Here is a 57,671-nt window from a genome sequence, read left to right on the forward strand (position 1 = left end):
CGAAGGGCTGCAGATCGTCAGAAGCAACTACCTGTCCAGCCAGTGAGCCGCGTACTTCAAGTTTATACCAGCCGCCGGTGACGGAAAGTGTACCCGAAAAAAAACCATTGGAAATAGAGGAAAGAGCCGTCCAGTCAATCCCGTTACCACCATTAAGCGGAGTAAGTTTGGCTTCAATCTTATCAACAGGCTGATAGTAGTTGCCCGCAATTTGTACGGTAGCTCTGTTATTGTTATCCCGTTGAAAAACAATACGTTCTACCGGAAAAGTAATCGTCATCTGAGCTTGGGCCGAGATACTCAGCACCAGTCCCAGAAGGCATATAAGCTTACTAAAATAAGACCTCATGCGGCAAAGGTTTTTATAACAGATAGGAAGTACAGGCGGTTACCTCCACTTGCAAAAATATAAATAAAAAGCTAAATACGAAATCCCAATGTTTGAGCCTCAAGGAGTTACGGTCAAACGAAATAGACTTCATCTAATAGTTTCTTAAATGCATTTTTAAATTCGGCTAATTCGTACGGTAAAATTGGGCAACGCATCCAGTCGATAAACCGTAGGATGCAGCACTTTCATTCCTCCATTGATGACCACAACCCATACCTGATACTGCGTATCTGGTTGTAAATATTCTACGGGGAAACTGCTATGAAAACCATTGGCATAATAGTGTGTACCAAAGGAAAAAACGAAAGATTTAAGCGAGTACCGTTTCTGCTTGGTTGGAATATAGTGCGACTGAGAGGCATTCTTCAATAGAATATACGCTCCGTCGTTTTTGTGAGTCGAACGAATGAACTGCTCATTTGTAAAGACCAATGCATGACCCATTTGTTTTGTTTCCAGGCTAAATAAGTCGGCACTGACCTGATATGGCATTTCAAAAAAATAATCGCTGGGCAGTTCATAGACTCCGGCCCGAACGGATTGCGTAGTAATGGTATCTACGGCTGTCTGTAAACTTAGGTAAATGGGTGAACTAGGCAGAGCCCGGTTATGCTCCCAGCCGTACATGTCCGTATTTCGTTCTTTGTAATAGTAATCCAGGGGAGCTACATATTCGAAATAGCTAAAAAGGCAAAGGCATACACTCAAAATTGTCCACAGACGAACCCAGCGTAGGTGAGGACGAAGCTGGCTGAATACTAAGATAGAAATAAGAATCAACCAAATAAAACCCATGTGTTTGTATCGGCTGATCAACACGGCCTGCGTACCCTCCATGGCTCTACCTACGGCGAAAGCAAGGATAGTAATACTAAAGTGAATAAGTCCTCCCCAGAGCGTGATTTTCCAGCGGGGATAAACAACTTTTGCGTGTTGAAACGAAGGCCGAACAAAGAGGAACGCCGAATAAATAACAATACACCAGAAACTCAAACCCGTAGCCATAATCAGACCGGAACGTAGTTTGAAGGGAAGGACCGTATTTAAATCAGCAGCCAGGCCACTGAAAGACAGAAAGTTGTAAACAATGAGCCAGGGGTGTTGTAAATTATCCGAGAGTTTAGGACGATACGCCGGAACCACCAACTGATAATAATACAACCCAATCATCCCGCCAATGACGAGTACCCAAATACCCGCGTGTTTCCAGCGGTGCTGGAGTAGCAACAAAACCAAACCCGTAGGTAAGACAAATGTGCCACTCACGTCACTTAGAATGGCAAGAATAGCCGCCACTAAAGCAATCGTTAAGTGACTTGCTTTAGGTTTATATAAGTAGTAAGCCGATAGCAGGGCAAAGAAGTGAACAACAATATGTTGCAGGGGAATCATTCCCCAGTAAATCGCTTCGTAGTATTGAATATGAAATAACAGAAAGGAAGCCGCGACTACCAGCAATAACGGTAGTTGGGCTTCTTTGATAATAGTATAGAAAAGATATAAAAAGCCCAGTAGCGAAAGAAGACCAACGAACATTTGAATCCGTAAGTCCAGGTGCCCGTTGACTAAGTAAATGAGCGTAGCCGCAATCCGATCTACCACAATCCGCCGTTCGTCATCCTGTACCCAAATAATGTGAACGAATTCTTTCCAGGAAAAAGGAGAAAGCTGCGTAAGCTTGGTAACTGGTTCTAGTAGAGCGTCGTAGTCATCCTGAAAAGGAATATTAGTTACGTACGCAAAGAAGGTATAAAAGAAAAGACTAATCGGAATCAGGCTAACGAAGACAATCCATGTGGAGGAGATACTATTCTTGGAAATAGTAGAAGGCATTTTTTGAAAATAATTGGTTGAACGCAATCATTTAAAACAATACAGCCCCCGCTAAGAGGCTGTATTTTAAAATCAGGCTTGATTCGGCGGATTTAACGCTTGCCAAATCAAATCAAGCAATGAATCTAGTCCTTCTCGTGTATACGATGAAAAGAACAAGTGAGGAACGTCAGCGGGTAATTGCTCAATAAAGGTTTGCTTATCTTCTTCCGTTAATAAATCAGCTTTAGAAATAGCTAATAAACGGGATTTATCCATTAATTCAGGATTGTACTCCTGCAACTCATTCAGTAGAACTGCGTATTCTTCACCCGGATTTTCGGAAGAAGCCGGAATGAGGAAAAGCAGAATAGAGTTCCGTTCAATATGTCGTAAGAAGCGTAATCCCAGGCCTTTACCCTGCGAAGCTCCCTCGATAATTCCCGGAATATCAGCCATAACAAAGGAGCGGAAGTCGCGGTAGGGGACTACGCCCAAGTTCGGAACAATCGTCGTAAAGGGATAATCCGCAATTTCGGGTTTGGCAGCCGATACTACCGAAAGCAACGTGGATTTTCCGGCATTAGGAAAACCTACCAAACCGACATCGGCCAGTACTTTCAGCTCCAGAATAAACCATACCTCCTGACCATCTTCGCCGGGCTGAGAGGTATGCGGAGCCTGGTTCGTGGAGGTTTTAAAGTGGGAGTTACCCAGACCACCACGGCCCCCTTCCAGCAAAATCATCTCCTGGTCGTTCTCCGTAATTTCAAACAGTATTTCGCCCGTTTCGGCGTCTTTGGCAATGGTACCCAGCGGTACGTCCAGATACACATCTTCACCCCGGGCTCCGGTACGGCGGCCACCCTCGCCGGGTTGGCCTTTGCTGGCGATAACGTGTTTCCGGTATTTAAGGTGGAGCAATGTCCAGACATTGGTACTACCCCGAAGAATAATATGGCCTCCCCGGCCTCCGTCGCCACCATCCGGTCCGCCCAGCGGAACGTGTTTCTCCCGGCGGAAGTGCGATGATCCGGCACCTCCGGGTCCTGAACGGCAGCAAATTTTTACGTAATCAATGAAGTTTGTTGTCACAGCCCTAGTAGGTAATCTAATCCGTGTCAGCACACGGCTTGAGTGAGTATGGTCGTCCTTCTCCTAAATTTATGCAAAGTAAAGCAATGTTTTGCCTAGCCGGTAGCGATTCGCTCAAGTACGGCTGGATTCGGACGAAGCAAGGCCCGGATAATCGGGCTATTTGAGGCCTAAGCCTGAATGAAAATAGGCCATTTCGGACGTTCCGAAATAGCCTATTTCAGTAATGCGAACGTATGTACTAAACGGCTGCTTTTTCGATAGCCGTACAGATCTTCTCAAAAATTTCCTCGATGGCTCCAATTCCGTAGACCGAGGTGAACTTACCCTGTCCTTGGTAGTAGTTAGCTACGGGCAACGTTTTCTCGTTGTATTCCTGTACCCGTTTACGAATCAGTTCTTCGTTCTGATCGTCGGGACGACCGGAAGTTTTTCCGCGTTCCAGCAAACGACGCGTTAATTCTTCGGCTTCTACTTCCAGAGCTACCATCGCTGAGATCGCCGTACCGTTTTCTTCGAGTAAAGTATCCAGAGCTTCGGCCTGGTTGACTGTCCGGGGAAAACCGTCGAAAATAAAGCCAGCGGCCTGTTTATTTTCTTTCAGTTTATTGTCAATCATGCCAATTACTACTTCATCAGGCACCAGCAATCCCTGGTCCATCAGAGCTTTGGCTCTCAGTCCCAGTTCCGTACCTGCTTTAATTTCAGAGCGAAGCAGATCGCCGGTAGATAAATGGACGAGCTTGTATTTGTCAATCAACTTTTCGCTCTGGGTTCCTTTCCCGGCTCCCGGAGGGCCAAAGAGTACCAAATTAAGCATGAGACTATTGATATTCAGTATGAAACGATGTTAATAGGGCTGCAAAGGTACAATACTGCGTGGAAATAGAAAGCATCCGACTGGCTTTTACCCGTAATGTACTGTCGGGTTAGGTATTTAAGTACTTCAAAGCCTTTTCCAGATCCTCGGGTGTATCTACGCAGGGACTATCGTAGGTCGTTTCTACCATCTGAATTTTATAGCCAGCTTCCAGCCATCGGAGTTGCTCCAGCGACTCGGCTTTTTCCAGGGATGAAAGCGTAAGTTGGGTAATGGCCTGCAGAATATCCGTACGGTACGCGTACATGCCTACGTGCCGGTAATACGTATGGTGCAAATGCCATTCCTGTGGTGGATAGTTACGCAGGAACGGAATCGCCTGACGACTAAACAGCATCACTTCGCCCTTGTTGTTGAGTACAATCTTCGCTTCGCCCGGATCGTGCAGCGTTTCCGCCGACGTAACTTTAATCATCTGCGTAGCCAATTCTACCTCTCCATCCAGCACGTCCACCAGTTCATTGATCTGAACGGGGTTTAAGAAGGGCTCATCTCCCTGAATGTTCAACACATACTGAACAGATTCGGGATCCTGATGCGTTTCCTTCCAGCTGGCGAAGGCTTCCCAGCAACGATCCGTACCGCTGGGGTGATCTTCACGCGTTAATACGGCTTTGCCGCCGAAATTCTGTACGTGTTCGGCAATACGTACATCATCCGTAGCAACAATAACATCCAGTAGTTTCGAAGCCTGAGCGGCTTCGTATACGCGTTGAATCATGCTTTTGCCCTGAATGTAGGCCAGGGGTTTACCCGGAAAACGGGTCGAAGCATAACGGGCGGGAATGATTCCTAATACCATAGTTTTGGTTACGGGCTATTCAAAAATGAAGCCATTGATGAATTTACTACTAAACCTTCGTTTGGTTTAAAGGCTAATAGTAAAATTGCCTCCTGAACAAATTCGTTCAGGAGGCAACAAGGATATGCATAGTTCAGTTACTTCCTGCTGGAGCAAGAAACTGAATTTAATTAATCGTTCTTCAAATCCTGGATATCCAGCATACCTACGGGCTTGCCGTTTTCCGTTACCAGAATGGTATCTACGCTGGTTTTCTTGAAAAGAGCCGCAGCGGCGTCCAGCAATTCGGTACTTTCAATGGAAATAGGCGTTCCGTATTCGAAATCTCCCATTTTCTTCGACAGTACATCGCGACCACCGTCAGCCAGTTTCCGGCGAAGATCACCGTCAGTAAATACACCTTTCAGGTTACCGGCTTCGTCAACAACCGTAACACAGCCAAAGCCGTATTCAGTCATTTTTACGATGGCTTCCGTCAAGGAGATATCCGTCGTAACCATTGGGTTGATGGTATTGATCGCCTGACCTACCGTGACCGTGATCAAACGCGTATGCTCGATGAACTGGTTCGTACCGATAGCCGTGAAGTTGTTTTCCGTCAGGGCTTTCATCAGTTTCCAGGGTACAGTAATGGTGTGGCAACCCAGGTCGATGGCGTTCCGTACGTGTTCGGTATTCCGTACTGACGAGAACATTACTTTTGAATCGAAACCGTAGGCTTCTACCAGTTCTACTACATCACCGATCAGCGTCAGGGCATCGTATCCCTGATCCTGCATCCGTCCGGCCAGTACGCAAATGTAGGTAGCACCGGCTACGGCTGCCATGTACGCCTGTTGGATGGTGTATACCAGGTGAACGTTTACTTTCAGTCCTTTGTCAACCAACGTGCGGCAGGCTTTTACGCCTTCCAGCGACACGGGGATTTTAAATACCGTACGCTTAGGGTCCAGACCCAGAGCCAGCTGGCGTTCCGCGTCGGCTACAATATCGGCGGCGGTTTCACCCAGGGCTTCGATCTGAAGAACGGGTACAATTTTAGAAAGCTCCACGATCGTTGCATCCAGGTCGCGAATACCTTCGCGGTGCATGAACGTGGGGGTTGTGGTAAGACCGGTCAGAAAACCGAGTTGAAATGCCTCTTTGATTTCTTTTAAATCGGCAGAATCAAGATACAACTCCATGTGTGTAGTAGCAATGGCCGTTTTAGGTTAGGTTTCCGTGTTAGCTGTACCAGCGGGGGGATAACTTATTCACCAAAAACGTTACGCCTCTTTTAAAATGTTACTTAAAAAGTAAAGAAGGAAAGTAGTAGGCTGTGAAAATCAGGTTTGTTGCCAATGAAAGACAGTGATCGATCAAGGCATTGGAAACGAAAAAACGGACTATTACTTTCTTATTGTTTTCAGGCAAAAATGAATCGCCGGATACTTGGCTGCAAAGTTGGCGATTTTCGGGGAGAATTTCAGAACAAATCCAAAGTCCTTTACTTCTGATTTTCAATCCGCCTACGATTACCAATCCTGCTCCTTGAACCAGCCCGCGTACATGACGTAGTTATTAGCCGTACGGTCGAACACTTCTCCCGCCGCTTCCGACACGGGTTTGAGGAATCTAGCCGGATTGCCCGCGTAAATGCTGCCGGGTGGAACGACGGTATTCTGCGTAACAATGGCTCCGGCGGCAATGATGCTACCCGTACCAATCACGGCTCCGTCCATGATAATCGCACCCATGCCCACCAGTACGCGATCTTCGATCGTACAACCGTGTACGACGGCGTTGTGGGCGATGCTTACGTAGTCGCCAATGACAGTTTGCGTTTTCTGATACGTACAGTGAATGACGGCTCCATCCTGAATATTGGTACGATTGCCAATTCGGATGGCGTTGACGTCGCCGCGAATGACGGCATTGAACCAGACGGTGCAGTCATCGCCCATACTAACGTCACCAACGATGGTGGCGTTAGGAGCCAGCCAGCAGTTTTGCCCCAATTGGGGCGTATGATCCTGAACGGGTAAGATTAAAGCCATAAGATTAGTTACTGTTAAAACCGCAACGTAGCTCCCTGACCGTTAAAATCCAGAGCTACTTTTGAACGCTTTTTCAGCGGATGTTCGGGATGGCGACGGACGATGGTTTTGGAAATAAAATGGCCCATGGCCGCCCCGACGAGCAAATCCGAGAACCAGTGAGCATTCGCATTGAGTCGGGATAAGCACGTGAGCGTTGCCAGCGAATAGGAAATGATCGGTACCGCTTTGATGTCCTTAAATTCTTCCGCAATGACCGTCGCCAAAGCAAAAGACGTCTGGGCGTGACCACTCGGGAAGGAATGGAAGGGCGGATACTGCGGACCCGCCCATTCGTGCGGACGAGCACCATCCCAGGGCCGTTTTCGTCCGGCCGCGAGTTTTACCACTTGTCCGAGTACACCATTGATCAGCTGACTTTCCAGAATCAACAGACCGACACGCGTCGTTTTGTCATTATGGAAAATCTGACCGTGTAGGAAAACCAACCCCGAAGTAATCCACAAGTACCGTCCGTTACCTAAAGGATCTACGATTTCGGAAGCCGTATTGGTAAAATGTGATTTATGTTCCTGGGAAAACTTCTGAATTCGGCCGTCCGCAAAGGCGTACGACAAAGCCGCCACGCCGATAATAGTCCCGGCTTTAGCCCAGTCCTGACCCTTCCAGCGAAAGGGACTCGTCACCACCGCTTTGGTGTCGTACCAGTAGCTTTTGACGTAAGTCCAGTTCGGTTTTACCGGCTCGTACCGGCGGGCGGAGTCTTCCGAGAGCGGAAGTACTACTGCCTGCGTCAGCGAATCCGTTTGCAAACTATCGCCGCTGATCTGGGCGTAGGCACCTGCGGAAGTAAGCAGCCAGAAAAGAAGGATCAGATACGGTGGAAGTTTCATAAGCAAAAGCGTAGGGTTACTGAAGGAGAGCATCCAGGGCCGTTCGTACCCGTTCAAAACCAAAGCCTTGTAACTGAGCATCCATCAAAGCCGTAATCTGCTCGTTGGCCGGATTGCCGATGCTGCCCAGGTGTGTATGCTTCAGATCCCGGGAAGCCGCGTACGAACCCTCGCCAATTTCCTTACCCACCTGACGGTAGGCATCCCGGAAGGGTATGCCTTCGATTACCAGTTCGTTTACCCGCTCTACGCTGAAAAGCAGATCGTATTTTTTGTCTTCCAGCAAATCCGTTTTCACCTGAATGTTTTCCAGCATGTAAGCCGTAATGTCCAGGCAATCCAGAATTTCCTCAATGGCGGGCATCAGGATTTCTTTGAGCAACTGCATATCGCGGTGATACCCCGAAGGCAGGTTACTCAGGACCAGCGTCACTTCCATCGGTAGTGCTTTCAATCGGTTCGTTTTCCCGCGTAACAGTTCAGCCACATCCGGATTTTTCTTGTGCGGCATGATGCTGCTGCCCGTCGTAAGGGCGTCGGGAAGCGTCAGGAAAGCGAAGTTCTGCGAGTTATACAGACACACATCCATCGCCAGCCGGGAAAGCGTCTGGGCGAGATTGGCAATCGCCGTCAGAGCCATCCATTCCGTTTTACCGCGACTCATCTGAGCGTACACGACGTTGTAATGTAAGCCTTCAAATCCCAGTAAATCAGTCGTCAGTTGGCGATCCAGCGGAAAGGAAGAGCCGTACCCCGCTCCGCTGCCCAGCGGGTTGCGGTTGGCAAAATGGTACGCGGTCTGGAGTAAAGCCACATCATCCGTCAGTGATTCGGCGTAGGCCCCAAACCACAGCCCAAAGGACGAAGGCATGGCAATCTGAAGGTGCGTATAGCCCGGTAACAGATCGTTTTTATGCTGTTCAGATCGCTGAATCAGTACGTCGAAAACGCGTTTGGTTTCCTTAGTAATCAGTTCCAGCCGGTCCCGGGTGAAGAGTTTCAAATCCACCAGTACCTGATCGTTCCGACTGCGACCGGAGTGAATTTTCTTTCCTACGTCACCGAGCTTTCGCGTCAGCATAAGTTCCACCTGCGAATGAACATCTTCAATACCGTCTTCAATCTCAAAATTTCCGGCCTGAATGTGAGCGTAAATTTCCTTCAGTTCCTGTTCAAGGTCTGCCAGCTCCTGCTGCTCCAGCAGGTTTACGGAAGCCAGCATGCGGGCGTGAGCCAGGTTACCCAGGACATCAAAGGGAGCGAGGTACAAGTCCATCTCCCGATCCCGGCCTACGGTAAATTTTTCTATTTTTTCAGAAGTCGAAACGCCTTCTTTTTGCCACAATTTCATGCGTAATGCTGGAAAGTTTAGCGGTCAAGACTTTCAGTCTTAACGTATTGTCTAATAAGGAATCGCAAAAAACCGAAAAAGGACCGAGCAATAAAAGAAAAACCCCGTAATCCGATGGGGGTTACGAGGTCTTTAGGGAAGGGTTCCCGTATAATTTTAAAAATGCCGTTCGCCTTTTTCGCGTTTGCCGAGCATGACCGCTCCAACCATCGCTACAAAGAACAGGATGGTAACCAGCTCAAAGGGAAGTAGATAATCCAGGAATAAGGTTTCCCCCAGGACTTCTACGTAACCAGTGCGAATATCAAACTTCTCGGCTGAGGGCATCGGATATTGCAGACGACGCACCGCCATGACAATCGCTCCCAAAATGGCGATGCCGACTACAAAGGCTGCCACCCGCTGAAGAGTACTCTTGGTTTCTTCCTTATACTCCCGAAGATTCAGGAACATGACTACGAAGAGAAAGAGTACCATAATGGCTCCAGCGTAGACAATTAGATTGACTACGGCCAGGAACTGAGCATTGAGTAAGATATAGTGACAGGAAAGGCACAGAAAAGTTAATACCAGACAAAGTACACTGTACATGGGATTTCGGACCAGAATGACCGCCAAGGCAAAAACGATGGTCAGGGCCGTCAGAAGGTACCAGATTTTATCAGCTGACATAGCGTAACGAAGGATCGATTTTTAACGAATAAACAAATTACTTCCAGCCTTCCCGCAAATACCGGCTACTCATATCTTCCACCAGGCGATCTTTTCCGTAAATCACCTCATCCCGGCTCATGAATACGGGTACAAACTGGTCGTGACGAAGGTAGATGGCCTGTTTGGGGCAGGCTTCTTCGCAGAAACCGCAAAAAATACAGCGGAGCATATTGATTTCATAAACCGCCGCGTATTTTTCTTCCCGGTACAGATTTTCTTCCCCGGCTTTCCGCTCGGCCGCTACCATCGAAATGGCTTCCGCCGGACAGGCTACCGCACAAAGGCCACAGGCGGTACAGCGTTCGCGACCAGCTTCGTCCTTTTTCAGAATGTGCTGTCCCCGAAATACGGGACCCAGATATCGTTTCTGTTCGGGGTAATTAATGGTCGGTTTTTTCTTGAAAAAGTGTTTGAGCGTAATAGCCATGCCGCCAGCAATGGCCGGAAGGTACATCCGTTCGGCCAGCGTCATTTCGCTCTTATCTATCTTCTTTGCTCGATTAGTGAGTTGCATGAGAGGGATGAGTTTAGGGTTTAGGGTTTTGAGTTTTTAAGAGTTGTCTGAGCGTTAACATTTAACACTAAACTCAAAACCCTAAACTCGATCTATCGCACAGGTGCGGCTTCCAGAATACCTCTGGCAGCTTTGGGCTTCATGGCAGCCTGTACGGCTACGACGGCTACGATAATGACGACGGCTACCCAGCTGAACCAGCGAAGGTTGAACATCAGGCCGATACCCGTAACGATGATGTTAAGGATGGAAAGCGGAATCAAACTCTTCCAGCCCAGATTCATGAGTTGATCGTAGCGGAAACGTGGTAAGGTCCAGCGTACCCACATGAAGAAGAATACGAAGAATAAAGCCTTGGCGATGAAGGCAAAGAACCCAATAGCCGTGGCGATGTTATGACCCGTGGCGTCGTTGCCCAGAGCTTCCGCGACTTTATCCATAAACGGATAGTTGAAACCACCGAAGTACAGAGCCGATACCACGCAGGACGATACGAACATGTTCACGTATTCGGCAAAGAGGTAAAAACCTAGTTTCATCGACGAATATTCCGTATGGTAACCGCCAATCAGCTCGGCCTCGCATTCGGGTAAGTCGAAGGGCGTACGGTTACATTCGGCAAAGGCACAGGTCAGGAAAATGACGAAACCCAGCGGCTGAAACAGAATATTCCAGCCTCCGCCGTGCTGAGTATTAACGATGTCCCGAACGGATAAACTGCCCGTCATCATGATTACCGCAATGAGGGATAAACCCAGAGCCAGCTCGTAACTGATGTTTTGTGAAGCAGCCCGAATGGCTCCCAGCAGTGAGAATTTGTTATTGGAAGCCCAACCTCCCACCATCACGCCGTAGACGCCCAGCGAAACAATACCGAACACCCAGAGAATACCAATGTTCACCTCGATACCCTGCACCTGAATTTCCTGACCGTCGATGCGGAGGGTATCTCCGAAGGGAATCACCGCCGAAGACAACAGAGCCGTCAGCATCGCCAAACAGGGGCCTGCAATGAAGAGCCATTTGTTGGCTTGTGCGGGAATGAAATCTTCCTTGAAAAACATCTTTCCGGCGTCGGCGAGGGGTTGTAACAAGCCACCCCAACCTGCCCGGTTCGGTCCCGGACGATCCTGCATGTAACCGGCTACTTTACGCTCGGCCCAGGTAGAATACATAGCCACAAAGAGCGAAAGCCCAAAAATGACCAGAATGATGATTGCTTTGATCCAGAATATATCCATCTTTTTTCTAGTTGATGGTTATTGGTTGACTGTTATTGGTTGAGTGATCCATTAAGGATTCTTGAGGCAATGACGATTTTGTCATACGTACAACTTCCAACAACTAAAAACAATCAACGAACAACATTACTTGTCCTCTGCCCAGTTTTGAATTGACCGTATACCTGCGACGGCGGATTCGCCCGCGGGTGGAATTAATGCTTTGAAACGTTCTTCCGGCAACTGCTTGATGTTCAGTTGGCTGGTATCACGTGCTTCGTGAACGTCTTTGTACTGCGAAGCCGCCAGACGACGGGCAAACTCCGGAACGATCTTGTTGGCTCCGTACTTGTTGGCAGAAATTACCGAATGGCGGGCTACCTTCGTAGGGCCTTCAATGGTCCAGTCCGCCGTGTTTTTGCGTTCGAATCGGCAGGTGTTGCAGATGAAATCCAGTACTTCACCCCACTGGTTTTTACGAGCCGTCACCCGAATCACCTCATCGCCCCGGTACCAGAGCGTGACTTTCCCCGAACACTTTTCGCAGTCGCAGTGAGCATCAACGGGCTTGGTAAACCAGACCCGGTTTTTGAAGCGATACGTCTTGTCCGTCAACGCACCTACGGGACACACATCGATTACGTTTCCGGAAAAATCATTGTCAATCGCTTTTTCGATGTACGTTGAAATCTCCGCATGATCGCCGCGATTCAGTACCCCGTGTACGCGTTTGCCGGTAATCTGATCAGCCGTGAATACGCAACGGTAACACAGAATGCAGCGGGTCATGTGCAACTGAATATTCGGCCCGAGATCCTGTTTTTCAAAGGTCCGGCGTTCTTCTTCGTACCGCGTTTGCTGAACGCCGTGCTGGAAGGAAAAGTCCTGCAAGTGGCATTCCCCCGCCTGATCGCAAATGGGACAATCGAGGGGGTGATTCAGTAACAAAAATTCAACGATGCCTTTCCGCGTTTCGAGAACCTGTTCGTTCACGGTATTTTCCACGATCATGCCATCCTGAACCTGCGTGATACAGGAAGGCACCAGCTTGGGCATAGGGCGGGGGTCTTTTTCAGAGCCCGCTGTTACTTTTACCAGACAGGCCCGACACTTGCCACCCGAAGCCTTTAATGGCTCGTAGTAACACATGGCCGGCGGAGCTACTTCTGGACCAATCTTCCGGGCCGCCTGAAGAATGGTCGTACCCGGTTCGACTTCAATGGTGATATTATCAATCGTAACTTTCATGTCATTACAATTTTGAATGAATGAATGAATGAATGAGCGAATGATAGGATAAGGCACTCACTCATTCATTCATTAAACCAGTTCCATGTGGCCTTTGAATACCGCACCGGGACGCGTCGCTTCCTGCGGATTGGTAATGTGCCATTCAAATTCGTCCCGGAAGTGCCGGATGGCTGAGGCGATGGGCCAGGCTGCTGCATCCCCCAGCGGACAAATGGTATTGCCTTCAATCTTCTTGGCTACATCCACCAGTAAGTCAATGTCGTGCATGGAGCCGTGGCCGTGTTCAATACGGTGGAGGACCTTCTCCATCCAGCCCGTACCTTCCCGGCAGGGTGAACACTGCCCGCAGGATTCATGGTGATAGAATCGGCTGAAATTCCAGGTATTTCGCACGATACAGGTCGTTTCATCCATGGCAATAAAGCCACCCGAGCCCATCATGGTCCCCGTAGCAAAGCCACCGTCGGCCAGGGATTCGTAGGACATCAGGCGATCTTCACCCGCAGCGGTTTTTAGTAACATCGCGGCGGGCAGAATGGGTACGGATGAACCTCCCGCTACCACCGCTTTCAAATGGTGACCGTCGCGAATACCACCACACCATTCGTCAGAGTAGATGAATTCCTGTACGGGCAGGCCCAGTGGGATTTCGTACACGCCCGGTTTTTTGAGGTGACCGGAGGCCGAAATCAGTTTCGTACCCGTTGAACGGCCAATCCCGATGGCGGCATAGGCATCGCCTCCGTTATTGACAATCCAGGAAGTCGTAGAAATAGACTCGACGTTATTAACTACCGTTGGGCATTGATACAGACCCTTGACCGCCGGAAAAGGAGGTTTATTTCGGGGGTTTCCCCGTTTGCCTTCCAGCGATTCGAGCAGAGCCGTTTCTTCACCGCAGATATACGCTCCCCCACCAGGTTGTACGTAGAGTTCGAGATCGTAGCCTGAACCCAGAATGTTTTTTCCAAGAAAACCGGCTGCCTTTGCTTCCGCAATGGCTTTTTCCAAAATGCGAACCACGTACATTAGCTCGCCCCGCACGTAGATGTAACTGGCATTGGCCCCCAGAGCGTAGCTGGATACAATCATGCCCTCAATCAGCAAATGCGGGATGGTTTTCATCAGCCAGTGGTCCTTAAAGGTACCGGGCTCTGATTCATCGGCATTGCAAACCAGATAGCGGGGAACGCCTTCGGGTTTCGCCAGAAACGACCACTTCATACCCATGGGGAAACCCGCCCCGCCGCGACCGCGAACGCCCGATTTCTTTACTTCTTCCACCACTTCGTCGGGCGTCATGGTTTTGATGGCTTTTTCTACGGCGGCATAACCTCCGTTTTTGCGGTATACATCAAAGGTCTCAATTCCCGGAAGGTGGGTATGAGCCGTAAGTATCTTAGGAAGCGACATAATAGAGTTTGGATCTATCGTTTAGCGTTTTGAGTTTAGGGTTTAGCGTTGTGTTTAACTAACTCAAAACGCTAAACTCAAAACCCTGAACGTCACTACTGCTTGAGTTCATCAATAATTTCGTCTACTTTCTCAATCGTCAGGTGCGTGTAGTACTTTTCGCGGATCTGGAAGCAGGGGCCCCAGCCGCAGGCGGCCAGGCATTCCACGGGCTTGATCGTGAACAGCTTATCGGCCGAAGTTTCACCATCCTGAGCACCGATTTTCTGCTTCAAATGGGCGTAGACTTCTTCGCCCCCCATCAGCATACAAGGACCGGTTCGGCAGTATTCGATGACGTGCTTGCCGACGGGTTCGAGGTGGTACATGGTGTAAAACGTCGCCACTTCGTATACTTCGATGGGTTGTATACCCAGCAATTCTGCAACATAATCCATCCCTTCCGCGGGCGTCCAGCCTTCCTGTTCCTGTAACAGGTGCAGGAGCGGGAGTAGGGCCGATTTTTGCCGACCTTCGGGGTAATGGGTTAGTATTTCTTTGGCTCGTTCCAGCCGTTCCGGCGTGAATTCGATGCGGGGTTTTGTTTCAAGCATGGGAGGTTAAGCGTCTAATTCACCGGCAATTACGTTCATGCTACTCATGATAATGATGGCATCGGACAACGTAACGCCCTTGCATAATTCAGGGTAAGACTGATAAAAAATGAAGCAGGGTCGCCTCATTTTCAGTCGGTAAGGACTCCGGCCACCGTCCGAAATCAGGTGGAAGCCCAGCTCTCCATTGCCGCCTTCAACGGCATGGTACACCTCGCCCACGGGAATCGGAATTTCACCCATGACAATTTTGAAGTGATAGATGAGAGCTTCCATGTTGCGGTATACTTCTTGTTTAGGAGGCAAGTAGTACTCCGGAGCATCGGCGTGGAAGGGGCCTTCAGGCAGGTTTTCTACGGCCTGCTGGATGATTTTAAAGCTCTCCCAGATTTCTCCGTTGCGTACCATGAAGCGATCGTAGGTATCGCCCGAGTAACCAACCGGAATATCAAAGTCAAAATCCTGGTAAGAAGAATACGGACTCATCACCCGCACGTCGTAATCGATGCCCGCGGCCCGCAGGTTCGGCCCACTGAAGCCGTACTGAAGGGCCATCTCCTGCGATACCGGACCTACACCCACCGTACGATCAATGAAAATACGGTTGCGATTCAGCATCTTCTCAAACTCCTGCATCACGGGTGGGAAGCTGCGAATGAATTCACGGATTTTACGAATGGCTTCGTTAGACAAATCCCGCTCCATTCCCCCGAAACGACCCATATTGGTCGTCAGACGGGCTCCACACATTTCTTCGTAAATCTCGTAAATTTCCTCGCGTTTCTGCATCACGTACAGAAAGCCCGTAAAGGCTCCGGAATCTACGCCCAGAATGGAGTTACAAATGAGGTGATCGGCAATGCGGGCCAGTTCCATCATGATTACCCGGATGTACTGAGCCCGTTTGGGTACTTCGATGCCGAGTAATTTCTCGACCGTCATGTGCCAGCCCATGTTGTTGATCGGACTGGAACAGTAGTTCATCCGGTCGGTCAGCGTAGTAATCTGGTACAGGGGGCGGCGTTCGGCTATTTTTTCGAAAGCCCGGTGGATATAACCAATCGTCGGTACGCCCGAAACGATTTTCTCACCGTCCATCGTTAAAATATTCTGGAAAATCCCGTGCGTGGAAGGGTGCGTTGGCCCGAGGTTGAGGGTGGTAAGTTCGCGACCGTCTTCCGCAATTAGGGGTACACCATCCTTGAGGGCCAGGTTTCCTACCTGCGGACCCATAACGGCCGGCTGATCCCGCTGGGTTAATGTATTATTTGTGTTGGTTTCGCTCATCGGATTAGGCTTTTTAGCAGTTCGCTGCAGTGAGGTCAGTGGAGTTCCAGGGGAGCATCCCCCGTGGGAATCCGCCTAGCGGCCAAAAAGGGCGTCGATTTTGTCCTGACGGGTCGCGTCTTCCAGCGGAAATTCTTTCCGCATGGGGAAGTAATCCATTTCCTCGATGTTCAGAATCCGAATCAGGTTCGGGTGACCCACGAAATTGATACCGAAGAAATCATACGCTTCCCGCTCCATCCAGTTGGCACTCTTATGCAGGTCAACAATCGTAGGAACGTCTGGAGCTTCGATGGGAACGAAAATCCGGATCATAATGCGATGATTGTGCGTCCAGCTGTGGAGGTGATAGACCACGCTCAGTTCACCACCTGTATTATCCGGGTAGTGAATACCGGCTAAATCGGTAAGATATTGGAATTTAAACGTTGGATGGTTATACAAATACGCAATCATGGGCTTGGCCGTCTCGACGGTCGTAAAGACACTCATGATTTCGTGATGCTCTTCAAACCCCGCAATCTTATCACCGTATTGAGCCAACAGATCGTCGGCAATTTCCTGATTACTAAGCATAAGTAGTTTTCAACGAGGGAATGAAGCCGTAGCTATTTGATAATTCCGTACGATTCGAGCAGTGCCTTATACTCGTCAGAATCCCGACGACGCAACGGCTCGTTTTTAACAATCTCCTGTAATTGCATAACCCCATCCAGAATCTGCTCGGGCCGGGGTGGGCAACCCGGGACGTAGACATCCACGGGAACAATACGGTCAATGCCCTGTAGCACCGAATACGTATCAAAAATGCCACCCGAAGAGGCACAGGCTCCCACGGCAATGACCCAGCGAGGTTCGGCCATCTGAATGTACGTTTGCCGTACAATCGGAGCCATTTTCTTGGCAATGGTACCCATCACCAGCAGCATATCCGATTGCCGGGGTGAGAAGCTCGGACGTTCCGACCCAAAGCGGGCCAGATCATACGTAGCACCCATCGTAGCCATGAACTCGATTCCGCAGCAGGAGGTAGCAAAAGGAAGCGGCCAGAGCGAGTTGCTGCGGGCCAGAGCAATTACTTTTTCAAACGAAGTAGCAAAGAAACCCGAACCGCCGTAGCCGTCCGGAGCATCTACAATTTTGATAGTATTGGGTCTATCGCTCATAGTTGGAATACTGTTCAGGGGACGTAGCCCAGGGACAAGACCTTAGTCCTGATCCCACTTCAATACGCCCTTTTTAATTACGTAATAGAAACCCGCCAGCAGCAGGAGCATGAAAACGATCATTTCTCCAAATACCAGCATCCCTAACCCTTCATTTCGAAACTTGAGGAAATTGACCGCCCAGGGGTACATGAAGATGATTTCTACATCAAAAAGCACGAAAAGAATAGCCGTTAAAAAGTATTTAACGGAAATAGGAGCCCGGGCATCACCGTAAACGGGGATACCGCACTCCCAGGGATCTTCTTTTCGAAGTGTACTACTGGTTTTACGACGACCCGTAAGCAGGTGAGTCGCCAGCATCGTCATTCCGATGAATCCGGAAGCCGCAATAAATTGTACTACGACGGGTGCAAAATCCGCGGGAAGTGAAGCCATAGGAAACGAGGTACGGGTGATTATAAGTAAAGCCTATGTCCGGCTCGATATTAAAATTGTACTTTCTTTACTTACAAAAATCGCATTTCCCGGCATCTTTCCCAATCTTCTGAGGATTTTAGAATCTTTCTAAATAATATTAGATTATTCTAACCCCGCTACAGGAAATTGCTACTTTTTCACAGTTTATTTAAAAGTTTACGACCCATTTCGACAAAATAACTACCCGTATTGGGGCCGAACCAGTTCATGGCTACGCTCTCGTAGGTGTCGCGGGTCCAGTACTTGTCGGGCGTTACGTAACCGATGTAATAGCCGTTGAAACTGGTAACGATCAGGTGCTGGTTTTTCTGCCGGGCTACTGCTGAAAAGTCAGTGACCAGTTCGCCGGAAAAATCGCAGGGCATTCCCAGCAATACCGTCTGACCAATGCGTAAGGCCTTCAGATCGGCTTCAGCCTTTCCAAAGAGCCAGTTAAAAACCCACGGACGAAGTTTCCAGCCTTTGGCAATTTGAAGCTGAGGTTGGCGTAATCCGAGGGGAAGGGTGACAAATTCCAGTGCACGAGCCTTTTGGGTAGATAGGGTCCCGTACGCTTTTTCAATATCGCTGAGTAAGGCCCGGGCCTGGTTGTTCATTTCTTCATCGTCGGTCTGGCCCTCAGTCTTGGGTCGCATGGAACCTACGGCTCCGGCCATATAGGCTGCGAAATTCACGGTCTCCTTTTCCAGAGAATCCACCAGAATGCCGGGATAATCCCGCGATACCACCAGGTTATCGTCATTGATCAGCGTCGCATGAGCGGCATACGTCACCAGCAGAGCCGTTTCACCCGTAGCCTTCTTGAATTTAAGCATCCGGATGAGACTATCGACTGTACCTTCATTTCCTACTAAACGGTTTTCAATGCGATCGGGCTCACTGATTGCTCCGTACCCTATTTCGGTAGGAGCCAGTCGTTGCGTAGCCTCCGAAATAGCCGTAATAATTTGTTTAGCTAAAAACGCTTCTACTTCAGGATTGTAGTTTCCCGCAATCAGTTCGCTACCCACGCCTGCCTGCCAGCCGCCCGCACTATTGTGGCTATGAATGGCTCCGTAATAAATGCGATCCGCCGGGAAGCCCAGGTTCTTCGGCCATTGTGCCTGCACGGCTGCTACTACCGTGGGGGGGACGATGAGTAAATCGGAAGCAATCAGAGCCGTACGCGTTTTCCCATTGTCAAAGACGAACGCCCGTACCCACAGGGAATCCCGTACCCCCGTAGACACTTTGCCCCGGCGGGTGCCGTAACCCGCCAACGGGGTTGCGTAGCTGGGTGTGATGTTCGCCTTCGCCCAACCAACATTTAGGGTAGGTCCGGTTGTATCCACCCGCTGCGAGGCCAGTTGCTGATCCACCTGCTGAAGATTCTGCTGGGTTTGCTGGTACGCTTCGGTGGCGGTATAGGGCGTTTCGTCAACGGTCGTCATAGTAACCGCCAAAATCAGGAGAATAAGAACAATAAGAGCCAGGGAAATCTTGGTAATGAGGCGTAGGAACTTCATGAACAATCCGTTAAAGCAAAGAAAAAACCCCACCGCTAGGGGTGGGGCAAAGATAGAAAGGAACGTAGCTGGACTTATTCGCCGTTGTAAATCTCGGCATTGTCCAGAATGTAATTAAGTTCGTAGATGTCGCTGGCATTAAGTTTCAGCGTACCCTTGAATGTTTGTACTTCATCCACTTTAAACCGACGGTTTTTCTTCATTTTGAGAGCCATGATCGTTTCCGGACCCGTACCCGTACAGAAGAAACACATGGAATTCGGGTAGGCCGAAAGTACGAAGGTATTGGTCGTAATGTCTACCGGTACGAGGTAGCCCTTGATGATGACTTCCTTATTACTGAGTTTCTGTACGCCAGGACCGAAGTTCGGGTACAGAATATACATTTTCTCTTCAGGATACCACTTCTTCTGAAATTTCACATCCTTCAGATTCTCCCAGGTAATCTTAGCAGGATCGGCCACTTTCGGGGCGTCCGTTGTCGCGTTTACGAACAGTCCAACGGCCAAAAACAGCGATAATAGTTTGAATAGCTTCATAACACGGAAATGGTTTCAGCAATGAGTAACGCTAAAAATCTGTACAAAGTTACCGCAATCCCTTACTTTTTTCAACAAGGTTGCAATCAGCTTTCTGGAATTATTCCTCGGCCAGGGTCCGCGACAAATTGAGGCGGTATACATTCAGCGAAGGCAGGGCTGCCGCCAGTAATCCCAGCAGGAGTACGCCCACCAGTAATAAGCCTTCCAACGGCGAAAGGGCCAGTACCTGAAAGCTATAATGAAAGCTTTGATCAGCTCCGGCGGAAAGGACTCCCAAACCCACCCGACTCAGCACGATACCGATGATATAGCCTAGTACACTGATCAGTAAACCTTCCAGCAAAAGCATGGCAAACAGCTTGCTTCGGGTTGCCCCCATGGCCAGCATCAGTGCCATTTCATAACGACGTTCTTTCAGCGAATTGTACAGGGAGACAAACACACTGATGCCCGCAATGACAATGATTACCAGGGCCATCCAGCGAATGGTATCAACGCCCACGCCGAGCAGATCGAGCATCCGGTTGATTTCCAGAGCGGGCGAAGCGGCCTGTAATTTACTGTTTTCGTTGATAATCCGGGGCAGAATGACGTTCCCCATCGGATTGCGGAATTTAATGAGTAAAGCAGTAATCTCGTGGCTGGGATCGTCGGCGGTAGAATCTTCCGGCGTTCCGTTAATCATTTCACCAATGATGGCATTGCCCTGACTGCCTTCCTGGCCTTCGTGTACTTTCCAGAGGCTTTCTACGGGCGTCAGAATGACATTGTCTACCACAGAATTATTATAGGCTGCAATGCCTACCACTTTATATTTGGCGTCGCCGTGTACGTGGCCTTCCTCGTCAAAACCGTGGGCTCCGGCGAATGTATCGCCAATCTTCAGACCGGTCTGCCGGGCTACTTTTTCACCAATGATGGCTTCCAGCGGCTGGCTAAACATACGTCCTTCCGTCAGTTTCGCCTCAAAATGAGCCAGATACGTAGAGTCAGTGCCCACAATGCGGAAGAGTTTATAGTTATCGCCCATCGCCAGCGGAATTGCTTTCTGTACCATGGGGTTACGCGATAACATCTGAGCGTCCGACAAGGGAATATTGCCCGTAGGAGAGTCTATCTGATAAATGGAAGAAAGAATGATTTGCAGCGGACTGCCTTTGGCCCCTACTACCAGATCAATGCCTTTCAGATTCCGGGTAAACTTATCTTCCAACTGCTGACTAATCAGTAACAACAGCGAAATCAAGCCTACACCCAGGGCCATCAGAAGGGTGCTCAGGAAAGTACTCAGCGGTTTATCCCGCAAATTAGCCAGGGAGATCTTGATTACATTCATGCCACAAAGTTGCAAAAAAACCAACGCCTTTTGCGGGTAAAAAAAGGAAATTCAAAGCAGTTTTTCTCTAAGAGCTAGGTAACAGGCCAGGGCTAAACACATCGCTCCAGAGACTAACAAAAATCAGGTAGTAAAGATATACGCAAAAATTATGGTAGAATTGTACTCAGAAATCGACTCAACCTACCCGATATTGTCCGCCTGGCAATCCGTAAAACCGACCAGTATATTTCCGAAATTTGAACAGAATGTCAGAACTCCCTGAATCGAACGACCCTATCCGTACGGCTGCCTTATTGGAAGGGCAGGAAGAAGAACGCAAGCGGCTGTCCCGCGAGTTACACGATGGCATCGGACAGTTATTGACGGGTATTCGCTGGCACATCGACCAGTTAGCGGATGCTCCCTTTACCGAACGCCAACGCGACAGTTACCAGGAATTACAGCAGCTGATTCTGGAAACAATCGCGGCTACACGTCAGGTATCTTTCGACTTGATGCCGAGCGTATTAAGCGACTTTGGTCTCGACGCGGCTCTCCGCCTGCTCTGTGAACGTACAACCCGTCCGGGAACACTAACGGTTGATTTCCAATCGAATAAGCGAAGTGAACGACTTTCTGAAGCAACCGAAATTCATTTATACCGGATTACTCAGGAAGCTCTTACCAACGCTTTGAAGTACGCCAACGCTTCCCGAATGGAAGTACGATTAACCGAAACTAGCTTACATCAATTAGTTTTACGTATAGTAGATGACGGTATAGGGTTTTCTCTCGAAGAACTTACCCGGCGTGCTCAGGTACGATCCGGCTTACGGAATATGAAATTGCGGGCTGAATTGCTGGGAGGACGCTTCCAGATTGAATCCGTTCCCGGTCAGGGAACGATTATTGAAGTATCTTTGTCTCAGTAATTATAATTATTTTTAAAAATAAAAAAGTGGGGAATAGTATTCAGTCTGATATGTTTCGTTACTTTGGAGTACAATCCTGTGGTTACTGCTTCCGCCAAGCAAAACCATAGCTGTTCTTTTCTTTTATATAACCGTCAATGAAACTAATGGCAAAAATTCGAGTACTCGTCGCAGATGATCACACCGTAGTACGGAAAGGGCTTAGAATGCTGCTAGCCGATGAAGATTCAGTAGAAATTGTGGGAGAAGCCGCCGATGGTCAGGAAGCTCTGGAGAAAATCCCTGAAACTAAACCCGATGTGGTTATTCTGGATATCAGTATGCCCCGCCTGTCCGGAATTGAAGCCGCTAAAGCCATTGCACAGCAGTATTCAACCGTGAAAGCTCTGATTTTCAGTATGCACAACAATCAGGATTATATTCTGAAATCCGTTGAAAGCGGAGCCGCAGGCTATCTGCTGAAAGATACGGATAAAGAAGAAATCTTGTTGGCTTTGCAAAAAGTATCGCAGGGTGATAAGTATTTCCCTCCGACCATTTCGTCTGTATTCGTGGACGCTTTGCTGGGCCGTAGTCGCGGACGCACAGCTACGCGTGGAAACGACGATAGTCCGCTGAGTAAACTTTCCCGCAAGGAACGTCAAATTCTGACCATGATTGCGGAAGGCCTCAACAGTCGGGAGATTGCTGAAAAACTAAACCTGAGTATTCGTACTGTAACGAACCACCGGGCGAACATGCTGCGTAAAACCAAAGTAAAAAATACAGTTGAGCTGGTTCGTATTGCCGTGGAAGAGAAAAAGTCCTAAGGTTTTACGTACTTCGCGTACCGTTTTCCGGGAAGATTCATCTACAGGGATTGAATGTACTCGTTTGGAAAGCACAGTTGCGAAACCGTAAACAGACTTCCTGCATGATTCAGACGCACCAATTGACGTTTGCTTATAGCCCAACGAAGCAATTTAGCTTTCCCGATATTGAATGTCCCGATCAGGATACTCTTCTGATTTTGGGACGTTCGGGCCGGGGCAAAACGACCTTTCTACATTTACTGGCTTTGTTACTTCAGCCGCAGGGCGGACAAATACGCATTGGCCAGGAGGACATATCGCAGTTTTCACCCAGCGAAGCAGCAGCGTTCCGGGCCAAACACGTAGGTCTGATTTACCAACGGCCGCACTTCGTACGTTCGCTTTCGGTGCTGGATAATCTGATTTTGGCTAATTACTTAGCCGGAAAAAAAGCCGATACCGAAAAGGCCCGTCAACTGGCTCAACGTTTGGGCTTTGCGGAACACCTCGGTAAAAAAACGCATCAACTCAGTTTGGGTGAGCAGCAACGGGTAGGTATTGCCCGGGCTCTGATGAACGAACCGCAGGTAATTCTGGCCGATGAACCTACCTCTAGCCTTGACGATGAAAACTGCTATCTGGTCGTGGAGCTACTCAAAAAACAATCGGCTCATTTGGGGGCCAGTCTGGTCGTGGTTACGCACGACGGCCGCCTGAAAGACGTATTCCCCAAACGTGTAGAATTGTAAAGCTACCCGGACAGATTTCAGAAAAATCCTGAAGAAATTACTACTATACCCTGCTACTTAACCAGTAGTCAGGGTATTTTTATGTTCTATTGTTTCAACACTTCCCTACCATGTATCGTCTTTCTGCTCTTCTCCTGGGCCTACTGATTTCGCTGGCAAGTTTCGGGCAATCGTCCTTACGCAAGGCTATTCAACAAATCGCCCAAAGCTCCGGGGGAACCGTCGGTGTTTCGATTATTCATCTGGAAAGGGGCGATACGCTTTCCCTGAATGGTACCGGCCATTTTCCGATGTTGAGTGTCTATAAATTTCCGATTGCTATAGCTCTATTGAACCAGATCGAGGCGGGTAAATTCGACCTGGATACGAAATGGCACATTACGAAAAACGAATTGCTACCCAATACACACAGTCCCCTTCGCGACAAGTACCCGCAGGGAAATGTAGATCTAACGATTCGGGAATTGATGGAAAATATGGTAGCCCTGAGCGACAACAATGCCTGTGACATTATCCTGCGAAAACTCGGAGGTACAAAAGTCGTGGAAGCCTACTTTCATCGCTTAGGTTATAAAAATATGACGATTCGGGCTACGGAAGAAGAAATGGCGACGGAATGGTCCGTACAGTATCAAAACTGGTGCGAGCCGGTGCTGATGGGACGTTTGTTGAACGATTTTTATCAGGGAAAACGCCTCAATTCCGCTTATACCAAGGTTCTTAAGGATATGATGCTCAGTACTTCTACGGCTCCTAACCGCTTGCCGGGATCGCTGCCCAAGGGTACGCCCATTGCTCGGAAAACGGGTACGTCAGGTACGAACCCGGCGGGTGTGACCGCAGCTACTAATGACGTGGGGGTAATTACGCTGCCTTCCGGCCAACACCTCATCGTGGCTGTATTCGTGATGGACTCCAAAGCGGAAACGGCAGTACGGGAGCAAACCATCGCCCGAATTGCCAAAGCCGCCTACGATCACTACAACCAGAATTAAAAGGCAGTACTTACGCCTGAAGAATCGCCGCTACTTTTTCCTGTAACAGCGGTATCATCGCTTCTTCAAACCAGGGATTCCGGCGAAGCCAGAACTGATTACGTGGTGAAGGATGGGGCAGGGGCCAGTACGCCGGTAAAAAGCGTTCGGCCTCCCGCACGGCTTCGGTCAGTGGTTGCTGGACGGGTAAATACTGCCGCTGAGCGTATTGACCAATCAGTAACGTCAGTTCGATATGGGGTAAGTGACGAAGGATGGCTTCGTGCCAGTACGGAGCACACTCGGGCCGGGGCGGCAAATCGCCATTCGATCCTTTACCAGGGTAACAAAAGCCCATGGGAACAATGGCTACCTGCGTCGGATCGTAGAACGTGTCCCGATCCATGTTCATCCACAACCGTAGGCGATTACCGCTGGCGTCGTTCCAGGGAATGCCCGAATCATGAGCTTTCTGGCCGGGAGCCTGCCCGATGATGAGTATTCGGGCCTGACTACTGGCCTGCAAAATGGGTTTGGGTGGTAAGGGCAAAAACGGAGCACAACGGGTGCAATTACGTACCTGAGCTAGCAATTCTTCCATTACGATCCTAACGGAAAAACGAGCCAAAAAATTCAGGAATCTTTGGACGGAGCTTCTTTGACCAGCCCTTCCGTTAGATCGTTGAGCTGTTTGACTTTCGCCTGAAAATCGCCTTTGATCCGCTCGCGTATGACGACCAGATTATCCAGAATTTCCTGAATATTATCGGGAATGATTTCGCTGAAAAACTCCCGCAACCGCTTGGCCAGGGTTGGCGATTTCCCATTCGTGGAAATCGCAATTTTCAGATCTCCCTTCTGGACAATGCTCCCCAGGTACAAATCGCAGAGATTTGGGGTATCGGCCACATTGGTCAGGATGCGTCGTTGCCGGGTTTCGGTTTTAATGGTGGCGTGTAAAGCGGGATTGTCCGTTGCCAGAATCACCAGATCGGTATGGTCCAGGTCACGGAGTTCAAAGGCCCGCTCGACGAGTCGGACGCGGGGGTGTTGCCCGGCCAGTTGCCGTACTTCGTCGCGAATGAGCGGGGCTACTACCGTCACCGCAGTATCTGGACTGTTCTGGAGTAAGGCGGTCAGTTTTTCCAGGCCAACGTTGCCACCACCCACCAGCAGGACATCCAGCGTTTCGAGTTTTAGAAAGACGGGGAACAGACGATTCATTAGTACATACGGATTTTGATCAAAAGTACGGATTAAAAAATACCCGAACGAAACAGTCGTTTCAATCATCACTTCGGCAAAGGGTAGGCCTTGCTGGCGTCGTCGAGAATCAATACCCAGTCCTGTCCGTATCCTTGCGTGGGTGGAGTAAATTTCTGAGGCTCCTGACCCGACACTTTCCCGACCGCTTTACTGGCTCCTGTACGCGGATCATACCAGGTCGCCTGCCAGGAGGTTCCCGAAATTTTTCCGGGTCGGACTGTAAAGGGCCGTCCGGCAGCGGAGTACACGAAAGCGTAATCCTTACCCCGCGTCGCCTGAATCCGGTCGGCGGGTCCGTACTGATTTTCTTCGATCAGCGACTGATCCGGCACCCGGTCGAGCAACGGTCGCGACTCCATCAACGCCCGTACATACTGCATCTGATTAGCCGCGGGCAGATTCAACGCTTCTTCCCAGGAAAGATGTGGCCCGTTGACGGGTTCGTGCCGGGGCGTGTACATTTGCCAGACATCGTGACAGCCGTACGTATGGCCGTGGGCACCCGCAAAAAGGTCGAAGTACGCGTACTTCCGCACATCGTACGCATTGGAATAGCCGAGGTCTTTGGCGTTGAAACACACGGGATGGTCTTCGTAAATAGGCTCACCATCGAGCACGGGTTTGGCGGGCATTCGGTTGTAGACGAAGGCAATTTTGTCGTACGTAGGCGTATCGCGGCAGTGACCATTCTGTAGCATATTGAAATCCAGCCAGCTATCCTGATGAAACCAGTGCGAAGAGCCACCCATGGTCAGCTCATTGGGTTGGGGATGAAAGGTCATCAGGGCCTGATCCACTCCCCCCACGCCTTCGGTGACACCCTGAGCCAGGGCCCGCCAGACGGCCACGTCATCCGACTTATCACGAGGGGTACGGTCGCCACCGATCACCCATACCACATTTGCCTGATTTTTGTACCGGTTTCCCAGCCATTGGCCGAAAGTGCGGGCGTTTTGAGTCGTGAAGATTTCGGGGCCTTTCCCCCAGGCTTTGTTCAGCTTATCTCCCCAGGTTGGTAACAGAGCAATGACGATTCCGTACGAAGCCGCCTTTTGAATCACGTAGTCCACGTGCTGAAAATACGCTTCATTGGGTTGGGTAAGATCGTGGTTACGAAGGGGCTTTTCACCCAGAGCATTTGGGGTATTCAGGCCATCCAGCTCGGCCAGAGCTACGGCTTGTACCACGGTAAATCCCTGTTCGGCCCGGCGTTTGAGATAGCGGTCGGCTTCTTCCCGGTTCAGTCGGTGTAGCAATTCCCAGGCCGTGTCCCCCAGCCAGAAAAAGGGAGTGCCGTCGGCGTGAACCAGATACCGATGATTGGATGCTACCCGTAATTTCCCGTGAGAGAAAGCCTGTTGAGCCCATACGCCCGAAGTCAGCAGAGCCAGCCCCAGCGTTAAAAAAAGCGTTTTCATTGATAGAATGGGTAAAGAGGTTGCGGAAATCAACACATAACAAGTCCGGAAATTCCCGTGAAAAGATACGTACAATGAACAAAAAAAAAGCCACCCCGAATAACCGGGGCGGCTTTTTTAAGGCGTAGGTTCTGCTAAGGCAGAGCTACTTTCGCCGACGCTTTGTGCGAGGCATTATCCATTCGAATCAGGTAAATACCTGAACCCAGCGTAGAAGAAGAGAATTCTACCGTATTGCGACCGGGTTGCAGCTCCAGTTGCTGCGAACTCAGGATACGGCCTGAAAGATCCATCAGATACAGGGTCGTTTCTTTCGACAATTGTTCGTCACCATAGTCTACGAATACGCGAACATTCCGCGAAGGATCGGTACTGGCTTTCATCGCGATGCCTACGTAGCCGTCGAGTTTCACCGAACGAACCGGAGAGAGCGTAGACTTGCCATCCTGATCTACCTGCTTGAGGCGGTAGTAGTGGATGAAGGCAGGGTTCACCGATGCGTGCACGAAGGAATAATTCTGACGCGTAGCTACGGTACCTTTGCCGTCCAGGCTACCTACGGTTTCGAAGTCACGTCCGTTGGTGGAGTGTTGTACTTCGAAGAGGGCGTTATTCTTTTCCTGAGCCGTTGCCCATTCGAGTTGTACGTTCGATCCGGCAGCCTTGGCCGTGAAGGCGATCAGGGTAACGGGGGTCGGTACTTCGGTGATGGTGAGGCTCGTCGTTTGTGTAATCGTTTGAGCGGGAGAACCTGCATCCGTAACGGTTACCGTGATGTTGGTGAATACTCCGGATTGCGTGGGCGTACCAGAAATCTGACGAGTCGCAGGATTGAAGACCAACCCTGGAGGCAGATTGTTCACCGTATAGGTATAAGGACCTGTACCACCGGTAGCCTGCGGAATGAAGGCCGTATAAGCCGTTCCGGTCACACCGTCTGGCAGCGTAATGGGAGCCTGAGCCAAACCTGAAGGAGTAACCGTCAGGTTGTAGTTACGCGTAGCCGTTTGTTGCGGGTTACCGGCATCCGTAGCCGTCAGCACAACGGTAAAGTTACCGAATTCAGTCGGCGTACCCGTGATTTCACGCGTCGTTGGATTGAACGTCAGTCCAGCTGGTAAACCAGAAACAGCGTATGCAATGGGCGAGGTACCACCTGTAGCCGCGGGGAGCGTAGCTGTGTAAGTCGTACCCGCCTGTGCAGCTGCCAGCGTAGCGTCAGGCAGGATTAGCGTAGCCGGGTTGATCGTCAGCGTATAATTACGCGTAGCGGTTTGTTGCGGGTTACCGGCATCCGTGGCCGTAACAGCAACCGTAAACGTACCCGATTGCGTCGGCGTACCCGTGATTTCACGCGTTGCTGGATTGAACGTCAAACCAGCCGGGACACCGGAAGCTGAATACGTAATGGGCGTCGTTCCACCCGTAGCTGCAGGAATTGTCGTAGCGTACGTTGAACCCACCTGACCCGCAGCGAGCGTAGCATCGGGCAGTACGAGCGTGGCTGGAATTACTGTAATGGTGTAGTCCTGCGAAACCGTTTGTTGCGGTGAACCGGCATCAGCCGCCGTCACTGTTACCGTGAACGTACCTGCCGAAGTAGGTGTACCCGTAATTTGGCGAGTTGCCGGATTGAAGCTCAAGCCATCCGGAAGACCTGTAGCAGAGTAAGTAATCGGTGTGGTTCCACCCGAAGCAGCGGGCGTCGTTACGGAGAAGGGCGTTCCTACCTGAGCCGTAGCCAGCGTAGCCGTAGGCAATACCAGCGTAGCCGGATTCACCGTCAGCGAATAGGTCCGTGTAGCCGTTTGTTGAGGATCGCCCGCATCCGTAGCCGTTACTTCGATCGTGAAGTTGCCGAACTGGGTTGGCGTACCCGTGATTTGACGCGTCACCGGGTTAAAGGAGAGTCCTTCGGGTAATCCTGTCGCGGAATACGTAATCGGCGTGGTTCCACCCGTAGCGGCCGGAATCGTAGCGGTGTATTCCGTACCGACCTGAGCAGCCGTCAGCGTAGCGGCGGGCAGTACCAGCGTAGCTGGATTCACCGTCAGCGTGAAGTTACGCGTAGCGGTTTGTTGCGGATTACCCGCATCCGTAGCCGTAACCGCTACCGTAAACGTACCGGATTGCGTGGGCGTACCGGTGATCTGACGCGTTTCGGGATCGAAGGTCAGTCCAGCCGGAAGACCTGTCGCGGCGTACGTAATCGGCGTAGTGCCACCCGTAGCGGCCGGAATCGTAGCCGTATAAGGATTACCCACCTGAGCAGCTGCCAGGGTAGCGGCGGGTAGTACCAGCGTAGCCGGAACTACCGTAATGGTGTAATCCCGTGAAACCGTTTGCTGTGGATTACCCGCGTCCGTAGCCGTTAGCGTTACCGTAAAGGTACCTGCCGTCGTGGGCGTACCCGTGATCTGACGTGTTTCAGGATTGAAGCTCAAACCTGCGGGAACACCCGTAGCCGAATAGGTGATGGGAGAGGTACCACCGGTAGCGGCGGGAAGCGTCGTAGTATAGCTGGTGCCAACCTGAGCGGTAGCCTGCGTAGCCGCAGGTAATACCAGCGTAGCGGGATTCACCGTCAGCGTGTAATTACGCGTAGCCGTTTGCTGGGGATCACCGGCATCCGTAGCGGTAACCGTTACGGTGAACGTTCCTGACTGCGTGGGTGTACCCGTAATCTGGCGGGTAGCCGGATCAAAGCTTAGGCCAGCGGGAACTCCCGAGGCTGCATACGTAATCGGCGTGGTGCCACCCGTAGCCGCTGGAATCGTAGCGGTGTATTCCGTACCTACCTGAGCAGCCGTTAGCGTAGCAGCGGGCAGGACGAGTGTGGCAGGAACTACCGTCAGCGTGTAATTACGCGTAGCGGTTTGTTGCGGGTTCCCCGCATCCGTAGCCGTTACGGCTACCGTGAACGTACCAGCTTGCGTGGGCGTACCCGTAATCTGACGCGTGGCCGGGTTGAACGTCAGTCCGGCAGGAACACCCGAAGCGGAATAGGTGATCGGTGTGGTTCCACCCGTAGCGGCGGGAATCGTAGCCGTATAGTTGGTTCCAACCTGAGCCGTCGCTAACGAAGTATCGGGCAGTACCAGCGTAGCCGGATTTACTGTAATGGTGTAATCCCGTGAAACCGTTTGTTGCGGATTACCCGCGTCAGCAGCCGTCAGCGTTACGGTAAACGTACCTGCAGTCGTCGGTGTACCCGAAATAACCCGGGTCGTAGGGTTGAAGCTTAATCCAGCGGGAATACCCGTAGCGGAATACGTAACGGGCGTTGTTCCACCCGAAGCGGCTGGGAGCGTGGTTGAATAACTCGTTCCTACCTGAGCGGTAACTGGCGTAGCCACAGGCAAAGTCAGCGTAGCCGGATTAACTGTCACCGTATACGTACGAGTAGACGTTTGAGCCGGCGAAGCGGCATCCGTTGCCGTCACTGTCACCGTAAACGTACCTGACGTAGTTGGCGTACCCGTCAGCTGACGGGTTTCAGGGTTGAACGTCAAACCAGCCGGTACGCCCGTCGCTGAATAGGTAATGGGTGTGGTTCCACCCGTAGCAGCCGGAATTGTAGCCGTATAACCAGTACCTACCTGAGCCGCAGCCAAGGTAGCTTCGGGTAATACCAGCGGTGCCGGATTGACTCGCAGCGTATAATTCCGCGTAGCCGTTTGCTGGGGATTACCCGCATCCGATGCCGTAACGGCTACCGTAAAGGTGCCATACTGCGTGGGCGTACCCGTGATCTGACGCGTTTCTGGATTAAACGTCAGTCCAGCGGGAACATCAGCAGCTGTGTAGGTGATGGGCGAGGTACCGCCCCGGGCCGCCGGAATCGTCGTTACATAAGGATTTCCTACCTGACCCGTTGCCAGCGTTGTATCAGGCAAGATCAGCGTAGCCGGCGAAATAATTACCGTTACATCCCGGAAGGTAGTTTGTGAAGGATTGGAAGAATCAGAAACCTGAACGCGTACCGTATACGAGCCCGCCGTTGTCGGCGTACCCGAAATAACACGGGTATTGGGGTCAAACGTTAGACCGGGAGGCAAATTGGTAACGGTATACGTGTACTTCGGATTTCCACCCGTAGGCTCCGGCAAGGCCGCCGAGGCATACGGTGTTCCTACTGTACCATTGCCCAGAGCAAATGCGGGTAATGCCAGGTTCGCGGGAGCGATGACCAGGGTATACACGTGGCTACCCGCCGGGAGGTTTCCGCCGCCGGTTACGTCAGTGATGTTCACATTGATCTGATACGTACCGGGTGTAGCACTGGGAGCGACGGTACCCGTAATGGTTCCGTTCGCAGCGAGCGTCAGGCCAGCGGGTAGGTTAGAACCCGTTGCCAGGGCGTAGTTCAGCGTCCGGTTTGCACCGCTTGAAGTAGCCGATAATGCACCCGTATACGCCTGACCTACCTGCCCGCTGGGAGGATTCGTAAAGCCCGTCAGTGAAAGTACATTAACTACGGCCGCAGCCCGCAGGGAAGTTTCCGTACAGCCGTTACGCTGGGTCGCTGCGTAGTAACGGGTCGTCTGATTTAATACCGGTGTTGTGAACGTTTTGCTGGTACTTACCTGCGACGTTCCCGTTGCAGAGCTGTACCAGATGACGTTATCACTGGCAACGGTGGTAGTAGCCGTCAGCGTAGCCGTATTGCCCGCGTAGATCGTTACGTTCTGGCTGGTCGGGGCAACGACCGGAGCTCCTGGCGTCCGCTGAATTTCATAGATGGTTAAATTACCGAGTAGGTTAAGTACCCCTGCCGTACGTACCTCAATGCGATCAAAAGCACCAGTTGACCGGAAGCCTATGTAGTAGCGATCGCTTGTACCACTCAACAAATTCAGGGAGAGCAGATTACCCGTTATGCCCGAATTTACCGGTGTATTGCCTAAATACGTGTTAATGGAGAATGAGCTGAGCAGTTGTAAATCCAGTAAATTACCCGTGCGTTGAATCAATACCTTAACGCTATCGCCGGAAGCTCCTTCAGAAGTAAAAACAGCCGTAGAGTGAATATAACCCGTGGCACCAACGGCCGTTTGTAGCACTGCTGCCGTATTGAGGTTACCATCCACGGCATTGAGTGGGTTTAATACCCCACCAGCGACACCCGTAGCCAAGCCAACGGCCCCATTGAGCTGATCATCCGGTGAGTCGCAGGCGACGCCCGTAGCATTAGTTTTATAATAGGCACCGTATACGTTAATTCCACCGCTTAATAAAGACAGCGTCGGAGCATAGGTAATCCGTACCCCCTGATTCGCCACAGTGGGTGTATAGATTAATTCATACTCATTGACGCCGCCTACCAGTGACAACAAGCCTGAAACCTGAGAAGGCGAGCCTAGTAAGGTCCCCGAAGCATTAATTGCCTGAACGCGTAATGCTTCACCAATCCCTAGTAAGCTTGCTGTACTGCCTAGCTTGATGTGAATAGGCGTATTGGCAGTAATTGAGCTGGGAAACGTTAAGTTAATGAAGGCCGTTGCTCCTAAACCAGTAGCGTTTATATTGGCTGACAGGTTTCTTTCTGCCAGGGTGGTGTTAGTAATGGCATTATTGGGATTACTAACAGAACCAGCTCCAACCACTGGAATACTGGTAGTTCCGGGCGTCGCGTTGTTGGCGTACACGCGTCTGAGAGCCCGCTGAGCAAAGGTCTGCGAGAGCAGCGTTACAAAGAAAATACTAAAGGTTATCCCAAACCTGAGTACGGCTCGGGCATAGTGTGACCGGGTAAATGTTTTCATAGATTGAATTAATTTGGATTGAAATCGAAAAGTTACTCATTTAACCCTTATTGTTGAGGGTTAAATCAGGCATAGAAACGTCTGACTCCCTAGCTAAAGGGAGACCGGAAAGCACACACGTAAACGCTAACTTATCGGAGTCGTTAAGTCAGAATAAAGACGTACGTATGCTAGGAGCAGGGCGAAAGAAAAGATAGTTCGTGGGTTGTAAAATTAGTCATAGGCGGTCGCTAATTTTCACAAGGATTAATTTGGATTGGTCGATGGTTATTCTCATTGCAAAAGCAGAAAATTAGGTTTTTAGCTGAGCTAAAGTGCTTAAGCATGAGGTGCTTGATGGATTTGTTACCACTTGTCAAGCGGGTGTAAAAGTAATTAAATAACTTACACTGTCAATTATTTTTTAAATTTTTACCTCTTTTTTTTAAAAAAATAACCTTTCTGATGTGACTATACGTATAAATTATAATTTGATGGAATTGTTTTGAAAATTCTAAGATATAAGAAGATCAATTAGACTTGGCGTGGATGAATTCTTTTTCTGAGAATCCTTTTATGGTTACCAAGATTATGATTGACTATATTGGACTAATAAGCATGTAGAAACCCTTATTGTCCTGCATTAAATGATTTATTTTTTATAGGTAAATAATTATGATCGTTTACTGTGGTATTTATAAAAGCATTTTAAAAAGTTTAGAATACCCTTTTAACGCAGAAAAGACCAGCAACATGCTGCTGGTCTTTTCTGCGTTAAAAGGACAATTTTAGGGTAATGCTACTTTTACCGCCGCCGGTTGTGAAATGTTCTCTAAACGGATCAGGTAAAGACCTGAGCTTAGTGAAGAGGCTGAAAAATTAACACGATTGTGTCCTTTTTCCAGCTCTAGTTGCTTCGAACTCAAGGTACGGCCTGATAAATCCATCAGGTGAACCGTAGCCAGGTTGGAAAGCTGCTCGTCACCGTAGTTGACCAGGACATGTACATTACGCGAAGGGTCCGTACTAGCCTTCAGCTGAATGCCTACGTAGTGATCCAGTTTAACCGACCGAACCTGACTCAGGGCGAAGCTTCCGTCTGTATCCACCTGTTTAAGACGATAATAGTGGGTCAAGGACGGATTCAAACCAGGATGGACGAACGAGTAGTTTTGCCGAGCCGTAGTGGTTCCTTTTCCCGTTACTGTACCTACCGATTCAAAGTCCTGGCCATTGGTTGAGTGCTGCACTTCAAAGAAAGCATTGTTCTTCTCCTGAGCCGTTGACCAGTCAAGCTGGGCATTATTGCCCGCTGCTTTCGCCGTAAAAGCGATCAGTGATACGGGAGTAGGGACTTCATTGATGGTACCGCTCGAACTAGGATTATCCGTTCCGACGTTGGTACCCGTATATCCGCCTGGATCTCCGTTTGCCTGATAGCCAACAATGCTACCTACTGTTCCTGAAGCTGTACCCGTAATCGTAAACACGGTGTACGAGCTTGCGGGAATAGTCAGGTTTTGGGAAATGTTAATTGTGTACGTCTGAGTAGCCGCATCCAGTAACGTGATCGTTGGAGTACCAAAATAATTGGCATTGCTCTCACCGGAAATGATCACTTGTGGATTGGCAAAGTGAGTCACGGTAATATTCACCTCGAAAGGCAGATTCGAAGGATTCGGCCAGATCATAGGGGCCGCTCCAGCATTACCGGCGTCAATGGAAAACGAAATGCTTTCACCATTTTGAAAGGGAGCAGAGCCATCACCTACGGTTCCGATGATGGTCGTTCCACCCACATCAGGATCCTGAGCAAATACCTGAACGGAAACGAGGAGAAGTACGAAAGCTATGATATTTTTCATGATTGTCAGTTTAAAAGTGAATCATTCGTTTAGGGATTGAACGTAATGGTTTCCTGATCGGAGTTGTTATTAGTGTTCGTCTCACCGCCGGAATTCGCAGCCACGGACGCGGTAAAGACGTAGACACCGCTATTACCTGCCGGAATAAAGTTGGCCGGAATATTCAGTCGTGAAGCACCGTTGGCAGGAATGCTATTCGTGGTGGTAAATACGTGGTTTACACCTGATATACCCTGATACGTCCAGCCATTGATTACGGTACCGGTACTAACGCCGATAGTCCAGTTCGCTGATCGTCTAATATTAAGCGTGATGGTGCCAGTGGTAGGATTACCCGCTAACTCCACTACAGTAGCACGAACCGTAATAGCCGTATTACCTGTAACGATCGAAGGCAGAATGACCACCGTAACGCCCAGGTCTGGAGCCGCATTACTCAGCCCACCAAACTCACTGGGTTTGTTATCCACGGCATCGGCAATACCATCATTGTCATTGGTATCTACCGGGCCATCTACCTTGCCATCATTGTTGGTGTCGGTTGAACCCTTACCATTTTCGACAATATCATTGGTGCCGTCACCGTCGCTATCAAGATCGTTATAATCCGGCGTACCATCGTTGTCCGTATCACGGGGAGCCGTAGTGCCCGGCGAGCCAAACACGGCATCATTGGTATCTGCACTATCCTGAATACCATCACCATCGGCATCCGGACCATCTACGACGCCATCATTGTTGCCATCGACCAGACCAGGCTTGCCACTTTCAACCAGATCCGAAACGCTGTCCTGATCGCTGTCAAGGTCTACATAATCCGGTTTGGTATCACCGTCCGTATCTTTTACTGGTGTGATCCCCGGAGATCCGAAAACCGTATCGTCCGTATCCGCACTATCCCGAATCCCGTCACCATCAGTGTCCGGACCGTCTACAACACCATCGTTGTTGGTATCCGTCAAGCCCGTCTTACCACTCTCAATCAGATCGGGGATACTGTCATTGTCGCTGTCCAGATCACGCTGATCCGTAATCGTATCACCATCGGTGTCTCTAGGCAGCGGCATGTTGGGCGAACCGAAGGCGGCATCATTGGTATCTACGCTGTCCTGAATTCCATCCTGATCGGCGTCTGGACCATCCACTACTCCATCATTATTCGTATCAGCGTAGCCCGTCAGACCACTTTCCTGAAGATCCGGAATGCCGTCATTGTCGCTATCCAGATCAAGGAAGTCAGGGATGCCATCGCCATCTGTGTCACGGGGGGTGTTGGTAGAAACGGGGTTAGCCGTGTCCAGTACACCATTCTGATTAGCATCGTTGTTGCCTACCGCAACGCCCGATTCGTACAGATCCAGAATGCCATCGTTGTCACTATCCAGATCCAGGTAGTTGGGAATGCCATCGCCGTCCGTATCCACATCAATGCCCTCAATGGTATCGGGAATACCATCGTTGTCACTGTCGGCATCACAGGCGTTGAAAATGCCGTCGGAATCCGTATCTACGAAAGGTGATTTGTTGTTCACCTGATTACAGCCATCGACGCAGTCCGGGGTACCATCGCCGTCGGAATCCAGAGCGTCATTGCCGGCAGGGCAGACGTCAAAGCAATTCGGTACGCCGTCGTTGTCATCGTCCAGGGAAGCCAGGGCGTTATAAATACGAATACGGCCTCCCAGGTTAACTCCTACCGGAGTATTAATCGTAATTCGAATCCGGTTATAGGGCAGGGTCGTTTTAAATCCAATCGTAGAGCGACCATCACGACCTGTAATCAAACTTAATCCCAGTAATCCACCCGCTGTGCGACTTTGCTGTTCGGTATCTCCGTTATAGGTGGTAATAACAATGTTATCCAATAGCCCCAGATTCAATAGGCCGCCCACGCGTTCGATGACAAAACCCGCGAAGGAATACCGGGGAATGGTATCCACATTAGCAGTGGTTCCGTTGTTGCGAATCGTCAGCTGAACCGAACCACCGATACTAACCGTTGGAAAAATATAGGTGGCGAAATCATTCGTATCGGCGTTCACTACGTTAGGGGTGTCATCAATAATTGGAACATTAAAAGCATTCGTCGTGGTGGAAGCAACAGCTCCTTTGAACCGGTTCTGGCTAGCCGTACTTACGAGCAAAGACCGACATTCGGCACAGGCGGAGCCACTTTCAAACGCATAGTAGATCAGCAGAGGTGAACTTAGCACATTGGCGGCAATGCCATTACGCTGTACCAGCCGTATCTCATTGTAGGGCTTCGTTGTCGTAATGGCTACTTCCTGAGCTGGGGTAGTATTGCTGCCCGAAAGCAGGCTCAGGCCCAGGAGACCCGTGCTACTGCTCAGGTTAACATCATCCTGAAGCTGACCGTGTAGATAGGTACGGATCGCCAGGCTATTCAGGACATCTGCACTTAAGAGACCCCCATTACTGACCTGGATTACAAAGCCAGCCTTACTACCAGCCGGATAAACCTGCTGCAGGCTGTTCACGCCGACAAAGGGAGCATTCGACAACAGACCTGTACCCACGGTAAGCGTCCAGGAAGCGGCTGTATTCTTATTGCCGTCAATGATGTTCTGGGGATCGGACAGGCCGGAAAGTACACCCGCTAGCCCGTTGGAATAATTCACCACTGTCTGATTACCTGCAATCTGATCGTAGCAAATGTTGTTGTTTTCCTTGAAGCCACAGCTGGGGTCAAAAGCAGTCGCATAATAAATCCGCAGCGACGAGGCCAGGGAAACACTCAACGTTTGAGGTTTATACAGACGAACTTCATTGAAAGGACGCGTGGTTTTAAAATTCAAGTAAACCCGTCCCGTCGAACTGCCCGCAATCACCGTGACGCCTACACCATTCGCAATTGTAAACGTTTCAGGAGCCGTGGCAGCATTACCATCATCGGTCTGAATGATAAAGCCGTTGAGCACATCCGCATTTACTAATCCAGAACCTCCTAGTTCTACTACGTACCCGGCGTGCCAGCCTGCTGGATAGGTCATTGCACTATTTCTGACACTCACACCTCCATTACCGAGCAGGGTTACGATATTAGAAATTTCTGCGTAGTCATTAAGATTGCCGTTGGTTAATTTATCGGGGGTATTCCCTGTAGAAAAGCCAACGGTTGCTACCGAACCACCCAGCGGAGCAGCGGTGACGCCAGCTCCAACAATGGGTTTGTAACAAAGCGAACCTTCCTGAGCATACGTCATTGAAGGTAACGTTAGTCCCAGTAATAAGGACAAGAATAGTGCTAGTAGTGGCCTGAAGTAAGCCGCTGATTGAGAGGTAGAAATTTTCATGTGTAATTTGGATTGTTAAACTAGATTATCAGCAACACGCATACCTGTTTCTCGATCGCCGGGACTCGGTCGTTCGGGAAAGGATATGTACCGATAACTCCTACGAAAATGAGTAGGAGACAAAAAAGCACCGATTACTAACTGGCGTTGATCGCAGTTAGACTAATCATCAGACGTTGCGGAGCCAGCAGGGACTGTAACGCAGAGAGGGATAGAGGGCGGGTGTGGACGTAAAATTAGTCATAGCGGTTACTAGGTTTACAAGAATTGGACGGTTAAAAAAAACTGACGGTTACTGCAAACGATAGATTCGAGGTGACTTTGGGGCGAAACAAGTAATTAATGGACAAATTAACACCTGTTAATGTAAGGCAAAGTAAATAAATACTTACAAATATATACGTAGATAAAACTTTATATTTTCAGCTTTTTTTTATTAAAATAACTATGCCAGTATAAAATGTTAATAAAAAAGCCGCCCCAATATGGGACAGCTTTTTTATTAAGGATCAACTAGTTATCAAAAAGAATTCGTTTTTCTAAGTGCTCTTCCAGTTGAGAACGTTCAATTCCCTTACTCCACCAATCTGGAGCGGGTTTGTTTTTGAGATGGTAATCAAAAAATTCCATCATTCGCATGGCGTAGTCCTTACGGTTGGGGAGTTTCGCCAGACCGTGGTTTTCTCCCTTATACTGGAAAAGTACTACTGGTTTTTTTAACCGGCGTAATGCAGTATAGTACTCAATACCTTGGGTAAAATCAACCGCACCATCGGCATCATTGTGTAATAACAGCAACGGCGTCTGAATATTCTTGACGTGGTGCAGCGGGGAGTTGCGGTAGTAAGCATCCCAGTTCTCCCAGGGAGCTACGAGCCGGCCCTGTGAACCTTCGAAAATCTGACCGTTGCTGGTACCTGAGTTCTTGTAAATCAGGTTATACATGGAAACCATGTCGGTCAGCGGAGCACCCGCCGCTGCCGCCTTGAACAGGTTGGTCTGGGTAATCAGGAAGCTGGTTTGGTACCCACCCCAGGAGTGGCCGTGAATCCCCATTTTGGTTTCATCAATGACGCCCGTTTTCAAAGCGGCCTTCACTGCGGGTAGTACACACCATACCGCCGACATACCCGGATCATTCATCTTGTAAACGATATCCGGAATGAAGACAGCGTATCCGTTAGACGTATATACATTTGGGTTCCAGCCCGTGCCGCTATAACCCGGATTGGTATACGCGTGCAGCGTTTGCGACAGCTTTTCGTAGTAATAGACAATCGTCGGATATTTCTTACCCGTTTCGTAACCTGCGGGCAGGAACAAGGCTCCCTGTAAGGTGTCGCCTTTGTCGGAAACGTAGTCTACTAGACGTACGCCAGAGCTCCAGGCATACTTTTCAAATTCCGGCGTATTCTTGGTTACCTGTTTCCCACTGGTCAGTTCCGGTGAAGTGGATACGAAATAATCCGTAGGCTTGGTAAAGGTTTCGCGGCTGAACACGTAGACGTTCGCTTTTTTCGCCTTACTCAGGTTACTGACACTGGCGTCTTCCCACAGCAGGGGTTTCACACCCGTAACGAGGTTTCCTTTCTTATCTACCTCAATGCGGCCAATGCCCGATTTCTTCGTAAACTCTCCGTACATCCGCACGTACAGGGGTTGTTTAAGGTTGATTCCCTTTTCTTCCGGGTCGAGCTTATAACGGGTCGTGTAGTGAATCTTTTCTTTCCGGCCGTTTTTCGTCAGGTTTACCGCTTCCTTACCATCCACGGAAACTTTCCAGATGTCCCAGACATCCCGCAGCAGCACGTACTTCGAGTCCGTAGACCAGCCCAGCATGGGTACCATAGGCTTCTTCTGGTTATGATCGTCTTCGGTATCGACAAAGCTGGTGGGGAGCTTTTCGGTCAGGTTCAGACTGGTTTTCGACGGAATGTCGTATACGTAGAAATGGCCGTCTTTGCCATACGTGAATTTCGTTCCGTCTTCGGAAGTCATCGGCGAACTGGCGTAGCTGGGCAGATATAGCTTTTCGATTACCTTGGTTTTAGCCCCTGTTTTCAGATCCACCACGTAAATATCGGCGTAGTTCTGTCCGTCCAGACTGGTCTCCAGTTCATAGGTTTGATCTTCCAGCCCAACGGCGTACAAATCCTTCGCGGCGGGACGAACGGTCATGAGCGTACTGTCCGTGAGACGAGTGAATTTCTTCCCATCGTACATCGCCAGAAAACTGAATTGCTTGTCCTGCATTTCCGTTACCTGTTGCCGCGATTGCAGACGCTTGTCCTGCCAGTTCCAGATGGTTACTTCGGGTTTGTCAATGTCGTCTTTACCTGAGCTGGGCACCGTACCGCCCCGTTGGGCTACGCGGGCCGAATCAGTTTTGACTTTCGCCAGAGCCTTTTGCAAATCTTCGATTGATTTGATCGTTGTATCGGCTTTGATTTTCGCCAGCTTCTGAGCTTCGCTTACGGGCGAAGGTTTAGGCTTCTGTACAGTATCTTTCTTGGCCTCCTTGGCTTCGGCTTCTTTCTTCGCCAAATCCTCTTTCTGAATACCAAAAAGCAGACGGCTCAGGTCTTCCGTCCAAGTAGGGCGACGGTTCGGACTGATTTTCATCTTCTTGGGAAAATTCAGACTGTCCTTGCCCGGATCGTACACCGTCAGTTCGGGAGTCGTGCCGCGTAGTTTCACGCCCAGTACGCTCAGTACATCCGTTTTGTATTTGTCGTTCTGGGTACCTTTCAGAGCGGCCAGACCGTCGCCTTTTTCCGTCCAGGTCAGCGACTGGTAGCGGGCTTTGTCATTGTCGATGATGGAAGTCAGACCCGTCGTCATGTTCCGCAAATGCAAGCCGTTACCCGCTTTTTCGGTCGCGTCAATGGTCAGAGCCAGCCAGTCTCCTTTTTTGTTAAAGTTCATATCGGCCACGTTACCGATGTTCTGCGTTTTGCCGCTGCTCAGTTCATACAACAGTAAGTCGCGTCCTTTCGGTGCCGTGGGCGTCATGGCGGGTGTAGCCGGACTCAGCAACAGAGCCAGGTGTGAGGCTTTTTCACCATTGAACGCAAACGAGCTAACGCGTTCGAATTCCGTTTTCTTCCGGTTCGCTAATTCAATCAGAAAAACCTTTTCCGGCAGGGGTTTGCCGGGCGTTTTACCCGCAGCCTTTTTTTCCTTGGCGGTCGGGAAAACCTTGAAGGCAAAAAAGCGTGAATCATCCGAATAACTCATCGGAACGAAAATGACGGATCCGATGGGATACCGGTACTGGGTGCTGTCCGTGGTTTTTTGGAGTACCAGCTCGGCGTCGCCTTCCGCTACGGACGACAAGACGTAAGCCATCCACTGGCCATCTGGCGAGAGCTGTGTTCCCCCGAAGTTCGAAATCGCCTTCCAGTTGGTCACGTCTTTCCAGGTAATCGGAGGTTTGGTTTTGGATTGTGTCCAGCCCGGTAGGTAGAGACCCAACAGCAATCCCAGCAGTAAGCATCTTTTCATACAATGAGAAAATGAAGTGAAATAGTAAACATACAAAGATTTGGCAGGCTCTGCCAGTAGTTCGGTAGGAACGGCAGAACGTATACGGCTCATGAGAGGGCAGACGTATAGTATTTTTGTGTAATAAGTGCGTAATCGTTAGATAATTAGCGTAGTTTTAAACGGTTCTAACTTTCAGCCAGTATGAAAAAAACGTTACCTGCTGCCCGGGCTTTTATCGGCCTGGTCTTTTCCTTGTTTCTAGTCAGTAAAACCCTGTCTGCTCAGGTAAATTTTACCTCCTCCAATCTGCCCATCGTAATCATCGATACGAAGGATGGGCAGGGGATTCCGGATGAGCCGAAAATACCAGCTACGATGAAGATCATTTATCGCGGACCGGGGCTACGAAATGCACTGACCGATACGCAGTACAATTACAATGGGGCGATCGGTATCGAGGTACGGGGAGCCAACTCCCAGGCCGCACCCAAGAAATCGTTCGGTTTTGAAACGCAGGAAGCCGACGGGTCCGAAAAAGAGGTGTCGCTGATGGGGATGCCCGCCGAACACGACTGGATTCTGTACGCTTCGGCGTATGACAATTCATTCATCACGAATGTACTGGGCTATAAACTTTCCAACCAGATTGGTCGCTACGCCAGTCGGAGTCAGTATGTAGAAGTGGTTCTCAATGGTTCGTACCACGGCTTGTACGTACTGGGCGAAAATGTGAAACGGGGGAAAGACCGCATCCCCATTTCCAGCCTGAAAGAAGATGACGTATCGGGCGATAAACTGACTGGTGGATACATCCTGAAAGTCGATGCTCCGGACGGAAATCATCGCTGGGGTTCGGCCTTCGGAGCCGAGTGCCGCAACGACGGGCGGGCCATCTTTGAGATTCATTATCCCAAAACGAAAAATCTCCAGACCGTCCAACGCGATTACATTCAGAATTACGTGACTCAGTTCGAAAACCTGCTTCACGCGAAAAACTTCAATCCGCAGACGGGCTATGCTTCCATGGCCGATGTACCTTCGTTCGCCGATTATTTTCTGATGACAGAGCTGAGTAAAAATTCCGATGGCTATACGAAAAGCACGTACTTCTACAAGGACCGGGACAGTAAGGGCGGCAAGTTGAATATGGGGCCCATGTGGGATCTGGATCTGGCGTACGGACGGGGTTTTTGCGATGGAAACGTACCGCAGGGCTGGGCTTTTGAAATGAACCTGGGCTGTACGCCGAGCGATCAGATTATGCCCTTCTGGTGGTCGTACCTGATGCAGGATACGCTGTTTGTCCAAACCTCGCAACGACGCTGGACGAACATCCGGCAGGGGGCTTTTGCTACGGCTCGCGTGATGTCGATGATTGATTCGCTACAGAATATTTTTCAGGAAGCCCACGCCCGTAACGCCATTCGCTGGAATATGGGCCAGAATCTGAACGCTGAAATCCAGGATCGTAAAAACTTCATTGCGGCTCGTTTCAACTGGATGGACCAGAATATCAGTGGCCTGGGCTATTACATCAAGCCGTATAACGCTACCGAGCTTTGCCCCGGAAACCCGGTGGTACTTCAGGGGAATAGTAGCTTCAACGTCATTCATTTCTGGAAACAGTCGAACGGAAGTGTCGTCTGGCAGGGAAAAGAATTCAGTCCCAGTACGGCGGGGTACTACATGCTGGAATTTAGCCACGCCTCGGGCAGCCGGATGTGTACCTATACCTTTACGAAAACCCTGACTCCACGCAACGATGGGAGTAATACCAGTCGGCAATCGGGACCCTGGGAGGAAGACAATACATGGAGTTGTGGGAAGCCACCCGTCCCCCTGCAAAAAGCGTACATCGTTTCGCCGCACGTGGTTCGGCTCAATAGTACGGCAGCCGCCAGCCAAATTGATGTAGCGTCAGAATCCCGGCTGATCTTGCTGCTCGATGCCCGATTCAACGCTCCCTAAGTTGCTTCAAAAAAGGAAAGAGCAGGCACACCGCCTGCTCTTTTTTTAATACAAACCATCAACCAACAATAGATTACTGTTCGTATTGCTGAATGACTTCTTTCAGAAACGCCAGGAATGGTTTTTCAAACTCTTTCCGTTTCAGGGCAAATTCAACCGTGGTTTTCAGGAAGTCGAGTTTGTTGCCGATGTCGTGACGTTTGCCTTCGATGCGGTGGCTATAGACGTTTTCCCGCGAAAGAAGCAGTAACATGGCATCCGTTAGCTGTATTTCACCACCTTTACCCTTGGGCGTTTGCTCAATCATCCGGAAAATCTCAGGCGTCAGAATGTACCGTCCCGCGATGGCCAGATTCGACGGAGCCTGACCTAAAGCCGGTTTTTCTACCAGCGTTTCCAGCTGCATGATCGAATCGCTGAGTTCTTTTCCACCGACAATACCATAGCGGTTTACCTTATCGGTAGGAACCGTTTCTACAGCAATAACCGAACAGCGATAGGTTTCGAAGGTATCCATCAACTGCTGCGTAACGGGAATGACCGAGTCCATAATGGTATCGCCGAGGAGTACAGCAAACGGTTCATTCCCCACGTGGTGACGGGCGTAATAGATGGCATCTCCGAGTCCATTAAGTTCTTTCTGGCGAACAAAGTGGATGTTGGCCATATCCGAAAGCCGACGCAATTCGTGCAGCATTTCGTCTTCTTTTTCAGCCAGTCGGGTTTCAAGTTCAAAGTTCCGGTCAAAGTGATCTTCAATCGAACGTTTGCCTTTCCCCGAGATGATCAGAATATCTTCAATGCCCGAATCAACCGCTTCCTGCACGACGTACTGGATGGTCGGCGTATCGATAATGGGCAACATTTCTTTGGGTTGTGCCTTGGTGGCGGGCAGAAATCGCGTACCAAAACCGGCCGCTGGAATGATCGCTTTTTTAATCATGAGTGTGGAAAAAAAGAGGAGGGGTGGGAGGTGTTTAGCGTTTGGGAGTTTAACCACAGAGTTAAAATAGAGTATAAGTTGTTAAAATAGCTTGATTAAACGTTGTGTTTTCCTGCCGTACTAATGAGAGCAGGGAATATTTAACTCCGTTTCCTCTGTGCCCAACTCTGCGTAACTCTGTGGTTCATAAGTAAACTCAAAACAACCAACGCATCACATCACATACGGTTTAATGACCCTGGCGTTTAGTTTTCGTAATTCGACAAACAGGCGGTTCAGCATTTCGTCGTCCCGGTACAGACCGATGATACTGCCGCCCGAGCCCGTAAACGAAGCGGAAGCTCCCAATTTACGAGCCGTTTCGATCATCTGAATGTTGACCGGATGAATGTTATAAATGCGAGTCCGGAAATCAAAATTCTGATTCACCAGTTCGTGTAACGTTTCGTAGTCACGCCGTTCGATGGCTTCTTTACCCAAAGTCGCCAGATTGGCAATGGATTGCAGCGTTTCGTATACCAGCGGCTCACCCCGGTCAAAACGGGCCCGAACGTCGTTATGGACCTTGCCCGAAACCTTGCTCATGTCAGTATTGTAAGCCAGGTAAAGCTTCGGCAACTGAGTTGGATTAATGCGTTCGTACTCGCCGTAGCCGCGGCTTTGCACGAGTTCTTTGGCAAAATCCATATACACACAGCCTTCGTAACACTGAATCACCCGATCCTGTAGGCCGGCAGTAATCCCGAGTTCTTCGGTTTCCGCCTGTAAGACCAGCGTAGGCAGATACTCAAGCGGAATGTCCACCTCATAAAATTGCATCAGGGCCCGCATGGTAGCTACAATAATGGCACTCGATCCGGACAAACCGACCTGTCGGGGAATGGAACTGCTATAGCGAATGGTGAAATTCCGGTTAGGGAGCCGGATGCCCTGTTCCCCGCAGTACAGCGTAAACTTACGAATGGCGGCTTTGATGAGGGGAATACCGCCATTGTACCCAATTTGTCCGACGGTATCACAGAGGTGAAAAATACTGCGGAAGGTGTTGGCATCGGCCTCCTGCTGTTCAATATGAAGCTCCGGTGATTGCCATAAGCTAACGGAAGCCCCAAAATTTCGGACGGTGATGGATAGCGTTTTTCCAAAAAAACCGTCCGAGGGATTTCCTAAAAGTCCGGCCCGGGCGTACGCTCGCGTTTCAATCAGCACTGGTTGATAGGTTTGTAAGATGAGTAATCTGGTTTCAGTAGCGATCCACCTCTTCAGAGAAACGCTGGAATCATTTTTGGCGGGACGTTTTCCTGAAAATGCCCGGGTACTACCGCAATCTGCCCGGAAGTTTACGAACTTTAGGCCAAAATGGTACGGTCGTTCGCTGAAAAAGACCCGGCTTATGACCGTACACCCTGATTTTTGTATGCGAAAACTTTCAATGGATGAACTCGACCGCCTGTCAGTCGAGGAATTCAAGGCCGCGGAAAAATTTCCGTATTCCGTGTTACTCGACGACGTTCGGAGCTTAAATAACGTAGGTTCCGTCTTTCGTACGTCCGATGCTTTTCGGGTGTCTACGGTATATTTAGGGGGAATTACGGGTACACCCCCGCACCGGGATATTACGAAAACGGCTCTCGGAGCCGACGAATCCGTACACTGGGAACACGTACCTGATGCGGTTGGTTTCTGTAAAGATCTGAAAGCGAAGGGCGTACGCATTGTAGCGGTGGAGCAGGCCGAGGCTAGCGTGGGCTTGCCCGATTTTCAACCCGAACCCGGTGGCGAATATGTTTTCGTTTTTGGGAATGAAGTTTTTGGAGTGAATGATAAAATCATTGAAATTGCCGACCTATGCCTGGAAATTCCCCAGTACGGCACGAAGCATTCGCTCAACATTGCCGTAACGGTTGGAATCGTTTGCTGGGATTTTGTCCACAAGCGACTGGCTGCGAAGGAATAACAGAACTACCCAATTCATAATAAATCTCTTCATGAAACCCGACAAGAAGCTTACCAACGAACTGGCCTCTACGCTTACTGAAAAACTGAGTGGTCTGAACGCCAAACACGGCAAAAAACTGTCGAAACAAATTGAAAAAGCTGCGGAAGACTTAGCGAAAAAATTTGCTAAACTTCAGCAGAAGGAGAAAGAAAAAGACGAGAAATCAGCGAAAGACGCTAAGAAAAAATTAGGCAAACAGGCGAAAAAGACCTCTTCCAAATCCGTAGAGGTACCTTCAAAAAAAGAAGAGGCCCCCGCTGAACCGAAAAAGGAGTCAACGCCCGCTGCTTCGCAATCGAAAGCTCCGGCGGCTCCAAAGACGCCTACGCGTTCAACCAAAGCTCCCGCTGCTAAAAGTGCCAAGGTACCCGCAACGGCCAGCAAAAGTGAAGTAGCTACGACGAATGATAGCGTCGAGCCGACCGATATTGAAACGCCCGATATGCCTCACTAAGAGCCAATCGCTGACGAATAAAAATGGAGGAGCCTCACTAGCTCCTCCATTTTGTATGCACTAATTTTTTGCCTTATGTTCCGTATTCTTCTGTTACTGCCGGTGCTTTTCGTGGCCTGTGCCCGCAAACCGGCTTCTTCCCAGTCTTCAAACCTCTACCAAAGCAGTGACTTCACCGCTGAGAATCAGTTTAGCGGGAACATCGAAGGCCCCAGTTTCGACGCGGCAGGGAATCTGTACGTAGTCAACTTCAAACAGGATGGTACCGTCGGTAAAATCAATGCTCAGGGACAAGGGGAAGTGTTCGTAACCTTACCGAATAAGAGTATTGCTAACGCCATTCAGTTTAACTCGAAAGGCGAAATGTTACTGGCCGATTTCGTGAATCATAACATTTTAAAAGTGAACATGCAGACGAAAGAAGTAAGCGTGTTTGCCCACGATGATCGGTTCAATCAGCCCAATGACATTTGCATCACGAAGAAAGATGTGCTGTACGCTTCTGATCCGAAATGGAAAGACAATACGGGCCAGCTCTGGCGAATCGATCCGGATGGCAAGACGACCCGGCTACTGGAAAACCTGGGTACTACCAACGGAATTACATTGAGTCCCGACGAAAAAATCTTGTACGTCAACGAAAGTGCTCAGCGGAAAATCTGGAAGTACGATTTAGATGCTCAGGGCAATGTGCAGAATAAACAGCTTTTCCACGAATTCACGGATTTCGGCATGGATGGCATGAAGTGCGATCAGAAGGGAAATCTGTACTGCACCCGGCACGGCAAAGGCGTCATTGCGATTCTGAGTCCGCAAGGGAAATTGCTACGGGAAGTACCGCTCAAGGGCAAAAGTTGTAGTAATCTCGTTTTCGGAGGAAAAGATAAAAAGACCGTATATGTTACCCTTCAGGACCGCCGAGGAATGGAGCAGTTTCGGGTAGAAACTCCCGGAAAATGAAGTACGCAAGCGACGGTTGAAAAGGCATTCGTTGGCAGCGTTTCAGGCAGGTTTGTATTCGGGAAATGGAATGTTTTTCCTGATTCAAACGTCCGCTTGAAACGCTGCCTTTTATTTTGGTTACCGTCTTTCCAGGAAAAGCTTAGGCTTGCAGTTCGAATAATTTAGCCAGCTCCGTTGCTTCAGCGGGCATCATCCGTCCGGCCAGAACCAGACGTAATTGACGGCGACGAAGGGCGGCATCGTACAGCGATTTTTCCTCGTCCGTCTGCGGCACTACTTCCGGAATATCCGTCGACGGTTTTCCATCGGCACCTACGGCCACGAAGGTATAAAAAGCCCGGTTTGTCATGAAGCGTTCACCGGCCGGAATATTCTCCGCGTGTACGTCGATGAATACTTCCATGGACGAATTGAACGCCCGCGTCACGAAGGCCCGCAGCGTAATGACACTACCCAGGGGAATCGGGTCTTTAAACGCTACGTTATCCACCGAAGCCGTAACGACCACGTGGCGGGAATGCTTCTGGGCGGCAATTGCACCGCAAATATCCATCAGACGTAACAGGTTTCCCCCCATCAGATTACCCAGATTATTGGTATCGTTGGGAAAGACCATTTCAGTCATGGTCGTCAGGGATTCGGAGGCAAATTTGGACTGAGTCAAAGCAGTGAATGTTCAGAATCAAGATTCAACGTTGATGAAGCAGCAGGCTCCGGCAGAACCGGGGGCCGACGAAGCAATCGAACGATCGGCTTACCAACCGCTCGTGTAGTTTACGGTAAAATTCGCTGGAATGAATCGGCTATACCAAACAACTCCGCTAAATTCGTCGAAAATTAGTAGCAAGCCATGAATTTGCCAGACTGGTTAACCTTTTTAACGGATTCCCGGGAGATTATTCAAACCGGTGGCCTGGTGGCCATCACCTTAATCGTTTTCGCGGAGAACGGTTTATTCTTTGCCTTCTTTCTTCCCGGCGATTACTTACTTTTTCTGGCGGGCGTATTCTGCGGAACGGGCGTACTAAACGCGACCCTGCCTGTACTACTAGCCTGTATTCTGGGAGCGGCTGTCTTTGGTTCGCTGACAGGGTATCTCTTTGGAAAGTACTTCGGTGGTAGGCTAGAAAACCGGCCCGATTCCCTGTTTTTCAAGAAAAAGAACATCGAAACGACTCGTCAATATTTTTTGAGATATGGTTCCAGTGTTTTGATTATCAGTCGATTTTTGCCCGTGGTTCGTACGTTTGCACCGATTTTATCGGGTATGATCAAGCTCGATTTTCCGCATTTCATGACGTATAACGTCATTGGTGGAGCCCTCTGGACAATTCTGCTTTCGGGCGGTGGGTACTATCTGGGCGAGAAGTTTCCCGGTATTATTAACTACGTGCATTACATCATCATTTTCTTCCTGGCCGTCACGACGTTTACAGTCGTTAAAGGTTACCTGAATGCCCGTCGGGATATGAAGTAGGCGAATAGGTTGAATGCATAGTCAAGAGGTTTTGAAGAAGGGGTATTTCAGAAGATGCTGAAAAGAGGTATCTTTCGAAGTACCCCTTTCAAATAAAACCTTACCTATGAAACGAATCTTACTCCGGCTGGTAGCCACGTTGTTGGTACTAACCCCCGGCTTCTCAAAAGCTCAGTTCGACGCTCCTAACCTCAGGATTACCCCTGCCAGACCCCAACCCGGCCAGTCGGTTCAGGTAGTGTATACCCCGACCGAAGCGAAACTGGTTGCCAGCCCCCTGATCGAGGCTACGGCTTATGTCTTGTCAAGCAAGAATCCCCTGGCTCTAACGATTCCACTTTCCAAAAAAGATAAGCATTGGGAAGGGGCGTTTGTACTTCCCAAAACGGCTTTGGTAGTGGCGTTCGATTTTTCTAATGGCCGAAAAGTCCACGATACCAATGCCGAACAAGGGTATCTACAGCTTTTGTATACTAATGACCAGGTGCTGCCGGGTAGTCGGGCGGCTGCAGCCGTGTGGCTGAATGAGTGGGCTGACAATATCCTGGAACTTGAACCCAATCCGGAGACCATTCATAGGCTGTTTGAAAAGGAGTTTCAGGAAAATCCAGCTACCAAACCTCGTTTTATTTTTCCCTACGTGTACTCTCTGAACAACCGTACGGATCAGGCTTTGCTCAAAAGTGAAGCCGCCCGACTGGCCCGGCAACCCAAGCTTACGGAGGACGAGATGAAAGCACTCATCCTGGCTTATCAGAAGTTAGAACAACCCCAGGAGGCTCAGAACTACGAAACGAAGATACGCACTGCCTTTCCCAAAGGAACGGCGGCCCTCCGAAGCATCTATAAAACATTCAGTGAGGAAAAAGACCTTACTAAAAAAAGAGCGATCTGGGGAAAGGCAAAGCAGCAGTTTGCAGGCGTACCGGAAGCTAATTTCTACATCAGTTACATGGCTAGCCAACTCGCTACGGCCTATGTTGGAAAGGGCCAATGGGAAGTACTGAAAACACTGGAGAAACAACCTGATTTCGCAGCTCCCATTGCCACCGCCTACAATTCCTACGCCTGGGAAAAGGCCGAAGCGGGCGAAAATCTGCCCCAGGCCGAGCGTCTTTCCCTGAAAGCATCTGAATGGGCGAAAAACCAACTGGATAAACCCCGGTCTGGGACGGATGAGTCCTATCTGACGGATGCAGCCATTCGGAAAAATCGGGAGAATACGTATGCTTATTACGCCGATACGTATGGGTTTATTTTGATGAAGCAGGGAAGATTAGAGCCCGCTCTTGAGGCGATGAAACAAGCGGCTGTCACTTACGGAAAATACGAGGAGCCCGATATCACCCAGCGGTACGTTGAAGCACTCGTGCAGGCCGGACAGTCTGCTCAGGCATTACCGGTGCTGGAGGCGGCTCTGCGTAAAGGCAAAGGAACGCCGAAAATAGAAGAATTATTCAAACAAGTCTACACCCAGGAAAAAGGTGTGGCTGACTACGATACCCACTGGGCAGGTATCAAAAAGGAAGTGGCGGATCGCGTGAAGGCTACTTTGCAGGAAATGATGATCCGGAAACCCGCTCCAGCCTTTACACTTACGGATCTGGAAGGGAAACCCGTTAGTCTGGCTTCCTTACAGGGGAAAATAGTCGTGGTAGATTTCTGGGCTACCTGGTGCGGTCCCTGTATTGCGTCTTTCCCCGGTATGCAGAAGGCCGTAACGCGGTATGAAAACGATCCGGATGTTGCTTTTCTATTCGTGAATACCTGGCAAAAAGAAGCGGATAAGCAAAAGAATGCGGCTGACTTCATCGCTAAAAACAAGTACAACTTTCGGGTGGTACTGGACGATACCGATGAGGTGGTTACGCGTTTCAAGGTAAGCGGTATCCCTACCAAATTTGTACTGGATAGAAAGGGCCAGATTCGTTTTAAAAGCTCAGGCTTTACTGGCAATGCCGAAGCCACCGCTGAGGAAGTGAGCCAGATGGTTGAAATGTTACGGGAAGAAACGAAATAACTAGTCTGCTAACGAAGAAAGGCCGGTTACCCGGCCTTTCTTCGTTAATTCTGACAATGTTTCTTTAACAATTTCGTCGCTTCTTTTTCTCCCGCTCGTTCCAGAAGTTTCCAGTCCTGGCACGCTTCCGGCAGACGGTTTAGTTTGTAGAAGGTAGCGGCCCGGTTGAAACGAATCGATACGTTGCCGGGATCTAATTCAATACACTGATTGAATACGGCCAGTGCCTGATCGTACCGCTGTCGATTATAGTGTTGTAAGCCCGTTTCAAACAAATCTTTCGCTTTTAACGCCTTGATGTCATCCAGGGTGAGTTGCCGATTTTCGGGGATGCCGTACGGAAACTCGTAATTCACCTGCACCCGTACTGGCTTGCGGCCAACGGTCGCGGGAATCCACATGCCTTCAGAAGCTTTAATGGCCGTTCGCAGGTTATCGTCCATTTTCGGGTCCGAACTCTCCACGATTTGAATATTTTCAATCCGGCCCGTACGATTCACAATGAAACTCACCCGAAAGCGATCCCGACGCGGACGAGCCAGCTGCCGGAACGCATCTTCGATATACGTATAGGAATTCTGGTATGTTTCGTAGAAACTGCTGTCAATCAGCCGCGTACGGAATTTGGGGAAGATTGTTTCGTTCATGACGTAGAACGTATCCCGATCAAAGCGGGCGGCGGGCAGAACGAATTTCTTGCGAATGTAATCGTCGTAACTGGTGGCTTCCTGACGGGCACAGATAAACCGAAGCTGATCAGTACGCATGACGGAGGAAGTCTGCTCGGAAAGCTGTAATTCGTAATCCGTGAGTTTATCGATCGTGTAGGTGGCGTTTTCTGCCGTACGAATGCGGTTACCACTCAGCGTGTAGCTTACCGTAGTGGCCTTCTCATTGGTATAAAACCGTAGTCGCCGATCTTCAAAAACAAAAACAATATTGGACTTATCGACTTCAGCGTCACTCATCATTTGGTACCCGTTGCGGTATTCAACCCGTTTCGCTACCCAAACACCTTTGAGCTTTTCTTTATCAATATCCTGAGCCAGTAAAGACTGGGAAAACAAAAAAAACAACAACAAACAAAACGGTTTCATGGCAGTCGTTTTGGATCTATCTTAAGGTCGTGAGCTGGAAAATATTTTCGCTGCTCCGGTCCGGCCATACCAGCCAGTGGCCGAAAATGAACGACTCCAGGGACTTCGACAAATATAGTTTTTTCAATTAACGAAAATTAACGTAATCTGATGAAGAATTACCCGGCTGTCAACCGCCTTTACCAACATCCGTTTCCCTGGGGAGAAGAAAGGACTGTAAAAGACAGGATGAGCAAATAAACGTTTGTACCAGTGTTTTTATACCACAAACTAGAAGAAAAAATACGTAGAATGGTACAAAAAGATTGGACAGTGGGGCAAGATACGACATAAGCCGGGCTTTTTGGGCATCAAAAATGACATTTCCAGTAGTAAAAGGTGCCCAGTCGCGTTGCAATCTGGTACGGAATCAGCACGGTAGAAAAGCCTGCCTGAGCTAATAGTTCCGGCCAGCGACCCGCCGGGCCCAGTCCGTTCTGGGTCGGGTCGATCCAGTGGACGAGGCGTCCCAGTACCCGTTGCGTTGGGCCTTGGGATGGACCCCAGTCACCCAGCCAGAGCGTGCCACCGGGCTGGAGAATCCGTCGAATTTCCTGAAAGTAAAACAGCGATTCTTCGACTGAAAAATGTTCAAAAACCCAGGTGCTCGTTACGGTACCAAACCGCTCGCCCGCGTAGGGCAGGGGTCCGGAAGCGTAGTAATCGACGGGTACGGATTTTCGACGACTCATCCGAACCATGTAAGGGTCGGTATCCAGCCCACGAATGGTTTGCTGCGGATGGGTCTGCTGTAACTGTTGAAGGAAATTACCCGTACCACAACCAAAATCCAGTAAGGGCTGATGGGCGTCAATATGTTCGATGAGATAGGAACGAATCTTACGTTCGGGTACGCCTAGCCACAGGGCCCACTCGTACGCGGGCGTCAGGAATGAATAACCAAGGGCAGGGTGGGGGTTGGACATACAAAATCAGAGAAAAGCAGGGGCTTAAAACTTGGCATGGAAAACAAAAGAGAAACGTACTTTTTGATGAATTTAAGCGAATTCTAATAATCCTTCTGTTCCCTTTTTCAAATTAGTTATTTTTGCAAATCGGTCTGGCTGTAAAGGACCTTTTCCAAGTGATTGTACCCGAAGTACTATGAATATTTCCCTTAATTGGCTCAAACAATACATTTCCCTGACCGAGTCGCCCGAAGAATTAGACCAGTTACTGACGGGCTGTGGCCTCGAAGTGGAAGAAATCGAACGCATTGATTCCGTACCGGGTGGTTTGCAGGGCGTGGTGATTGGCGAAGTATTGACGTGTGAGCCGTTTACCGTCAAAGAAAAACAATTACACCTGACCACCGTCGACATTGGTACGGGGGAACCCACGACCATCGTTTGCGGAGCTGCGAACGTCGCCGCGGGTCAACGCGTGGTCGTCGCTACAGTAGGAGCCACCATTTATCCAACGAATGGCGAACCGTTTACCATCGGTAAGCGTAAAGTGTACGGTCACCCTTCCGAAGGGATGATTTGTGCCGAAGACGAGCTGGGTCTGGGTACCAGCCACGCGGGAATCATGGTACTCACCACCGATCTCCCCAACGGTACGCCCGCAGCTACTTACTTCAAACTGGAACCGGATTACCGCATTGTGATTGGCCTGACGCCCAACCGGGCCGATGCCGCTTCGCACATTGGCGTAGCCCGCGACCTGAAAGCACTGTTACACCGGGATATTAAGCTGCCTTTTGCGGATAACTTTTACGCCGCCAACAATCAGCATCCGATTGACGTAGTGGTGGAAAATACCGAAGCTTGTCCACGGTTCTGTGGGGTTACGATTGACGGGGTGAAAGTGGCGGAATCGCCTGACTGGCTCAAGCAATCGCTGCTGGCCATTGGTTTGCGACCCATCAACAACATTGTCGACATAACCAACTTCATCTGCCACGAGCTGGGTCAGCCGATGCACGCCTACGACTGGCACGAACTGGCCGGACAGAAAATCGTGGTGAAAACCATGCCGGAAGGGACGAAATTCGTGACGCTCGACGGAATCGAACGGACGCTTTCCAGTGAAGACCTGATGATCTGCGATGCTGAAAAACCCGTGGGAATTGCGGGCGTATTTGGTGGACAGGAATCGGGCATCAAGGAAACGACGACGCGGGTGTTTCTGGAAGTGGCGTACTTCTCACCGGACTGGGTACGGAAATCATCCATGCGACATGGCCTGAAAACAGACGCCAGTTTCCGATTTGAACGCGGAACGGACCCCAATTTCAAGCTGTACACGCTCAAGCGGGCGGCACTGCTCATGCAGGAACTGGCCGGCGGAAAGATTACGAGTGAAATTACGGATACGCATCCGGCTCAGTTCAAACCCGCTCAGGTGCTGATGAGCTACCGGAATATTGACCGCCTGATCGGACAAAAAATTCCGCATGAGCAAATCCACCAAATTCTGACGGATCTGGATATTAAAGTCTGGAATGGTACGGAAGAAGGCTTCACGGCTTCGATTCCGGCTTATCGCGTGGACGTAACGCGGGAAGCGGACGTGATTGAAGAAATCCTGCGGATTTACGGATTGAATAATATCGGCTTGTCGGCTAATCTACGCACCGACTATCTGGCGAAGTTCCCCGAGCCTTCCAAAGACCGGGAACGCGTTCCGTTCAAAATTTCTCAGTTGCTGGCCGGAGCTGGTTTTCAGGAGATTTTCACTAATTCATTGACGAAACCGGCCTACGCGGCCAGTATAAAAGATAGTCTGCCTGGTGAAGATGTCGAGATTCTGAATAAATTGAGCGAAGATTTGGGTGTAATGCGGCAAAGTATGCTATTCTCCGGCCTGGAAGCTCTGGCCCATAACGTCAACCGGCGTCAACGGGATCTGAAGTTTTTCGAGTTTGGGAAAACGTATCACAAGATGCAGCCTCACCAGTACGTCGAGAAACCGCACCTGGCTCTGTATCTAACCGGAAACATCGTTTCGGAGAGCTGGCAGCAGAAAAGTCGGCCCGTAGCTTTCCACGATCTGGTTAGTACGGTGAACCGGATTTTCAAAAAGATGGGTGTGAAAGGCCTGACTACGCAGGAAGTAGAAACCGGAAACGTGTGGGCGTATGGTTTGCAGTACCTCAAAGGAAAACAAGTACTGGCAACCATCGGTTTAGTACGCAGCGATTTGACCAAGCTGACGGATCTGAAACAGGCGGTATTCTTCGCTGATCTGGATTGGGCCGCTTTGCTGGATCATTACACCACGGAAGTGACGTTCCAGGAGATTTCGAAATTCCCCGAAGTACGCCGTGATTTGTCGCTGGTACTGGATAAAACCATTAGCTTTAAACAGATTCAGGAAGTCGCTTTCAAGTATGAGAAAAACCTCCTGCAAAGTCTGAACGTATTTGATATTTACGAAGGGCCTAATCTGGGCGAAGGCAAAAAGTCGTACTCGGTAAGTTTCACTCTGCTGGATGCTTCGCAAACGCTGACGGATAGTCAAATCGACAAAACCATGAATCGACTGATGCTTGGTTTTGAAAAAGAATTAGAAGCTGTCATTCGAAAATAAGTTTCAGGGTACGGGAAGCGATTTCCGTACCTCCAAACGCTAAACGTACCATACCCTTGATGAATCCCCTGGATACCTCCCGCTCGGCGGATGAACTGGAAGAACGTCTGCGTGCCAAAGGCCAGCATCTGGAACTGAAGATACGCACGCTCATTTCCCAGATGGAGCAAATGAATATGATCTTGCAGGACAAACAACGGGAGCTGGAAGGCCTACATTCGTTGTTGAAGGAGCGGGATGAAATCATCAAAAAGCAGAAAACGGAACTTTCGGACTTGCGGAAACGCAGTGAGCAAAAAGGCCGGATGAGCCGGGTTGCTCTGGATTCACTGAACCCGGATAATCCCGAAGCGTTGCGTATTCAGGTTGATCATTTCATTCAGGAAGTGGACAAGGCCATTAAAAAATTATCGGAATAGCGATTTAAAAGGAATTGCTGTACCAAAGAAAAGTGAAGCCAAATCAGAGGGTGTAAGGGTAAAAAAGAACCGATGGCCCAAGTGAAAATAGGATTAAAGCCTATAATTTATTGCGAAAAGCCAATCATTCGGAATGAATAGCCCACACAACATTTGCATAATTTCACTTTTAAGTACTAAACTTGTAAAAGTTTAGATTGTAATACAGGCCATCTGACCGGCTCAACCGCCGATTAAAAGACCGAAGAAAATGCAGTTAGAGCGATAATAAGCCATAACTACTTTTGCATGGGAACGAATCGTACCATCCACATACAGCTTGCTGGCACGCAATACGAAATGACGATTCCGAAAGAAGATGAACTCTACATTCGGGAAGCGGCTAAACTATTGAATCAGCAAATGCAGCAATTACTCGAGAAGGAAAATGTTCACAGCATGCACGAGCGGATGACCCGTGTGATGCTTTTTTGCATGGTTACTAATCTGAAGCTCAATGCCTTACAGCATCAGGCTTTTGCTCAGCTCGAAATGATGGATGAATTAGTCAATCCGGTACTGCGGAATTGATTGATACACTAGAGATCCCTGTTTTTCTTCACTTTTAACGGTCTCCGGCAGAGGGCTGTTTGGTTTCACTATTATTTAACCATACAGACAAATGCAGGATAGTAGTATTCTATTGTATTTGCTCGATACCCTCATTACAGCGGGAATAGTATTCTTTATTACCCGGATATTCTTAGGGAAAGCGATTAAAAATCGGGAAGCAGAGGCCGAAGTAAGAGCCGTCGACATTATTAAAAACGCTGAAGAAAAAGCGGAAAACCTCAAAAATCAGCGGATTCTTGAAGCGAAAGAGAATTTTCTTAAACGCCGGGCTGAATTTGAAGAAGAAACCAATAAGCGGAAACGTGTTCTTCAGGAAAATGAAGCGAAACTGAAGGATTTTGAGC

At 49.6% G+C, this 57,671-nt stretch carries 47 protein-coding genes and 1 pseudogene (2 of these 48 cut by a window edge); 14 read left to right on the forward strand and 34 right to left on the reverse strand.

Translation table 11 applies throughout. The annotated features are described in order from the left end of the window. The 22 genes from BWI97_RS09335 to BWI97_RS09440 all read right to left on the reverse strand — a co-directional run. On the reverse strand, nt 1-349 hold the 5' portion of the coding sequence (locus tag BWI97_RS09335; protein ID WP_102200831.1) for a sialate O-acetylesterase. It extends 2,510 nt beyond the left edge of the window; 349 of the gene's 2,859 nt are visible here — the first part of the coding sequence; its start codon is at nt 347-349; its stop codon lies beyond the left edge, outside the window. Nucleotides 350-505: 156 nt separating this feature from the next. Continuing rightward, nucleotides 506-2,224: a hypothetical protein gene (locus BWI97_RS09340; RefSeq protein WP_102200832.1), complete on the reverse strand. Its 1,719-nt coding sequence runs from the start codon at nt 2,222-2,224 to the stop codon at nt 506-508. Between the two features lie 72 nt (nt 2,225-2,296). After that, the gene (gene obgE / locus BWI97_RS09345) at nt 2,297-3,298 is read right to left on the reverse strand and encodes a GTPase ObgE (protein WP_102200833.1); all 1,002 of its coding nucleotides are present in this window, start codon (nt 3,296-3,298) and stop codon (nt 2,297-2,299) included. Nucleotides 3,299-3,539: 241 nt separating this feature from the next. Continuing rightward, nucleotides 3,540-4,118 carry an adenylate kinase gene (locus BWI97_RS09350; RefSeq protein ID WP_094810120.1) on the reverse strand — a complete coding sequence of 193 codons (579 nt, stop codon included), beginning with the start codon at nt 4,116-4,118 and terminating at the stop codon, nt 3,540-3,542. Between the two features lie 109 nt (nt 4,119-4,227). Beyond that, entirely contained in the window at nt 4,228-4,980 is a 753-nt protein-coding gene (gene kdsB, locus BWI97_RS09355; RefSeq protein WP_094810122.1) for a 3-deoxy-manno-octulosonate cytidylyltransferase, read from the reverse strand. 170 nt (nt 4,981-5,150) lie between these two features. Beyond that, nucleotides 5,151-6,164, reverse strand: a complete 1,014-nt coding sequence (locus BWI97_RS09360) for a transaldolase family protein (RefSeq protein ID WP_102200834.1) — start codon at nt 6,162-6,164, stop codon at nt 5,151-5,153. Between the two features lie 330 nt (nt 6,165-6,494). Further along, nucleotides 6,495-7,016: a gamma carbonic anhydrase family protein gene (locus tag BWI97_RS09365; protein WP_102200835.1), complete on the reverse strand. Its 522-nt coding sequence runs from the start codon at nt 7,014-7,016 to the stop codon at nt 6,495-6,497. Nucleotides 7,017-7,030: 14 nt separating this feature from the next. Further along, the gene (locus tag BWI97_RS09370; protein WP_158242727.1) at nt 7,031-7,909 is read right to left on the reverse strand and encodes a phosphatase PAP2 family protein; all 879 of its coding nucleotides are present in this window, start codon (nt 7,907-7,909) and stop codon (nt 7,031-7,033) included. Nucleotides 7,910-7,925: 16 nt separating this feature from the next. Further along, a complete protein-coding gene (gene argH, locus BWI97_RS09375) occupies nt 7,926-9,260 on the reverse strand; it encodes an argininosuccinate lyase (protein ID WP_102200837.1) in 1,335 nt (444 codons plus the stop codon). A gap of 156 nt (nt 9,261-9,416) precedes the next feature. Then, complete coding sequence (locus tag BWI97_RS09380; protein WP_094810136.1) at nt 9,417-9,932, reverse strand: NADH-quinone oxidoreductase subunit J; 516 nt, start codon at nt 9,930-9,932, stop codon at nt 9,417-9,419. Between the two features lie 37 nt (nt 9,933-9,969). Beyond that, nucleotides 9,970-10,488, reverse strand: a complete 519-nt coding sequence (locus BWI97_RS09385; RefSeq protein WP_094810138.1) for an NADH-quinone oxidoreductase subunit I — start codon at nt 10,486-10,488, stop codon at nt 9,970-9,972. A 92-nt stretch (nt 10,489-10,580) separates the two neighbouring features. Beyond that, a complete protein-coding gene (gene nuoH / locus BWI97_RS09390) occupies nt 10,581-11,729 on the reverse strand; it encodes an NADH-quinone oxidoreductase subunit NuoH (RefSeq protein WP_094810140.1) in 1,149 nt (382 codons plus the stop codon). Between the two features lie 126 nt (nt 11,730-11,855). Then, nucleotides 11,856-12,956: a 2Fe-2S iron-sulfur cluster-binding protein gene (locus tag BWI97_RS09395; RefSeq protein ID WP_102200838.1), complete on the reverse strand. Its 1,101-nt coding sequence runs from the start codon at nt 12,954-12,956 to the stop codon at nt 11,856-11,858. Nucleotides 12,957-13,028: 72 nt separating this feature from the next. Beyond that, the gene (gene nuoF, locus BWI97_RS09400) at nt 13,029-14,372 is read right to left on the reverse strand and encodes an NADH-quinone oxidoreductase subunit NuoF (RefSeq protein ID WP_102200839.1); all 1,344 of its coding nucleotides are present in this window, start codon (nt 14,370-14,372) and stop codon (nt 13,029-13,031) included. Nucleotides 14,373-14,467: 95 nt separating this feature from the next. After that, nucleotides 14,468-14,965: an NAD(P)H-dependent oxidoreductase subunit E gene (gene nuoE, locus BWI97_RS09405; protein WP_102200840.1), complete on the reverse strand. Its 498-nt coding sequence runs from the start codon at nt 14,963-14,965 to the stop codon at nt 14,468-14,470. Between the two features lie 6 nt (nt 14,966-14,971). Continuing rightward, the gene (gene nuoD / locus BWI97_RS09410) at nt 14,972-16,252 is read right to left on the reverse strand and encodes an NADH dehydrogenase (quinone) subunit D (protein ID WP_233207794.1); all 1,281 of its coding nucleotides are present in this window, start codon (nt 16,250-16,252) and stop codon (nt 14,972-14,974) included. A 75-nt stretch (nt 16,253-16,327) separates the two neighbouring features. After that, the gene (locus tag BWI97_RS09415) at nt 16,328-16,828 is read right to left on the reverse strand and encodes an NADH-quinone oxidoreductase subunit C (protein WP_094810146.1); all 501 of its coding nucleotides are present in this window, start codon (nt 16,826-16,828) and stop codon (nt 16,328-16,330) included. A 32-nt stretch (nt 16,829-16,860) separates the two neighbouring features. Beyond that, nucleotides 16,861-17,418 carry an NADH-quinone oxidoreductase subunit B gene (locus BWI97_RS09420; protein ID WP_094810149.1) on the reverse strand — a complete coding sequence of 186 codons (558 nt, stop codon included), beginning with the start codon at nt 17,416-17,418 and terminating at the stop codon, nt 16,861-16,863. A 42-nt stretch (nt 17,419-17,460) separates the two neighbouring features. Next, the gene (locus BWI97_RS09425) at nt 17,461-17,856 is read right to left on the reverse strand and encodes an NADH-quinone oxidoreductase subunit A (protein WP_094810151.1); all 396 of its coding nucleotides are present in this window, start codon (nt 17,854-17,856) and stop codon (nt 17,461-17,463) included. 179 nt (nt 17,857-18,035) lie between these two features. Then, a complete protein-coding gene (locus BWI97_RS09430) occupies nt 18,036-19,403 on the reverse strand; it encodes a neutral/alkaline non-lysosomal ceramidase N-terminal domain-containing protein (protein WP_102200841.1) in 1,368 nt (455 codons plus the stop codon). A gap of 74 nt (nt 19,404-19,477) precedes the next feature. After that, nucleotides 19,478-19,942 (reverse strand): DUF3299 domain-containing protein, encoded by a 465-nt coding sequence (locus BWI97_RS09435; RefSeq protein ID WP_102200842.1) that lies wholly within the window; start codon nt 19,940-19,942, stop codon nt 19,478-19,480. 100 nt (nt 19,943-20,042) lie between these two features. Continuing rightward, entirely contained in the window at nt 20,043-21,281 is a 1,239-nt protein-coding gene (locus BWI97_RS09440; protein ID WP_102200843.1) for an ABC transporter permease, read from the reverse strand. 248 nt (nt 21,282-21,529) lie between these two features. Between BWI97_RS09440 and BWI97_RS09445 the strand changes: the two genes are divergently transcribed. From BWI97_RS09445 to bla, 4 genes are all read left to right on the forward strand, one after another. Beyond that, nucleotides 21,530-22,195: a sensor histidine kinase gene (locus BWI97_RS09445; protein ID WP_094810159.1), complete on the forward strand. Its 666-nt coding sequence runs from the start codon at nt 21,530-21,532 to the stop codon at nt 22,193-22,195. Nucleotides 22,196-22,341: 146 nt separating this feature from the next. Further along, complete coding sequence (locus tag BWI97_RS09450) at nt 22,342-23,004, forward strand: response regulator transcription factor (RefSeq protein ID WP_094810161.1); 663 nt, start codon at nt 22,342-22,344, stop codon at nt 23,002-23,004. A gap of 104 nt (nt 23,005-23,108) precedes the next feature. Continuing rightward, a complete protein-coding gene (locus BWI97_RS09455) occupies nt 23,109-23,735 on the forward strand; it encodes an ABC transporter ATP-binding protein (RefSeq protein WP_102200844.1) in 627 nt (208 codons plus the stop codon). A 110-nt stretch (nt 23,736-23,845) separates the two neighbouring features. Next, on the forward strand, nt 23,846-24,730 hold the full coding sequence (gene bla / locus BWI97_RS09460; RefSeq protein WP_094810163.1) for a class A beta-lactamase, subclass A2: 885 nt from the start codon (nt 23,846-23,848) through the stop codon (nt 24,728-24,730). A 10-nt stretch (nt 24,731-24,740) separates the two neighbouring features. On the opposite strand, the gene BWI97_RS09465 is transcribed toward bla, so the two are convergent. The 7 genes from BWI97_RS09465 to BWI97_RS09495 all read right to left on the reverse strand — a co-directional run bounded on the left by BWI97_RS09465 (nt 24,741) and on the right by BWI97_RS09495 (nt 41,820). Beyond that, entirely contained in the window at nt 24,741-25,310 is a 570-nt protein-coding gene (locus BWI97_RS09465) for a uracil-DNA glycosylase family protein (RefSeq protein ID WP_102200845.1), read from the reverse strand. A 32-nt stretch (nt 25,311-25,342) separates the two neighbouring features. Next, complete coding sequence (locus tag BWI97_RS09470) at nt 25,343-25,933, reverse strand: bifunctional precorrin-2 dehydrogenase/sirohydrochlorin ferrochelatase (protein ID WP_094810179.1); 591 nt, start codon at nt 25,931-25,933, stop codon at nt 25,343-25,345. A 68-nt stretch (nt 25,934-26,001) separates the two neighbouring features. Beyond that, nucleotides 26,002-27,393 (reverse strand): glycoside hydrolase family 140 protein, encoded by a 1,392-nt coding sequence (locus BWI97_RS09475; RefSeq protein WP_102200846.1) that lies wholly within the window; start codon nt 27,391-27,393, stop codon nt 26,002-26,004. Between the two features lie 134 nt (nt 27,394-27,527). Beyond that, nucleotides 27,528-33,158, reverse strand: coding sequence for an S-layer family protein (locus BWI97_RS09480; protein ID WP_102200847.1), 5,631 nt, complete (start codon nt 33,156-33,158; stop codon nt 27,528-27,530). Nucleotides 33,159-33,925: 767 nt separating this feature from the next. Continuing rightward, nucleotides 33,926-35,002, reverse strand: coding sequence for a hypothetical protein (locus tag BWI97_RS09485; RefSeq protein ID WP_102200848.1), 1,077 nt, complete (start codon nt 35,000-35,002; stop codon nt 33,926-33,928). Between the two features lie 29 nt (nt 35,003-35,031). Continuing rightward, nucleotides 35,032-38,316 (reverse strand): hypothetical protein, encoded by a 3,285-nt coding sequence (locus tag BWI97_RS09490; protein WP_141217410.1) that lies wholly within the window; start codon nt 38,314-38,316, stop codon nt 35,032-35,034. A gap of 513 nt (nt 38,317-38,829) precedes the next feature. Next, complete coding sequence (locus BWI97_RS09495) at nt 38,830-41,820, reverse strand: prolyl oligopeptidase family serine peptidase (RefSeq protein ID WP_102200849.1); 2,991 nt, start codon at nt 41,818-41,820, stop codon at nt 38,830-38,832. A gap of 183 nt (nt 41,821-42,003) precedes the next feature. Here BWI97_RS09495 and BWI97_RS09500 point away from each other — a divergent pair, with 183 nt between their 5' ends. Beyond that, entirely contained in the window at nt 42,004-43,770 is a 1,767-nt protein-coding gene (locus BWI97_RS09500) for a CotH kinase family protein (protein WP_102200850.1), read from the forward strand. A 73-nt stretch (nt 43,771-43,843) separates the two neighbouring features. On the opposite strand, the gene galU is transcribed toward BWI97_RS09500, so the two are convergent. Both galU and BWI97_RS09510 read right to left on the reverse strand, forming a co-directional pair. Further along, a complete protein-coding gene (galU, locus tag BWI97_RS09505) occupies nt 43,844-44,713 on the reverse strand; it encodes a UTP--glucose-1-phosphate uridylyltransferase GalU (protein ID WP_094810575.1) in 870 nt (289 codons plus the stop codon). A gap of 213 nt (nt 44,714-44,926) precedes the next feature. Then, on the reverse strand, nt 44,927-45,922 hold the full coding sequence (locus BWI97_RS09510) for a mevalonate kinase (RefSeq protein WP_102200851.1): 996 nt from the start codon (nt 45,920-45,922) through the stop codon (nt 44,927-44,929). 208 nt (nt 45,923-46,130) lie between these two features. Here BWI97_RS09510 and BWI97_RS09515 point away from each other — a divergent pair, with 208 nt between their 5' ends. From BWI97_RS09515 to BWI97_RS09525, 3 genes are all read left to right on the forward strand, one after another. Beyond that, the gene (locus BWI97_RS09515; protein ID WP_102200864.1) at nt 46,131-46,670 is read left to right on the forward strand and encodes a TrmH family RNA methyltransferase; all 540 of its coding nucleotides are present in this window, start codon (nt 46,131-46,133) and stop codon (nt 46,668-46,670) included. A 31-nt stretch (nt 46,671-46,701) separates the two neighbouring features. Next, nucleotides 46,702-47,166: a histone H1/H5 family protein, HCT subfamily gene (locus tag BWI97_RS09520; protein WP_102200852.1), complete on the forward strand. Its 465-nt coding sequence runs from the start codon at nt 46,702-46,704 to the stop codon at nt 47,164-47,166. Between the two features lie 75 nt (nt 47,167-47,241). Then, nucleotides 47,242-48,126 (forward strand): SMP-30/gluconolactonase/LRE family protein, encoded by an 885-nt coding sequence (locus tag BWI97_RS09525; protein WP_102200853.1) that lies wholly within the window; start codon nt 47,242-47,244, stop codon nt 48,124-48,126. A gap of 142 nt (nt 48,127-48,268) precedes the next feature. On the opposite strand, the gene BWI97_RS09530 is transcribed toward BWI97_RS09525, so the two are convergent. Next, nucleotides 48,269-48,793: an acyl-CoA thioesterase gene (locus BWI97_RS09530; protein ID WP_102200854.1), complete on the reverse strand. Its 525-nt coding sequence runs from the start codon at nt 48,791-48,793 to the stop codon at nt 48,269-48,271. A gap of 186 nt (nt 48,794-48,979) precedes the next feature. Between BWI97_RS09530 and BWI97_RS09535 the strand changes: the two genes are divergently transcribed. Both BWI97_RS09535 and BWI97_RS09540 read left to right on the forward strand, forming a co-directional pair. Beyond that, nucleotides 48,980-49,606 carry a DedA family protein gene (locus tag BWI97_RS09535; protein ID WP_094810567.1) on the forward strand — a complete coding sequence of 209 codons (627 nt, stop codon included), beginning with the start codon at nt 48,980-48,982 and terminating at the stop codon, nt 49,604-49,606. 106 nt (nt 49,607-49,712) lie between these two features. Then, nucleotides 49,713-51,626, forward strand: a complete 1,914-nt coding sequence (locus BWI97_RS09540) for a redoxin domain-containing protein (protein WP_102200855.1) — start codon at nt 49,713-49,715, stop codon at nt 51,624-51,626. A gap of 44 nt (nt 51,627-51,670) precedes the next feature. On the opposite strand, the gene BWI97_RS09545 is transcribed toward BWI97_RS09540, so the two are convergent. Then, nucleotides 51,671-52,723 (reverse strand): tetratricopeptide repeat protein, encoded by a 1,053-nt coding sequence (locus BWI97_RS09545; RefSeq protein WP_102200856.1) that lies wholly within the window; start codon nt 52,721-52,723, stop codon nt 51,671-51,673. 350 nt (nt 52,724-53,073) lie between these two features. Then, nucleotides 53,074-53,688 (reverse strand): class I SAM-dependent methyltransferase, encoded by a 615-nt coding sequence (locus BWI97_RS09550; protein ID WP_102200857.1) that lies wholly within the window; start codon nt 53,686-53,688, stop codon nt 53,074-53,076. A 178-nt stretch (nt 53,689-53,866) separates the two neighbouring features. Between BWI97_RS09550 and pheT the strand changes: the two genes are divergently transcribed. The 4 genes and pseudogenes from pheT to rny form a co-directional block, all read left to right on the forward strand. After that, a complete protein-coding gene (gene pheT / locus BWI97_RS09555) occupies nt 53,867-56,296 on the forward strand; it encodes a phenylalanine--tRNA ligase subunit beta (protein WP_102200858.1) in 2,430 nt (809 codons plus the stop codon). A 56-nt stretch (nt 56,297-56,352) separates the two neighbouring features. Next, nucleotides 56,353-56,715 (forward strand): hypothetical protein, encoded by a 363-nt coding sequence (locus BWI97_RS09560; protein WP_146010903.1) that lies wholly within the window; start codon nt 56,353-56,355, stop codon nt 56,713-56,715. Between the two features lie 288 nt (nt 56,716-57,003). Further along, nucleotides 57,004-57,285, forward strand: coding sequence for a cell division protein ZapA (gene zapA, locus BWI97_RS09565; RefSeq protein WP_102200859.1), 282 nt, complete (start codon nt 57,004-57,006; stop codon nt 57,283-57,285). A gap of 91 nt (nt 57,286-57,376) precedes the next feature. Continuing rightward, nucleotides 57,377-57,671 (forward strand): annotated as a pseudogene (rny, locus tag BWI97_RS09570) (ribonuclease Y) (it continues 1,277 nt past the right edge of the window).

It is taken from the genome of Siphonobacter sp. BAB-5405 (assembly GCF_002872335.1).
Taxonomy (GTDB): domain Bacteria; phylum Bacteroidota; class Bacteroidia; order Cytophagales; family Spirosomataceae; genus Siphonobacter.

What these genes read in the sequence shown, in the direction of transcription:
- BWI97_RS09340 (WP_102200832.1), bottom strand. Translation starts at nt 2,224, where the DNA reads ATGCCTTCTACTATTTCCAAGAATAGTATCTCCTCCACATGGATTGTC.
- BWI97_RS09350 (WP_094810120.1), bottom strand. Translation starts at nt 4,118, where the DNA reads ATGCTTAATTTGGTACTCTTTGGCCCTCCGGGAGCCGGGAAAGGAACC.
- kdsB (WP_094810122.1), bottom strand. Translation starts at nt 4,980, where the DNA reads ATGGTATTAGGAATCATTCCCGCCCGTTATGCTTCGACCCGTTTTCCG.
- BWI97_RS09360 (WP_102200834.1), bottom strand. Translation starts at nt 6,164, where the DNA reads ATGGAGTTGTATCTTGATTCTGCCGATTTAAAAGAAATCAAAGAGGCA.
- BWI97_RS09365 (WP_102200835.1), bottom strand. Translation starts at nt 7,016, where the DNA reads ATGGCTTTAATCTTACCCGTTCAGGATCATACGCCCCAATTGGGGCAA.
- BWI97_RS09370 (WP_158242727.1), bottom strand. Translation starts at nt 7,909, where the DNA reads ATGAAACTTCCACCGTATCTGATCCTTCTTTTCTGGCTGCTTACTTCC.
- argH (WP_102200837.1), bottom strand. Translation starts at nt 9,260, where the DNA reads ATGAAATTGTGGCAAAAAGAAGGCGTTTCGACTTCTGAAAAAATAGAA.
- BWI97_RS09380 (WP_094810136.1), bottom strand. Translation starts at nt 9,932, where the DNA reads ATGTCAGCTGATAAAATCTGGTACCTTCTGACGGCCCTGACCATCGTT.
- BWI97_RS09385 (WP_094810138.1), bottom strand. Translation starts at nt 10,488, where the DNA reads ATGCAACTCACTAATCGAGCAAAGAAGATAGATAAGAGCGAAATGACG.
- nuoH (WP_094810140.1), bottom strand. Translation starts at nt 11,729, where the DNA reads ATGGATATATTCTGGATCAAAGCAATCATCATTCTGGTCATTTTTGGG.
- BWI97_RS09395 (WP_102200838.1), bottom strand. Translation starts at nt 12,956, where the DNA reads ATGAAAGTTACGATTGATAATATCACCATTGAAGTCGAACCGGGTACG.
- nuoF (WP_102200839.1), bottom strand. Translation starts at nt 14,372, where the DNA reads ATGTCGCTTCCTAAGATACTTACGGCTCATACCCACCTTCCGGGAATT.
- nuoE (WP_102200840.1), bottom strand. Translation starts at nt 14,965, where the DNA reads ATGCTTGAAACAAAACCCCGCATCGAATTCACGCCGGAACGGCTGGAA.
- nuoD (WP_233207794.1), bottom strand. Translation starts at nt 16,252, where the DNA reads ATGAGCGAAACCAACACAAATAATACATTAACCCAGCGGGATCAGCCG.
- BWI97_RS09415 (WP_094810146.1), bottom strand. Translation starts at nt 16,828, where the DNA reads ATGCTTAGTAATCAGGAAATTGCCGACGATCTGTTGGCTCAATACGGT.
- BWI97_RS09420 (WP_094810149.1), bottom strand. Translation starts at nt 17,418, where the DNA reads ATGAGCGATAGACCCAATACTATCAAAATTGTAGATGCTCCGGACGGC.
- BWI97_RS09425 (WP_094810151.1), bottom strand. Translation starts at nt 17,856, where the DNA reads ATGGCTTCACTTCCCGCGGATTTTGCACCCGTCGTAGTACAATTTATT.
- BWI97_RS09430 (WP_102200841.1), bottom strand. Translation starts at nt 19,403, where the DNA reads ATGAAGTTCCTACGCCTCATTACCAAGATTTCCCTGGCTCTTATTGTT.
- BWI97_RS09435 (WP_102200842.1), bottom strand. Translation starts at nt 19,942, where the DNA reads ATGAAGCTATTCAAACTATTATCGCTGTTTTTGGCCGTTGGACTGTTC.
- BWI97_RS09440 (WP_102200843.1), bottom strand. Translation starts at nt 21,281, where the DNA reads ATGAATGTAATCAAGATCTCCCTGGCTAATTTGCGGGATAAACCGCTG.
- BWI97_RS09445 (WP_094810159.1), top strand. Translation starts at nt 21,530, where the DNA reads ATGTCAGAACTCCCTGAATCGAACGACCCTATCCGTACGGCTGCCTTA.
- BWI97_RS09450 (WP_094810161.1), top strand. Translation starts at nt 22,342, where the DNA reads ATGGCAAAAATTCGAGTACTCGTCGCAGATGATCACACCGTAGTACGG.
- BWI97_RS09455 (WP_102200844.1), top strand. Translation starts at nt 23,109, where the DNA reads ATGATTCAGACGCACCAATTGACGTTTGCTTATAGCCCAACGAAGCAA.
- bla (WP_094810163.1), top strand. Translation starts at nt 23,846, where the DNA reads ATGTATCGTCTTTCTGCTCTTCTCCTGGGCCTACTGATTTCGCTGGCA.
- BWI97_RS09465 (WP_102200845.1), bottom strand. Translation starts at nt 25,310, where the DNA reads ATGGAAGAATTGCTAGCTCAGGTACGTAATTGCACCCGTTGTGCTCCG.
- BWI97_RS09470 (WP_094810179.1), bottom strand. Translation starts at nt 25,933, where the DNA reads ATGAATCGTCTGTTCCCCGTCTTTCTAAAACTCGAAACGCTGGATGTC.
- BWI97_RS09475 (WP_102200846.1), bottom strand. Translation starts at nt 27,393, where the DNA reads ATGAAAACGCTTTTTTTAACGCTGGGGCTGGCTCTGCTGACTTCGGGC.
- BWI97_RS09480 (WP_102200847.1), bottom strand. Translation starts at nt 33,158, where the DNA reads ATGAAAACATTTACCCGGTCACACTATGCCCGAGCCGTACTCAGGTTT.
- BWI97_RS09485 (WP_102200848.1), bottom strand. Translation starts at nt 35,002, where the DNA reads ATGAAAAATATCATAGCTTTCGTACTTCTCCTCGTTTCCGTTCAGGTA.
- BWI97_RS09490 (WP_141217410.1), bottom strand. Translation starts at nt 38,316, where the DNA reads ATGAAAATTTCTACCTCTCAATCAGCGGCTTACTTCAGGCCACTACTA.
- BWI97_RS09495 (WP_102200849.1), bottom strand. Translation starts at nt 41,820, where the DNA reads ATGAAAAGATGCTTACTGCTGGGATTGCTGTTGGGTCTCTACCTACCG.
- BWI97_RS09500 (WP_102200850.1), top strand. Translation starts at nt 42,004, where the DNA reads ATGAAAAAAACGTTACCTGCTGCCCGGGCTTTTATCGGCCTGGTCTTT.
- galU (WP_094810575.1), bottom strand. Translation starts at nt 44,713, where the DNA reads ATGATTAAAAAAGCGATCATTCCAGCGGCCGGTTTTGGTACGCGATTT.
- BWI97_RS09515 (WP_102200864.1), top strand. Translation starts at nt 46,131, where the DNA reads ATGCGAAAACTTTCAATGGATGAACTCGACCGCCTGTCAGTCGAGGAA.
- BWI97_RS09520 (WP_102200852.1), top strand. Translation starts at nt 46,702, where the DNA reads ATGAAACCCGACAAGAAGCTTACCAACGAACTGGCCTCTACGCTTACT.
- BWI97_RS09525 (WP_102200853.1), top strand. Translation starts at nt 47,242, where the DNA reads ATGTTCCGTATTCTTCTGTTACTGCCGGTGCTTTTCGTGGCCTGTGCC.
- BWI97_RS09535 (WP_094810567.1), top strand. Translation starts at nt 48,980, where the DNA reads ATGAATTTGCCAGACTGGTTAACCTTTTTAACGGATTCCCGGGAGATT.
- BWI97_RS09540 (WP_102200855.1), top strand. Translation starts at nt 49,713, where the DNA reads ATGAAACGAATCTTACTCCGGCTGGTAGCCACGTTGTTGGTACTAACC.
- BWI97_RS09545 (WP_102200856.1), bottom strand. Translation starts at nt 52,723, where the DNA reads ATGAAACCGTTTTGTTTGTTGTTGTTTTTTTTGTTTTCCCAGTCTTTA.
- BWI97_RS09550 (WP_102200857.1), bottom strand. Translation starts at nt 53,688, where the DNA reads ATGTCCAACCCCCACCCTGCCCTTGGTTATTCATTCCTGACGCCCGCG.
- pheT (WP_102200858.1), top strand. Translation starts at nt 53,867, where the DNA reads ATGAATATTTCCCTTAATTGGCTCAAACAATACATTTCCCTGACCGAG.
- zapA (WP_102200859.1), top strand. Translation starts at nt 57,004, where the DNA reads ATGGGAACGAATCGTACCATCCACATACAGCTTGCTGGCACGCAATAC.